The organism is Pseudomonas protegens (assembly GCF_013407925.2).
GTDB classification, from domain to species: Bacteria; Pseudomonadota; Gammaproteobacteria; order Pseudomonadales; family Pseudomonadaceae; genus Aquipseudomonas; species Aquipseudomonas fluorescens_AP.
The window spans coordinates 339,089-395,258 of sequence record NZ_CP060201.1 but is presented as its reverse complement, the minus strand read 5'-3'; the positions used below and the strand labels follow the sequence as shown (position 1 = coordinate 395,258).

The 56,170-nt window shown below is 65.6% G+C and carries 47 protein-coding genes and 2 pseudogenes (2 of these 49 cut by a window edge); 29 read left to right on the top strand and 20 right to left on the bottom strand.

Annotated elements, in window-relative coordinates; all coding sequences use genetic code 11:
* Positions 1-495: the 3' end of an ABC transporter substrate-binding protein gene (locus GGI48_RS01775; protein ID WP_179596598.1), read on the top strand. 519 nt of this gene lie to the left of the window's left edge; 495 of the gene's 1,014 nt are visible here — the last part of the coding sequence; its start codon lies beyond the left edge, outside the window; the stop codon is at positions 493-495.
* Between the two features lie 36 nt (positions 496-531).
* Here GGI48_RS01775 and GGI48_RS01770 read toward each other — a convergent pair whose 3' ends face one another.
* Both GGI48_RS01770 and GGI48_RS01765 read right to left on the bottom strand, forming a co-directional pair.
* A complete protein-coding gene (locus GGI48_RS01770) occupies positions 532-2,667 on the bottom strand; it encodes a TonB-dependent siderophore receptor (RefSeq protein ID WP_179596596.1) in 2,136 nt (711 codons plus the stop codon).
* 88 nt (positions 2,668-2,755) lie between these two features.
* Positions 2,756-3,142 carry a DUF2946 domain-containing protein gene (locus GGI48_RS01765; RefSeq protein ID WP_020372517.1) on the bottom strand — a complete coding sequence of 129 codons (387 nt, stop codon included), beginning with the start codon at positions 3,140-3,142 and terminating at the stop codon, positions 2,756-2,758.
* Between the two features lie 96 nt (positions 3,143-3,238).
* Between GGI48_RS01765 and GGI48_RS01760 the strand changes: the two genes are divergently transcribed.
* Positions 3,239-3,676 (top strand): DUF3995 domain-containing protein, encoded by a 438-nt coding sequence (locus GGI48_RS01760; protein WP_042940481.1) that lies wholly within the window; start codon positions 3,239-3,241, stop codon positions 3,674-3,676.
* 131 nt (positions 3,677-3,807) lie between these two features.
* On the opposite strand, the gene GGI48_RS01755 is transcribed toward GGI48_RS01760, so the two are convergent.
* The 6 genes from GGI48_RS01755 to GGI48_RS01730 are packed head-to-tail and all read right to left on the bottom strand — an operon-like array spanning position 3,808 to position 9,880.
* On the bottom strand, positions 3,808-4,176 hold the full coding sequence (locus GGI48_RS01755) for a Na+/H+ antiporter subunit G (protein WP_179596594.1): 369 nt from the start codon (positions 4,174-4,176) through the stop codon (positions 3,808-3,810).
* Positions 4,173-4,451, bottom strand: a complete 279-nt coding sequence (locus GGI48_RS01750; protein WP_016962858.1) for a K+/H+ antiporter subunit F — start codon at positions 4,449-4,451, stop codon at positions 4,173-4,175. The genes GGI48_RS01755 and GGI48_RS01750 overlap by 4 nt, the downstream gene beginning before the upstream one ends.
* Positions 4,448-4,936 (bottom strand): Na+/H+ antiporter subunit E, encoded by a 489-nt coding sequence (locus tag GGI48_RS01745; RefSeq protein ID WP_016962857.1) that lies wholly within the window; start codon positions 4,934-4,936, stop codon positions 4,448-4,450. The genes GGI48_RS01750 and GGI48_RS01745 overlap by 4 nt, the downstream gene beginning before the upstream one ends.
* Positions 4,933-6,621, bottom strand: coding sequence for a monovalent cation/H+ antiporter subunit D (locus GGI48_RS01740; protein ID WP_179596592.1), 1,689 nt, complete (start codon positions 6,619-6,621; stop codon positions 4,933-4,935). Before GGI48_RS01740 ends, GGI48_RS01745 begins: the two co-directional genes overlap by 4 nt.
* On the bottom strand, positions 6,618-6,962 hold the full coding sequence (locus GGI48_RS01735) for a Na+/H+ antiporter subunit C (RefSeq protein WP_011060906.1): 345 nt from the start codon (positions 6,960-6,962) through the stop codon (positions 6,618-6,620). Before GGI48_RS01735 ends, GGI48_RS01740 begins: the two co-directional genes overlap by 4 nt.
* Positions 6,962-9,880: a monovalent cation/H+ antiporter subunit A gene (locus GGI48_RS01730; protein ID WP_179596590.1), complete on the bottom strand. Its 2,919-nt coding sequence runs from the start codon at positions 9,878-9,880 to the stop codon at positions 6,962-6,964. The genes GGI48_RS01735 and GGI48_RS01730 overlap by 1 nt, the downstream gene beginning before the upstream one ends.
* A 205-nt stretch (positions 9,881-10,085) precedes the next feature.
* Between GGI48_RS01730 and GGI48_RS01725 the strand changes: the two genes are divergently transcribed.
* Positions 10,086-10,445, top strand: coding sequence for a hypothetical protein (locus GGI48_RS01725; RefSeq protein WP_179596588.1), 360 nt, complete (start codon positions 10,086-10,088; stop codon positions 10,443-10,445).
* Between the two features lie 146 nt (positions 10,446-10,591).
* Here the strand turns inward: GGI48_RS01725 and GGI48_RS01720 are convergent.
* Positions 10,592-11,606 (bottom strand): annotated as a pseudogene (locus tag GGI48_RS01720) (DMT family transporter).
* On the opposite strand from GGI48_RS01720, the gene GGI48_RS01715 reads away from it, so the two are divergent.
* The 11 genes and pseudogenes from GGI48_RS01715 (at position 11,601) to GGI48_RS01665 (ending at position 22,969) form a co-directional block, all read left to right on the top strand.
* The gene (locus GGI48_RS01715) at positions 11,601-12,164 is read left to right on the top strand and encodes a helix-turn-helix domain-containing protein (RefSeq protein WP_016962852.1); all 564 of its coding nucleotides are present in this window, start codon (positions 11,601-11,603) and stop codon (positions 12,162-12,164) included. The pseudogene GGI48_RS01720 and the gene GGI48_RS01715 sit on opposite strands and share 6 nt — an antisense overlap.
* A 201-nt stretch (positions 12,165-12,365) precedes the next feature.
* Positions 12,366-13,568 (top strand): SfnB family sulfur acquisition oxidoreductase, encoded by a 1,203-nt coding sequence (locus GGI48_RS01710; RefSeq protein ID WP_179596584.1) that lies wholly within the window; start codon positions 12,366-12,368, stop codon positions 13,566-13,568.
* Positions 13,569-13,580: 12 nt separating this feature from the next.
* Entirely contained in the window at positions 13,581-14,045 is a 465-nt protein-coding gene (locus GGI48_RS01705; protein ID WP_179596582.1) for an acyl-CoA dehydrogenase, read from the top strand.
* Positions 14,045-15,448 carry an LLM class flavin-dependent oxidoreductase gene (locus GGI48_RS01700; RefSeq protein ID WP_179596580.1) on the top strand — a complete coding sequence of 468 codons (1,404 nt, stop codon included), beginning with the start codon at positions 14,045-14,047 and terminating at the stop codon, positions 15,446-15,448. Before GGI48_RS01705 ends, GGI48_RS01700 begins: the two co-directional genes overlap by 1 nt.
* A gap of 221 nt (positions 15,449-15,669) precedes the next feature.
* Positions 15,670-16,681, top strand: a pseudogene (locus tag GGI48_RS01695) (AMP-binding protein).
* Positions 16,678-17,457 carry an ABC transporter ATP-binding protein gene (locus GGI48_RS01690; RefSeq protein WP_103742218.1) on the top strand — a complete coding sequence of 260 codons (780 nt, stop codon included), beginning with the start codon at positions 16,678-16,680 and terminating at the stop codon, positions 17,455-17,457. Before GGI48_RS01695 ends, GGI48_RS01690 begins: the two are co-directional and overlap by 4 nt.
* Positions 17,454-18,335: a branched-chain amino acid ABC transporter permease gene (locus GGI48_RS01685; RefSeq protein WP_016962845.1), complete on the top strand. Its 882-nt coding sequence runs from the start codon at positions 17,454-17,456 to the stop codon at positions 18,333-18,335. The genes GGI48_RS01690 and GGI48_RS01685 overlap by 4 nt, the downstream gene beginning before the upstream one ends.
* A gap of 4 nt (positions 18,336-18,339) precedes the next feature.
* Positions 18,340-19,389 carry a branched-chain amino acid ABC transporter permease gene (locus tag GGI48_RS01680; RefSeq protein ID WP_179596578.1) on the top strand — a complete coding sequence of 350 codons (1,050 nt, stop codon included), beginning with the start codon at positions 18,340-18,342 and terminating at the stop codon, positions 19,387-19,389.
* 27 nt (positions 19,390-19,416) lie between these two features.
* Positions 19,417-20,751, top strand: a complete 1,335-nt coding sequence (locus GGI48_RS01675) for an ABC transporter substrate-binding protein (RefSeq protein ID WP_103742219.1) — start codon at positions 19,417-19,419, stop codon at positions 20,749-20,751.
* Between the two features lie 3 nt (positions 20,752-20,754).
* A complete protein-coding gene (locus tag GGI48_RS01670; RefSeq protein WP_047303971.1) occupies positions 20,755-21,522 on the top strand; it encodes an ABC transporter ATP-binding protein in 768 nt (255 codons plus the stop codon).
* A gap of 13 nt (positions 21,523-21,535) precedes the next feature.
* Positions 21,536-22,969: an FAD/NAD(P)-binding protein gene (locus GGI48_RS01665; protein WP_179596576.1), complete on the top strand. Its 1,434-nt coding sequence runs from the start codon at positions 21,536-21,538 to the stop codon at positions 22,967-22,969.
* Between the two features lie 412 nt (positions 22,970-23,381).
* Here the strand turns inward: GGI48_RS01665 and GGI48_RS01660 are convergent, their stop codons facing one another.
* From GGI48_RS01660 to GGI48_RS01640, 5 genes are all read right to left on the bottom strand, one after another.
* The gene (locus GGI48_RS01660) at positions 23,382-24,491 is read right to left on the bottom strand and encodes a Gfo/Idh/MocA family protein (RefSeq protein ID WP_179596574.1); all 1,110 of its coding nucleotides are present in this window, start codon (positions 24,489-24,491) and stop codon (positions 23,382-23,384) included.
* A 231-nt stretch (positions 24,492-24,722) separates the two neighbouring features.
* Positions 24,723-25,490, bottom strand: a complete 768-nt coding sequence (locus GGI48_RS01655; protein ID WP_016962841.1) for an SDR family oxidoreductase — start codon at positions 25,488-25,490, stop codon at positions 24,723-24,725.
* Between the two features lie 39 nt (positions 25,491-25,529).
* Positions 25,530-26,597 carry a phosphotransferase family protein gene (locus GGI48_RS01650; protein WP_179596572.1) on the bottom strand — a complete coding sequence of 356 codons (1,068 nt, stop codon included), beginning with the start codon at positions 26,595-26,597 and terminating at the stop codon, positions 25,530-25,532.
* Positions 26,598-26,924: 327 nt separating this feature from the next.
* Positions 26,925-27,875, bottom strand: coding sequence for a 2-hydroxyacid dehydrogenase (locus GGI48_RS01645; RefSeq protein WP_179596570.1), 951 nt, complete (start codon positions 27,873-27,875; stop codon positions 26,925-26,927).
* 199 nt (positions 27,876-28,074) lie between these two features.
* Complete coding sequence (locus GGI48_RS01640) at positions 28,075-28,614, bottom strand: cysteine hydrolase family protein (RefSeq protein WP_179596568.1); 540 nt, start codon at positions 28,612-28,614, stop codon at positions 28,075-28,077.
* Between the two features lie 511 nt (positions 28,615-29,125).
* Between GGI48_RS01640 and GGI48_RS01635 the strand changes: the two genes are divergently transcribed.
* The 3 genes from GGI48_RS01635 to GGI48_RS01625 all read left to right on the top strand — a co-directional run bounded on the left by GGI48_RS01635 (position 29,126) and on the right by GGI48_RS01625 (position 32,941).
* Complete coding sequence (locus GGI48_RS01635) at positions 29,126-30,406, top strand: serine/threonine transporter (protein WP_179596566.1); 1,281 nt, start codon at positions 29,126-29,128, stop codon at positions 30,404-30,406.
* Positions 30,407-30,651: 245 nt separating this feature from the next.
* Positions 30,652-31,269, top strand: coding sequence for a ParB-like protein (locus tag GGI48_RS01630; RefSeq protein WP_179596564.1), 618 nt, complete (start codon positions 30,652-30,654; stop codon positions 31,267-31,269).
* On the top strand, positions 31,259-32,941 hold the full coding sequence (locus GGI48_RS01625; RefSeq protein WP_047303985.1) for a SulP family inorganic anion transporter: 1,683 nt from the start codon (positions 31,259-31,261) through the stop codon (positions 32,939-32,941). The genes GGI48_RS01630 and GGI48_RS01625 overlap by 11 nt, the downstream gene beginning before the upstream one ends.
* Before the next feature lie 144 nt (positions 32,942-33,085).
* On the opposite strand, the gene acnB is transcribed toward GGI48_RS01625, so the two are convergent.
* Positions 33,086-35,686 (bottom strand): bifunctional aconitate hydratase 2/2-methylisocitrate dehydratase, encoded by a 2,601-nt coding sequence (acnB, locus tag GGI48_RS01620; protein ID WP_179601874.1) that lies wholly within the window; start codon positions 35,684-35,686, stop codon positions 33,086-33,088.
* A 675-nt stretch (positions 35,687-36,361) separates the two neighbouring features.
* Between acnB and GGI48_RS01615 the strand changes: the two genes are divergently transcribed.
* The gene (locus GGI48_RS01615) at positions 36,362-36,829 is read left to right on the top strand and encodes a DUF1289 domain-containing protein (protein WP_016965898.1); all 468 of its coding nucleotides are present in this window, start codon (positions 36,362-36,364) and stop codon (positions 36,827-36,829) included.
* Between the two features lie 128 nt (positions 36,830-36,957).
* Here GGI48_RS01615 and GGI48_RS01610 read toward each other — a convergent pair whose 3' ends face one another.
* Positions 36,958-37,821 (bottom strand): universal stress protein, encoded by an 864-nt coding sequence (locus GGI48_RS01610; RefSeq protein ID WP_016965897.1) that lies wholly within the window; start codon positions 37,819-37,821, stop codon positions 36,958-36,960.
* A 218-nt stretch (positions 37,822-38,039) separates the two neighbouring features.
* On the opposite strand from GGI48_RS01610, the gene GGI48_RS01605 reads away from it, so the two are divergent.
* From GGI48_RS01605 to GGI48_RS01595, 3 genes are all read left to right on the top strand, one after another.
* Positions 38,040-38,645, top strand: coding sequence for a tRNA-(ms[2]io[6]A)-hydroxylase (locus tag GGI48_RS01605; protein ID WP_179596562.1), 606 nt, complete (start codon positions 38,040-38,042; stop codon positions 38,643-38,645).
* Between the two features lie 171 nt (positions 38,646-38,816).
* Positions 38,817-39,527, top strand: a complete 711-nt coding sequence (locus GGI48_RS01600; protein ID WP_047303991.1) for a winged helix-turn-helix domain-containing protein — start codon at positions 38,817-38,819, stop codon at positions 39,525-39,527.
* The gene (locus GGI48_RS01595; RefSeq protein ID WP_103742409.1) at positions 39,528-40,817 is read left to right on the top strand and encodes an ATP-binding protein; all 1,290 of its coding nucleotides are present in this window, start codon (positions 39,528-39,530) and stop codon (positions 40,815-40,817) included. It begins immediately after the preceding gene.
* A gap of 62 nt (positions 40,818-40,879) precedes the next feature.
* On the opposite strand, the gene GGI48_RS01590 is transcribed toward GGI48_RS01595, so the two are convergent.
* Positions 40,880-41,680, bottom strand: coding sequence for a MipA/OmpV family protein (locus GGI48_RS01590; protein WP_179596559.1), 801 nt, complete (start codon positions 41,678-41,680; stop codon positions 40,880-40,882).
* Positions 41,681-41,686: 6 nt separating this feature from the next.
* Entirely contained in the window at positions 41,687-43,510 is a 1,824-nt protein-coding gene (locus GGI48_RS01585; RefSeq protein ID WP_179596557.1) for a serine hydrolase, read from the bottom strand.
* 175 nt (positions 43,511-43,685) lie between these two features.
* Here GGI48_RS01585 and GGI48_RS01580 point away from each other — a divergent pair, with 175 nt between their 5' ends.
* From GGI48_RS01580 to GGI48_RS01565, 4 genes are read left to right on the top strand one after another with little or no spacing between them, the layout of a single operon-like run.
* Entirely contained in the window at positions 43,686-44,804 is a 1,119-nt protein-coding gene (locus GGI48_RS01580; protein WP_016964553.1) for an AAA family ATPase, read from the top strand.
* A complete protein-coding gene (locus GGI48_RS01575; protein WP_179596555.1) occupies positions 44,801-45,238 on the top strand; it encodes a hypothetical protein in 438 nt (145 codons plus the stop codon). The genes GGI48_RS01580 and GGI48_RS01575 overlap by 4 nt, the downstream gene beginning before the upstream one ends.
* A gap of 1 nt (position 45,239) precedes the next feature.
* Positions 45,240-47,057 (top strand): hypothetical protein, encoded by a 1,818-nt coding sequence (locus tag GGI48_RS01570; RefSeq protein ID WP_179596553.1) that lies wholly within the window; start codon positions 45,240-45,242, stop codon positions 47,055-47,057.
* Complete coding sequence (locus GGI48_RS01565; RefSeq protein ID WP_179596551.1) at positions 47,050-50,058, top strand: bpX6 domain-containing protein; 3,009 nt, start codon at positions 47,050-47,052, stop codon at positions 50,056-50,058. The genes GGI48_RS01570 and GGI48_RS01565 overlap by 8 nt, the downstream gene beginning before the upstream one ends.
* A 128-nt stretch (positions 50,059-50,186) precedes the next feature.
* Here the strand turns inward: GGI48_RS01565 and GGI48_RS01560 are convergent, their stop codons facing one another.
* Together GGI48_RS01560 and GGI48_RS01555 are read right to left on the bottom strand one after the other, a co-directional pair.
* Positions 50,187-50,753 (bottom strand): GNAT family N-acetyltransferase, encoded by a 567-nt coding sequence (locus GGI48_RS01560; RefSeq protein ID WP_179596549.1) that lies wholly within the window; start codon positions 50,751-50,753, stop codon positions 50,187-50,189.
* A gap of 128 nt (positions 50,754-50,881) precedes the next feature.
* The gene (locus GGI48_RS01555) at positions 50,882-51,805 is read right to left on the bottom strand and encodes a LysR family transcriptional regulator (protein ID WP_179596547.1); all 924 of its coding nucleotides are present in this window, start codon (positions 51,803-51,805) and stop codon (positions 50,882-50,884) included.
* 145 nt (positions 51,806-51,950) lie between these two features.
* Here GGI48_RS01555 and GGI48_RS01550 point away from each other — a divergent pair, with 145 nt between their 5' ends.
* The 4 genes in view from GGI48_RS01550 to GGI48_RS01535 are tightly spaced (at most 34 nt apart) and all read left to right on the top strand, a layout consistent with a single transcriptional unit that may run on beyond the window.
* Positions 51,951-52,778, top strand: a complete 828-nt coding sequence (locus GGI48_RS01550; RefSeq protein WP_179596545.1) for a MaoC family dehydratase N-terminal domain-containing protein — start codon at positions 51,951-51,953, stop codon at positions 52,776-52,778.
* 34 nt (positions 52,779-52,812) lie between these two features.
* Positions 52,813-53,976, top strand: a complete 1,164-nt coding sequence (locus tag GGI48_RS01545; RefSeq protein WP_179596543.1) for an acyl-CoA dehydrogenase family protein — start codon at positions 52,813-52,815, stop codon at positions 53,974-53,976.
* Between the two features lie 10 nt (positions 53,977-53,986).
* Positions 53,987-55,336: an MmgE/PrpD family protein gene (locus GGI48_RS01540; RefSeq protein ID WP_179596541.1), complete on the top strand. Its 1,350-nt coding sequence runs from the start codon at positions 53,987-53,989 to the stop codon at positions 55,334-55,336.
* Positions 55,337-55,368: 32 nt separating this feature from the next.
* On the top strand, positions 55,369-56,170 hold the 5' portion of the coding sequence (locus tag GGI48_RS01535; protein WP_179596539.1) for a CaiB/BaiF CoA-transferase family protein. 404 nt of this gene lie beyond the right edge of the window; the window shows 802 of its 1,206 coding nt (coding positions 1-802); the start codon lies at positions 55,369-55,371; its stop codon lies off the right edge, out of view.

Below are 56,170 nucleotides of genomic sequence, written 5' to 3'. Positions count from 1 at the left end.
AACCAGCAGAAACTCAAGGCCTATGGCCTGCAAGACAGCTACGTGAACTTTCGCAGCGGTTCCGGAGCGGCGCTGGATGCGGAAATCACCTCGTCGATCCGCCGGGGCCGGCCGGTGCTGTTCTACTACTGGTCGCCGACGCCGCTATTGGGACGCTACAAGCTGGTGCAGCTGCAAGAGCCGCCGTTCGATGCCGAGGCCTGGAAAACCCTGACCGATGCCGGCAATCCCAACCCGCGCCCGAGCCGTTCCCTGGCCTCGAAGCTGTCGATTGGCGTGTCCGCGCCGTTTCACCAGCAGTACCCGCAACTGGTGAGCTTCTTCCGTCAGGTGGACTTGCCGATCGATCCTCTCAACCAGGCCCTGGCGCAGATGAGCGAAAGCCACAGTGCTCCGCGCGACGCGGCCCGCGCCTTTCTCAAGCAGCACCCCGAGATCTGGCGCACCTGGGTGCCCCGGGACATCGCCGACAAAGTCGCCGCCGCCCTGATGTAGGAGCCGGCTTGCCGGCGAAGAGGCCCGCAAGCCGGGTCAGAAACGGGTCTGCAGCGCCAGTTCGAAGGTCCGCGGGGTGCCCAGGTAATAGGCCGGGGACACATGGGCGAACTGGCCGTAGACCTCGTTGGTCAGGTTGCGTACCCGGCCGGTGACGCTGGTGTGGCTGTCGACCTGATAGCGCAGGAAGCTGCCGTACAGGGTGTAGGCGGGCATGCGCAAGGTGTTGGCGTTGTTGGCGTACACCGAGGCCACGTAGCGCGCGTCGACCCCGGTCTGCCAGCTCGGGGCCAGGTCATAGGTCAACCACAGGTTGGCCACCCGCTCGGGGACGTTGGTCGGGGTGTTGCCCTTGCGCGAGACCACCGCGCCGCTGGCAATCTTTTCGTTGAACTCGTCGTATTCGGCGTCGACCCAGGCGAAGTTGGCTTCCGCCAGCAGCTTGGGCGTCACCCGCAGCGAGCTGGCCAGTTCGATGCCCTTGGAGGTCTGCTGGCCCACGGGAATGCTGTTGGCCGGGTCCTGGGGATCGGTGACGGCAAAGTCCTGGCGTTGGATGCGGTAGGCAGCCAGGGTCGCCGAGCCGCGTCCGTCCAGGTAGTCGAACTTGCTGCCCACTTCCCATTGCTTGCCGGTGGACACCTCGAAGTTCTGGGTGCCGCTGGGCTGTTCGGCGGCGGTGCTGTATTGCACGTAGACGTTGGCGCTGGGCAGGAACTGCCAGGTCAGCCCCAGGCGCCCGGTGAGCGGCTCCCAGTTGCGCTTGAGGTGACGCGGGTTGCTGGCGGTGATCGCCCGGTGGTTGGTCACGTCCAGGTCGATGGCGTCATAGCGCAGGCCGCTGAGCAGGGACAGCTCGTCGGTCAGGGCCAGGCGGTTCTCGACGAACAGGGCACGGGTGGTGACCTGGTTGGTCTTGTCCTTGACCCAGCGCTGGCGGGTGTCCTTGAGGTCATAGAAGTAGCCCGGCTGGAAATGGCCGGGGTCCACGCTGTTGTTGGCTGACACGTTCCACGGTGAGCTGGTGGTGCTGTTGACCTTGTACTCAAAACCCCCGGACCAGGTGGTGTCGAGGCCGAATAACTGATCGTCATGGCGCAGTTCGAACTGGTTGCCGTCCTGCTGGCCCTGGTGCCGCACCAGGTAGGCGGTGGAGCGGTTCACAAGGCTGTTGTCGGCGTTGTACTGGTAGGTCTCCAGGTTGCGGTAGTCGCGCTGGCTGTCCAGGTGGTAGAGGGTGTTGCGCAGCGTGGTACTGGGGTTGATCCGGTAGTCGATGATCGAGCGCAGCCACACCGTGCGCTGTTCATACAGGCCATCGGCGACGTTGTAGTTGTTGAAGCGATTGTGCTTGTCGATCTTCAGCTCGCCGGCCTTGGGGTTGCGCACCGGGGTGCCCCAGTAGGGGCTGTCCTCGTGTTCGTCCTGGTATTCCACGGCCAGGGTGTGGGACAGGTCCGGAGTCAGGTCGCTGAGCAGGGAGAAGGCCAGGCTCCAGGCGTCCCTTTCCTGGCGGTCGATGTAGCCGTTGCTGGTGTTATGGCTGACGTCGAAGCGCGTGTAGTGCTGCACCTCGGCGCCGGCCGGGCTGAGGGCGTGATTGACCCCGAAGGCGGTTTGCGTGGTGTCGTAGCTGCCGTAGCTGAGCAGGCCTTCAGCCGCCTGTTCGCGGCGCTCCGCCAGCTTGGTCACGTAGTTCAGCGAGCCGCCCACGGAGCCGGCGCCATTGATCAGCGAGGAGGGCCCGCCCACCAGTTCCACCCGGTCATAGATCCAGGCGTCCACGGGACGTGCCAGGCCGGTGGCAACGTTGATGCCGTTGAACATCTGGGTGATCTGGCTGCTGCTGAAGCCGCGGTAGGAGACAAAGCCGCCGAACCCCGGCGGCGCACTGGCGTTGACCCCGGGCAGGGCATTGGCGGCGTCCTGGAAGGTTCGCGCGCCCCGGCGCTCGATGTCCTGGCGGCTGGCTATCGCCACCGAGGCCGGGGTTTCGCGCAGGCTCAGGCCCAGGCGCGAGGCCATGCCGCTGGACTGCTCCAGGTCCAGGCCGGGTTCGACGTCCGTGCCCTCGGCGTTGACGGTGGTGGGGACCAGTTCCAGGGCGGATTGGCCCCAGGCGTTGACGGACAGGCAGGCCAGCACGCTGGCCAGCAAAGGAAGCTGTTTCATGGGTGAATCCTGAATGCTTGACTAGGAAAAGAGCCCGCCAGAACGCGCCGCGCAGCAGCGCAGTGGGCGGGTTGAGCACGAGCAAGATTCAGGCGTAGGGCGGTGCCCGAGGATGGGCGGCGGGCCAGGTGAAGCGGGCAGGGAGGTGGGATTGGAACTGGCGGGCCAGCGGCGGCGCCTGGGGTTGCGGCAACAGCGCCAGGCTGAGGCTGGAGTTCAGCGCCGGCCCCATGCCGCCGCTGGAGCACAGCGGGCAACCGAAGGCCTTGGACAGGGTCGGCAGGGAGTCCTGGTCGGCCGGTTGCTGGGACGGCGCCTGGGTGTTGGGATCAATGCTGCAGAACTGCCCGCCGATGCCGTTGAGCTGTTGGCCGAGCATCTGCCCGTGACCGATGCTGCAGGCGAACACGTTGAACAGGACGCAGCAGTAGAGCATCCAGGCAACGAGCGAGCGATCGGAACGGGTCAAATTCATGGGGCGGCACTTTACCACCGAAGGCGACGAACGTACTTACAAAAACCCGTAATCGAGTCCATTCTCTTTACGACTTTTTTACAAGGACGTCTGCCCATGAACCTTCTGCTCGCACAGGGAATGTCCGCTACTTTCCTGTTCATCAGCCTGATCCATCTGTACTGGGCCGCCGGTGGCAAGCGTGGCAGCGACGCGGTGATTCCCCAGGTGCCGGGGCCGGCTCCCGGGCAAAGCCAACCGGCCTTTCACCCGCCGGCCCTGGCCACCTTGCTGGTGGCGGTGGGGCTCTTGCTGGTGGCCATGCTGGTGTGCCTGCGGGTCGGGCTCTACCTGCCGAGCGTGACCCATCCCTCCCTGCAGTGGGTGATCAGCGCCATTGCCCTGCTGATGTTCGCCCGGGCCATTGGCGACTCGGAGCTGGTGGGTTTCTTCAAGCAAGTGCGCGACTCGAAGTTCGCCCGTCTCGACACCCTGTTCTACTCCCCGCTGTGCGTGGTACTGGGTGCCGGCCTGCTGGTGCTGGCCTGGGCTTGAAGGGCAAGCCCGCCCACTGTGGCCGCTGGCTTGTGTAGGAGCTGGCTTGCCAGCGAAGGCGCCAGCCGATTCGCTGCAAGGCTCACAGGCCTCTTCGCCGGCAAGCCGGCTCCTACATGGGGTGGGTGGGCTCAGTTGCCGCTTTCGTTGCGTTTGCTGCTGACTTCCGCCGGGACATCGTCGCCGGCCATGCGCTTGCGGAACAGCGCCGCCCGGGCCAGCAGCAGGGTGGTCACCGGCACCGTGATCGCCAGCAGGATCGGGATCAGCCAGGCATGTAGCACCGGCCCGGACTTGAGCGCGGAAAAGTACAGGATCGAGGCCAGGGCCACGGTCCAGGAACCCATGGTCGAGGCCAGGGCCGGCGGGTGCATGCGCTGGAAGTAGCTCCTCATGCGCAGGATGCCCAGGGCGCCGATCAGGGCGAACAGGCTGCTGATCACCAGCAGCACGGCCACCAGGACCTCCACCCAGAGGGGCAGTTGTTCCAGGCTGTTCATTCGATCACCTCGCCGCGCAGGAGGAATTTGGCCAGGGCGAAGGAGCCGACAAAGCCGAACAGGGCGATCAGCAGCGCCGCCTCGAAGTAGGTGTCACTGGCGTAGCGGATGCCCAGCACCAGCATCATCAGCATCGCCAGGATGTACAGGTAGTCCAGGGCCAGGACCCGGTCCTGGGCCGAGGGGCCCTTGAACAGGCGCACCAGGGTCAGGACCATGGCCAGGGAAAACAGGAACAGGCTCAGCAAGATTGCGTTGGTCAACAGCACGCTCATTCGAAAATCTCCATCAGCGGGCGCTCGTAGGTCGCCTTGAAGTGCTGGATGAATTGCCCTTCATCCTGCAGATCGAAGACGTGCAGCAGGAGAATGCTGCGGTCCAGGGACAGCTCGGACCAGACCGTGCCCGGCACCACCGTGGTGATGGTGGACAGCGCCGCCAGGCCGTTGGCGTCGCGCAGGTCCAGGGGGATCTTGACGAAGGCCGAGCGCACCGGGCGGCGTCCGTCGTTGAGCACGCCCCAGGCCACGATCAGGTTCGATACCAGCACGTCGCAGCCCACCCGCAACAGCAGGCGCAGGATGGTGCCGGGACGGCGGATGCGGATCGGCAACGGCCGCAACGGGCGCATCAGCAAAGGCGCGAGAAAGCCCAGGATGGCCCCCAGCAGCAGATTGCCGGGGCTGATGGACAGGTTCAGCACCAGCCACAGCAGCCACAGTGCCAGGGACAGGAAGGGCGCGGGGAACAGGCGCTTCATGGTTGCACCTCCAGCGCCGCGGCGGCCTTGGACTCGGGGCTGAGCACGGTGCGGGTGCCCAGCACCGCCATCACATAGTGCTCCGGATGATTGAGGCTGTCGGCGGTGGCCTGGGTGAAGCGCAGCAGCGGCTCGGCCTTGAAGCTGAGCAGCACGCAGAGCCCCAGCAGGGCCACGATCGGCAGGCATTCCAGGCGCCGCAACACGGGCGAGGGCCGCTCCTCCGGGCTCCAGAAGCGCTGGATCCCCAGGCGCGCGAAGGCGATCAGCGAGGCCAGGCCGGAGAGGATCAGCAGCACCAGGAAAAACCAGCCCGCCAGCGGGATCGGCGTGTCGCTGCTGGTGCCCAGGCCCGTCGGGTTGAGCAGGGCGGCGATCAGGTTGAGCTTGCCGATAAAGCCCGACAGCGGCGGCATGCCGATGATCAGCAGGGCGCAGGCAATGAAGCTCAGGCCGAGGAAGGCCATGGTCCAGGGAATCACCTGGCCGACCACCACTTGCTGTTCGTCATCGAGGTTGCTGCCCCGGGGCGGCGGCAGGGCTTCCATGGGCCGCGGGAGGATTTCGCCTTCGTCTTCCAGGGGCACTTCCACCGCCGAACGCGAACGCTCGATCAGCTCCGCCAGCAGGAACAGCGCGCACAGCGCCAGGGTCGAGCTGAACAGGTAGAACAGCGCCGCGCCGGTGAGCGCCGGCTGGGCGAAGCCGATCACCGCGATCAGGATGCCCGCCGACACCAGGATGCTCAGGCTGGCCATGCGCTCCAGGCGCTGGGCCGGAAGAATCGCCAGGGCCGCGCAGAAGATCGTCGCCAGGCCGCCGTAGATCAGCCACTGGTTGCCGAAGTAGGCCGAGGCCCCGGCCTGTCCGGAGAACAGCAGGGTCCACAGGCGCAGCACGGTGTAGATGCCGACCTTGGTCATGATCGCGAACAGCGCCGCCACCGGGGCGCTGGCCGAGGAATAGGCCGGCACCAGCCAGAAGTTCAGCGGCCACATCCCGGCCTTGGCCAGGAAGGCGATGGCCAGGATCGCCGTGCCGGCGTGCAGCAGGCCGCGGTCGGCTTCCGGCACCAGGGGGATCTTCATCGCCAGGTCGGCCATGTTCAGGGTCCCGGTGACCCCGTAGATCATCGCCGTGCCGATCAGGAACAGCGACGAGGCCAGCAGGTTGATGGTGATGTAGTGCAGCCCCGAGGACACCCGCGCCCGGCCCGAGCCGTGCAGCATCAGGCCGTAGGAGGCCGCCAGCAGCACCTCGAAGAACACGAACAGGTTGAACAGGTCGGCGGTCAGGAAGGCGCCGTAGAGGCCCATTAGCTGGATCTGGAACAACGCATGGAAGCTGGCCCCGGCGCCGTCCCAGCGGGCCATGGCGAACAGCAGCGCGCTGACCCCGATGATCCCGGTGAGCACCAGCATCAGCGCCGACAGGCGATCGACCACCAGGACGATGCCGAACGGCACCTGCCAGTTGCTCGGCAGGTACACGCCGAACGAACCGGTGGCGCCCTGGACCTGGGTCCAGTACAGCAGGTAGGCCGCCAGGCCCAGGCCCAAGAGGGTCGACAACAGGTTGATGCGGGCCTTCAGCGGGCGGTGCTTTTCTCCCAGCAGCAACATCACCGCGGCGGTCAGCAGCGGCAGGAGGATGGGGGCGACGATCAGGTGCGACAACGAACTCATTCCTTGGGCTCCCGGCCGTCGACGTGGTCAGTGCCGGTCAGGCCCCGGGACGCCAGGAGCACCACCAGGAACAGCGCGGTCATGGCGAAGCTGATGACGATGGCGGTGAGCACCAGGGCCTGGGGCAGGGGGTCGGTGTAGTGCAGCAGGTCCTGGGGCACGCCGTCCTTGACGATCGGCTCCTTGCCGATGAACAGGCTGCCCATGCTGAAGATGAACAGGTTGACCGCGTAGGACAGCAGGCACAGGCCCATCACCACCTGGAAGGTCCGCGGGCGCAGGACCAGCCAGACTCCGGAAGCGGCGAGGACCCCAATGGCGATTGCGATGACTTCTTCCATCAGGCGGCTCCGCTCTTGATCAGGGATTTGGACTGGCTGGCCGGCTTGTGGGCCCGCACCGACTGGTGCGCCAGGGCGGTGAGGATCAGCAGGGTCGCGCCCAGCACCACCGCGTACACGCCAATGTCGAAGAACAAGGCGCTGGCGATATGGATATCGCCGAACAGCGGCAGGTCCACGTGCACCGTGTGGGTGGTGAGGAACGGATAACCCCAGGCCAGCGCGCCAAGGCCGGTGGCCAGGGCGAACAGCAGCCCGGTGCCCATCCAGCGCAGCGGCCGCAGGCTCATCTGCGCCTCGACCCATTGGGTGCCCGCCACCATGTACTGGAGGATGAAGGCCACCGACATCACCAGCCCGGCGACGAAACCGCCGCCCGGCAGGTTGTGCCCGCGCATGAACAGGTAGAAGGACACCACCAGGGCAATCGGCAGCAGCAGGCGCACCAGAACCGCCGGCACCATCATGAAGCCCAGGGCGGTGTCGCTGGCCTGGCGCGGGTTGACCAGGTCGGTGACCACGTCCGGGGCCAGCAGGCGCTGTTGCGCCGGCAGTTGCATGCTCTCCTTGGGCGGGCGGAAGCGCCGCAGCAGGGCGAACACGGTCAGGGCCACCGCCGCCAGCACGGTGATCTCGCCCAGGGTGTCGAAGCTGCGGAAGTCCACCAGGGTCACGTTGACCACGTTGGTGCCGCCGCCTTCAGGCAAGGCACGGCTGAGGTAGAACGAGGAAATGTCGTTGGGGGTCGGACGGGTCAGCATGGCGTAGGACAGCACCGCCATGCCCAGGCCCACGGCGATCGACAGGCTCAGGTCGCGCAGGCGGCGGATGCGCGCCTTGGGCACGCTGCTGGGCAGCGGCGACACTTCTTCGATCCGCCGCGGCAGCCAGCGCAGGCCGAGGAGGATCAGCACCGTGGTCACCACTTCCACCACCAACTGGGTCAGGGCCAGGTCCGGCGCCGAGAACCAGACGAAGGTCACGCAGGTCATCAGCCCGCACACGCTGACCATGGTCAGGGCCGCCAGACGGTGGTACTTGGCCTGCCAGGCGGCGCCCAGGGCACAGGCGATGGCCAGCAGCCAGAAGGTCACGAAGACGATGGAGCCAGGGATCTTCGGCCGGTCGCCCCAGGTCAGCTGGCTGTAGAGCATGGGAATCAGGCCGGTAATCACCGCCGCCAGAATCAGCAAAAACAGCTGGGTCTGCAGGCGCTTGGTACTCAGCCGCCGCTCCAGCCGCCGGGCCAGGCGGGTCGTGCCCACCAGGCTGCGTTCGAACAACAGCTTGCCGTTGAGACGGCCCACCCCCGGCGGGTAGGCGAAACGGCCCGCCACCAGCGGCTTGTGCAGCAACAGGTAGAGGACGATGCCGCAGGACATGGCGATCAGGCTCATGATCATCGGCGCGTTGAGGCCGTGCCAGATCGCCAGGCTGTACTCGGGCAGGGTCCCGCCCACCACCGGCAGCGCCGCAGCGGCCAGCAGCGGACCGATGATCTGCGCCGGGAAGATCCCCACCAGCAGGCAGGTGAACACCAGCAGTTCAACCGGGGCGCGCATCCAGCGCGGCGGCTCGTGGGGCGTGTGGGGCAGGTCGGTGGCCGGTTCGCCGAAGAACACATCGACGGTAAAGCGCAGGGCGTAGGCAACGCTGAAGGTTCCGGCGAGGGTGGCGATCACCGGCAGGGCAATTTCCACCCAGGCGCTGGAGTTGATGAACACCGTCTCGGCGAAGAACATCTCCTTGGACAGGAAGCCGTTGAGCAGCGGCACCCCGGCCATGGAGGCGCTGGCGACCATGGCCAGGGTCGCGGTGTAGGGCATCAACTTGATCAGGCCGTTGAGCTTGCGGATGTCGCGGCTGCCGCTCTCGTGGTCGATGATCCCGGCGGCCATGAACAAGGACGCCTTGAAGGTGGCGTGGTTGAGGATGTGGAACACCGCCGCCACCGCCGCCAGGGGACTGTTCAGGCCCAGCAGCAGGGTGATCAGCCCCAGGTGGCTGATGGTGGAGTAGGCCAGCAGGCCTTTCAGATCGTTCTGGAACATCGCGCAGTAGGCGCCCAGCACCAGGGTGCAGGCCCCGGCGCCGCTGACGATGTAGAACCATTCTTGGGTGCCGGACAACGACGGCCACAGGCGGGCCAGGAGAAACACCCCGGCCTTGACCATCGTCGCCGAGTGCAGGTAGGCCGAGACCGGCGTTGGCGCGGCCATGGCGTGGGGGAGCCAGAAGTGGAAGGGGAACTGCGCGCTCTTGCTCAAGGCGCCCAGCAGGATCAATGGCAACAGGATCGGATAGAGCGCGTGGGCGCGGATCTTGTCTCCGGCAGCTAGCACCTGATCCAGGTCGTAGCTGCCGACCACATGGCCGAGCAGCATGACCCCCGCCAGCAGGCACAAGCCCCCGGCGCCGGTGACCATCAGCGCCATGTAGGCGCCGCGGCGGGCATCGGAGCGGTGGTGCCAGTAGCCGATCAACAGGAAGGAGAAGAGGCTGGTGAGCTCCCAGAAGAACACCATCTGGATCAGGTTGCCGGAGATCACCAGGCCGAGCATGGCCCCCATGAACGCCAGGAAGAAGGCGAAGAAGCGCGGCACCGGATCTTCCGGCGACATGTAGTAGCGCGCGTACAGCGCCACCAGGCTGCCGATGCCCAGCACCAGCAACGAGAACAGCCAGGCGAATCCGTCCAGGCGCAGCACGAAATTCAAACCCAGGCTTGGCAGCCAGGTATATTCCTCGCGGATAATCCCGCCGTCGGCGATCTGCGGGTACAGCAACGCCACCTGGATGGTGCCAATGAGTGCCACCAGGCCAGCCAGCAGAGATTCAGTGTTACGTGCGTTGTGCGGCAGCAGGGCCGCCAGACAGCTGCCAATGAATGGCAGAAGCAGTAGAACTATCAGGGACATAGGCTTCTAATCTGCGGAAAAGTATGACGCATAATACGTGCCAGGCCGCCGATCACCAACCGCCATGGGCGGCCCGGCCCCCCAAAGAAATGTTACATGCGCTTTCAAAGGTAGGAGACAAATGCCTGATGCGCCCGTTCATCGGGTGCTGTGGGGCAAATGTCCTGCCCAGCTCAAGCCGCCACAAGGATCGACAAGGGTGCACATGATTAAAGGATCGGCCCTGGGCCGGCTGTTTCGACGCGGCTGTTTCGCCTTGCTGTTCACCGCCTTCGGCGCCGGGTTGGGGGTGGGTGTGGAGCATTATCTCGACCGACCCGACATGCTCAAGACCCGCCAGGCGCTGATCATCGAAGGCCCGATGGGGGATGATCGGACCTACCAACTGCCAGCGGGCACGGTGCTCTATTTTGATCGTGCCTTTGCCGAGGGGCACGTGCTCTACCACGCCTATTTCTATTTCCACGGCGAGCCTGAAAATGACCGGGTACTGCTGGAGCCCAAGCACCAGGGCTCGTTGACCGTCCCGACCTGGCTCTACGCCCCCGGCGACCCCGCGCTCTAGGCGCTGGCTCGCCAGCGAAGAGGTCCGCAAGATCGCCTTCGCCGGCAAGCCGGCTCCTACACTTCCCCACGATATCCCTGCCAACCGTAGGAGCTGGCTTGCCAGCGAAGAGGCCTGCAAGACCGCCTTCGCCGGCAAGCCGTCTCCTACACACCGTCCGCTGTCTGGTCGATCAATGCCGGCGTGGCCCGGCCCTTGGGCTTCCATTCGCTGATAATCACTGCCAGCACGATCAAGGCTCCGCCCAGCAGCGCCAGTCCGGGCAGGCGTTCTCCGGCGATCCGCCCGACGATCCCGGCCCACACCGGCTCACCGGCATAGATCAGGGTGGCGCGGGTCGGCGAGACGCTTTTCTGCGCCCAGTTCATCGCCACCTGGATCGCCGCACTGGCCGCCCCCAGCCCCAGGGCGCTGGCCAGCAGCAGCCAGGAAAATGCCGGCAGCGCCTCGCCGGTCGGCAGCACCATGGCAAAGGCCAGCAGCGAGGTGACCGCCAGTTGCACCACCGTCACCCGGCGCACATCCACTCGCCCGGCGAAGCTGCTGATGAGGATGATCTCCGCGGCAATCGCCACCGTGCTGATCAGGGTGGCGATTTCGCCGGGGCTGAAGTCCAGTGACGCGCCATTGGGCCCGGACAGCAGCATCAGGCCGCTAAAGGCCAGCATGATGCCGATGCTCGGCAGCAACCCCGGGCGCTTGCCCATGAACAGCCACTGCAGCAGGGGCACAAAGGGCACATACAAGGCGGTGATGAACGCCGACTGGCTGCTGGGAATGCTTTGCAGGCCGACGGTCTGCAGGCCGTAGCCGAGCATGATGGCGGTGCCGATGAAGCTCCCGGCGCGCAGTTCGAACACATTCAGACCGCGCAGGTGGCGCAGTGAAAACAGGGCGACGATGCACGCCGCCGCGGCAAAGCGCAGGCCGACGAAGAACATCGGTCCGCTGACGCTCATGGCGTGCTGCACCAGCAGGAAGGTGCCGCCCCAGATCATGGTGATCAGCACCAGCACCGCTTCGGCCCTGCTGAGTGGGAAGCGCGTTGCGCGGGAGGGCGTTGAAGTCATGGCCTTGCGTGCTACCTGAGGGGGGACGCACAATGCGCCGGAAGCTGGGCAGTATACTGCGCAGGCCCGGAGAGCGAGCAATATAGTGCACAAAGATAACGTCCAACGGGCTTCGGTCCTGCAACATGTCAGCCTCAACGTGCGACGCCTGCGCCATGCCGCAGGCCTGAGCCAGAGCGCCCTGGCGGAAAAGTCCGCGGTCAGTCGGCGGATGCTGGTGGCCATCGAGGCCGGGGAGAAGAACGTCAGCCTCGGCACCCTGGACCGGGTGGCCGAGGCCTTGAACGTGGCTTTCAGCGACCTGATCCAGGCCCCGGATTCCCGCGACCCGAGCCGGATCAACGAGCTGGCCTGGGCCGGCGTCATCCCCGGGAGCAAGGCGCTGCTCCTGGCCAAGGCCGAAGCCAGCCGTGAAGTGGAACTCTGGGAGTGGCAGCTCGAGCCCGGCGAGGTCTATCACTCGGAGTGCGACACCGTCGGCTGGAGCGAGCAGATCTACGTGGTCGAGGGTTGCCTGACGCTGTTCTTCGGCGACGCCGAGCGGCGCCTGGAAAGCGGCGATTTCTTCATGTTCGCCAGTCATGTGCCCCACGGCTATCGCAATGACGGGCCCCTGGCCACGCGCTTCGTGCGCAACGTGGTGTACTGATCGCCCAGGCGCGGCGGTCACTGTTGGCCAGCCAACAGCGGTTGAACATTTTGCCTGTTTTCAGTTGATGCCTTTTCTCTGAAAGAATCCTCAAGCTATTGAATTAAAAGAATTTTATATTTAGGCACGACTCCTGCAATTGTCCTGATAGCGAGCACCCCAGCGGTGTTCATCTTGATCTTCAGGACGTGGAGTCGGCCCATGACAGCCCCAGCCCAACCCTCACCCAGTGCCCACCTCATCCGCAGCGATGCCGAGGCCATCCGTGTCGCCCGGGACCTGGCCCAGCGCTTTGCCGTGGAGGCCGCGGTGCGCGACCGCGAACGGCGCCTGCCACGGGCCGAGCTGGACCAGTTCTCCGCCAGCGGCCTGTGGGGCATCACCATTCCCCGGGCCTACGGTGGTGCCGGGGTGTCCTACGTGACCCTGACCGAGGTGATCAAGCTCATCTCTGTCGCCGATCCGTCCCTGGGCCAGTTGCCGCAGAACCACCTCGGGGTGGTGGACATCCTGCTGCAGACCGCCAGCGAAGAGCAGAAGCAGTACTACTTCGCCAAGGTGTTGCAGGGCTACCGCTTCGGCAACGCGTTTTCCGAGGCTGGCAGCAAACACGTCGGCGCCTTTGAAACCCGGATCCGTTTCGACGGCGACCGGGCGCAGATCGACGGCGAGAAGTTCTACTGCACCGGCGCCTTGTTCGCCCACATCGTGCCGACCGTGGCGGTGGACGAGCACAATCAGGCGCAAATCGCCTTTATCGAGCGCGACACCCCCGGCCTCACGGTGATCGACAGCTGGGACGGCTTCGGCCAGCGCACCACCGCCAGCGGCGGGGTCAGCCTCAAGGCGGTACAGGTGCCGCGCAGCGCGGTGATCCCGGCCCACCGGGCCTTCGACCAACCCACCGCCGACGGCCCGATCTCGCAGATCATCCAGGCCGCGGTGGACACCGGCATCGCCGTCGCCGCCCTGGAAGACGCCAAGCACCATGCCCGGCAATCGCGGCCGTGGATCGACAGCGGCCTGGATCACGGCTGGCAGGACCCGTTCACCATCGCCGCCATCGGCGACCTGGAATGGCGGGTGCACGGCACCGAGGCGATCCTGGTCAAGGCCGCCGAAGCGGTCGACCAGGCCCTGGCCAGCCCCAGCGAAGACAGCGTCGCCCAGGCCTCCCTGGTGGTGGCCCAGGCCAAGGTGCTGTCGGCGGAGAGTGCCTTGCTCGCCGCCAGCAAGCTGTTCGAACTGGCCGGCACCCGCTCGGTGTCGGCCAGGTACAACCTCGACCGCCACTGGCGCAATGCCCGCACCCACACCCTGCACGATCCGGCCCGCTGGAAATACCACCTGATCGGCAACTACCTGCTCAACGGCGTCAAGCCGCCCCGTCACGCCTGGAACTGAAAGGACATCGCCATGAATGCATTGACCCAACCCGACAGCCCCCAGGCCGCCCTGGCCGCCAACGGCGAGCAACTGCAACGGGCCCGCGACCTGTTGCAGCGGACCCTGGAGTTCGTTCGCCAGCACGCCCGGCCCTGGTCCGGCAGCGGCCTGAGCAAGGCCAGCGACGATCCGTATGTCATCAGCCGCTTCGGCGATCTGCAGATCCGCATTGAGGTGGCCGCGGCCCTGCACGAGCGGGCCCGGCAGAACCTGCAACAGGACCAGGACCCGGCCGAAGTCGCCGTCGCCCTGGCCGAGGCGGCGATCGCCGTCGGCGAAGCCCTGCTGGCGACGGGCAACGCCGAGTTCGAACTCACCGGCCAGCGCAGCCCGCAGCCACAGTCTCTGCATGACCCGCTGCGCTGGAAGTATCAATCGGTCGGCAACTACCGCCTCAACGGCGTGCCACCCCAAGGTTTCAGGAGTGCTGTGTGATGTCCCGTGAAATCCGCCTCAATGCCTTCGACATGAACTGCGTCGGCCACCAGTCGCCGGGGCTCTGGGCCCACCCCCGGGACCGCTCCTGGCAGTACAAGGACCTGGAGTACTGGACCGACCTGGCGAAAATTCTTGAAAAGGGCAAGTTCGACGGACTGTTCATCGCCGATGTGCTGGGCATCTACGACGTCTACAACGGTAATGGCGAGGCGGCGATCCGCCAGGCGGCCCAGGTGCCGGTCAACGACCCGCTGCAACTGATTCCGCCCATGGCCCTGGTTACCGAGCACCTGGGCTTTGGCCTCACCGCCTCGCTGTCGTTCGAGCATCCGTACCCCTTTGCCCGGCGCCTATCCACCCTGGATCACCTGACGAAGGGCCGCGCCGGCTGGAACATCGTCACCTCCTACCTGGAGAGCGGAGCGAAGAACCTCGGCCAGCAGGCGCAGACCGAACACGACGCCCGTTACGACTACGCCGAGGAGTACCTGGAGGTCTGCTACAAGCTCTGGGAAGGCAGCTGGGAAGACGGCGCGATCCTGCGTGACCGCGAGCGGCGGATCTTCAGCGACCCGAGCAAGATCCACGAGATCCGCCATGTCGGCAAACACTTCCAGGTGCCGGGCATTCACCTGTGCGAGCCGTCGCCACAACGCACCCCGGTGCTGTACCAGGCCGGGGCGTCCAGCCGCGGCAAGCAGTTCGCCGCCGAACAGGCCGAATGCGTATTCGTCGCTGCGCCGTCCAAGGTGCTGCTGAAGAAAACCGTGGCCGACATCCGCCGCCGAGCGGCCGAGGCCGGGCGCGATCCCTCGAAGATTCTGATCTTCAACCTGCAGACGGTGATCCTCGGCGAGACCGACGCCCAGGCCAAGGCCAAGTTCGAAGAGTACAAATCCTGGGTCAGCTATGAAGGCGCCATGGCGCTGATTTCCGGGTGGACCGGCATCGACTTCAGCCGCTTCAAGCCCGACGAGCCCCTCAAGCATGTGCACACCAACGCCATCCAGTCGGCGGTGGAAGCCTTCTCCACCGCAGACCCGAACAAGGTCTGGACCCCTCACGAACTGGCCGACTGGGTGGGGATCGGCGGCTTTGGCCCGTTGTTCGTCGGCAGCCCGGAAACCGTGGCCGACCTGCTCCAGGAGTGGGTCGAGGAGACCGATGTCGACGGCTTCAACCTGGCCTACGCCCTGACCCACGAAACCTTTATCGACGCGGTTGAGCTTTTGGTCCCGGAGCTGCAGAAACGCGGGGTGTACAAGACCGATTACGCCCCCGGCACCCTGCGGGACAAGCTCTTCGGCACCGGCCCGCGCCTGCCCGAAAGCCACCCGGGCAACGCCTGGCGCAACCTGGGCGAGCAACACCAAGCACCCGCGCAACGCGCCCGCGCCTGACCCAACCCCTGTAGGAGCTGGCTCGCCAGCGAAAGGGCCCGCAACACAGGCGCCGGATTCAGCAACGCCTTCGCCGGCAAGCCGGCTCCTACCAGGAAAGCACCCAATTCCGGTAGGCGCAGGTTTGCCAGCCAAGAGGCCCGCACGACCTGCGTCCCAGGGCCAGCCCCGTTTATTTCCAGCCAGCGGACCACCGCACGCGTTTGCCAAGAGGTCAATTCATGAGCGTGCATCAACTCAGGCGTCCGCCCAGCGCGGATGCGTTAGCCCCCAAGGACCGGTTGCAGTTGAGCGGGGCCCTGGAGCAGTTGCGTCATTGGGCTCAGGTCAGCCCCTTGCACAGCGCTTTGCGCCACAAGCGTCACGGCCATTGGTACGCCTGGCGCTGGATTGATGCGCGGCGCGATGTCGAGCGCCTGGCCGACGGCCTGCGCCAGCAGGGCTTGAACGCCGATTCACGGCTGGCGGTCAGCGGCCTGTTCGAGCCGGACCTGCTCCTGCTGGCCCTGGCCGCCCACAGCATCGGCGCCGAGGTACTGAGCCTGGACCCCGCGCTGGCGCCGGACGCGTTGCGCCAGAGCCTGTGGCGCCTGCGGCCGAGCCACGCCTTTGTGCATTCCCGCCAGCAGGTGCTGGATTGGCTCGCCGCCGGTGAAAGCGCGCTGGCCCCAGAGCTGTTGATTGTCGGGCAAGCCTTGCCGCGCCTGCCCGAAGGCGCGCATCAGCCCTTGTTGGCGTTCAGCCAGTTGCTGGGCCGTGGCGAACCACCCCGGCGCCAGGCCTATTGGCGAACGCCGGTCAGCACAGGCCAGTTGTGGAGCGAGGAGGGCACGCAGTGGCAAGGCGGCCTGACGGTGCTGCTGGAGCAGTGGCTGGGCAGCGGCCAGTGCCTGGCCTTTGCCGAAAGCCGTGGCTCGGCCAGCCGCGACCGGCGCGAGGTGGCCCCCAGCGGGCTGTTGCTGTCGCCCCAGCGGGCTGTTGCTGTCGCCCCAGCGCCTGCAACAGCTGGCGGACGAAATCGAAAGCCGCCTGGCGCCCCCCGGCACTTGGCGCCGGGGCCTGTGCGAATGGGCCATCGCCCATCCCCACAGGCCGCTGCCGCGGCTGCTCAAGCAGCATGTACGCCGCTTGTTGGGCTTTTCTCGCTTGCAGTTCATCTGGCAAGCCCCGCAGACCACGACCCAACCGGCAACCCCGGCCTGGATCGGCGAATTCACACGGAACATTGCATGAGCCACGCCGAACCCATTCTGCAAGTCAGTGACATCTCTCTGTCGTTCAAGGGGGTCAAGGCCATCAACCGCCTGTCGTTCCAGGTGCGCCGTGGCGAAATCTGCGGGCTGATCGGACCCAACGGCGCCGGCAAGAGCTCGTTGCTCAACCTGCTCAACGGGGTCTATCGCTGCGACAGCGGGGCGATGGTCTTCGACCGCCAGAGCTATTCGCGCATCGACCCGCTGAGCGCCGCCCGCCGTGGCATCGGCCGGACGTTCCAGAACAATGCCCTGTTCAAGAAAATGAGCGTGATCGACAACCTGCTCACCGGCCTGTCGCGGCATTCGCGCACCTACCTGATCGAGCAGGCCCTGGGCTTGCCCCGGGCCCGGCGCGAGGCCGCGAACTTTCGCCAGCTGGCCCAGGGCATCTTGCAGTTTCTCGATTTGCAGGCGCTGCGCGACGTCCCGGTGGGCAACCTGTCCTACGGCCTGCAAAAGCGCGTGGAGCTGGGGCGGGCGCTGATCGCCGGGCCCAGCCTGCTGTTGCTGGACGAACCCCTGGCGGGGATGAACGCCGAGGAAAAACAGGAAATGGCCGGCTTCATCGCCGACATCAATCGCGACCTGGGCACCAGCGTGGTGCTGATCGAGCACGACATGGGGGTGGTCATGGAGCTGTGCGACCACGTGGTGGTCCTCGACTACGGACGCAAGGTGGGTGACGGCACGCCAGCCGAGGTCCAGGCCAATCCCGAGGTGATCGCCGCCTACCTGGGGGTGGTGCACGAATGAGCTTCTTCCTCGAAACCCTGCTCGGCGGCCTGCTGGCCGGCACCCTGTACTCCCTGGTGGCCATCGGCTTCGTACTGATCTACAAGGCCAGCGGCGTGTTCAACTTCGCCCAGGGCGCGATGCTGCTGTTCGCCGCCCTGACCTTCGTCAGCCTGCAGGAGCAGGGCCTGCCCTTTGCCCTGGCGCTGCTGCTGACGGTGCTGGTGATGATCATCGGCGCCTGGCTGATCGAGCGCCTGGTGCTGCGGCCCCTGGTCAACCGCTCGCAGATCACCCTGTTCATGGCCACCCTGGGCCTGTCGTTCATCATCGAGGGCCTGGCCCAGGGACTGATGGGTTCCCAGGTGCGCGCCCTGGACCTGGGGATCGATGATGTGCCGCTGTTTCTCGGGCCGCTGATGCTCAGCCAGTTCGACCTGATCGCTGCCGCGACCGCCCTGGTGCTGGTGACGGTGCTGGCGCTGCTGTTCAACAAGACCCGCATCGGCATCTCGCTGCGGGCGGTGGCCGACGACACCACGGCGGCGCTGTCCATCGGCATCAACCTCAACCGCATCTGGCAGATCGTCTGGGCCGTGGCCGGGGTGGTGGGGCTGGTGGCCGGGCTGCTCTGGGGCGCGCGCCAGGGGGTGCAGTTTTCCTTGTCGCTGGTGGTGCTCAAGGCGCTGCCGGTGCTGATCATCGGCGGCTTCACCTCCATCGGCGGGGCAATTGCCGGGGGCCTGATCGTCGGCGCCGCGGAGAACCTGGCGGAGGTCTACATCGGCCCGCTGATCGGCGGTGGCATCAGCCCCTGGTTCGCCTATGTCCTGGCCCTGGCCTTCCTCTACATCCGTCCCGCCGGCCTGTTCGGCGAGCGGGCCATCGAGCGAGTGTGAATTGATGTCCATTCCCCTGACACAGGAAACGGCGCCGCTGCTGTTGATCCGCCGCCGTCTGCCCTGGGGCCTGATCGGCCTGTTGCTGCTGGCCTTTGGCGTGGTGCCGTTGGTTGGCAACGACTATTGGCTCAACGCCATTCTGATTCCCTTCCTGGTGCTGTCCCTGGCCGGGCTCGGGCTCAACCTGCTGACCGGCTACACCGGGCAGACCTCGGTGGGCGCCGCCGGCTTCATGGCGGTCGGGGCGTTTGCCACCTACGGTTTTCTGCTGCGCCTGCCGGAGCTGGGGCTGCCCCTGGCCCTGCTAGGCGGCGGCCTGATCAGCGCCATGGTGGGCTGGGTGTTCGGCTTGCCCAGCTCGCGGATCAAGGGCTTCTACCTGATGGTCAGCACCCTGGCGGCGCAGTTCTTTCTGGAGTGGCTGTTCGTCAAGTTTCCCTGGTTCTACAACTACGGCTCCTCGGGGACCATTTCCGCGCCGCGCCTGGAGCTGTTCGGCCATGATCTCAATCACCCCCTGGGTCGCTACCTGCTGACCCTGGTGACGGTGCTGCTGCTGACCCGGGTGGCGCAGAACCTGGTGCACAGCCAGATCGGCCGCAACTGGATGGCGATCCGCGACATGGACACCGCGGCCGCAGTGATCGGCATCCCGGTGGCCCGCTACAAGCGCCAGGCCTTTGCCGTCAGCTCGTTCTACCTGGGCATCGCCGGGGCGCTGTGGGCCTTTGCCTACCTGGGCACCGCCAGCGCCGGCAGCTTCGATATCAACCGTTCGTTCCAGATCCTCTTCATCATCATTATCGGTGGCATGGGCAGCATCGCCGGCAACTTCGTCGGCGCGGCCTTCATCAGCCTGCTGCCGATCTTCCTCAGTCATGCCGGGCAGTGGCTGCTGGGCGGGGCGGTGGACGCCGGGCAGTTGCAGAACCTGCAGAAAATCATCTTTGGCGTGCTGATCATCCTGTTCCTGATCAAGGAGCCCGAGGGCCTGATCCGCCTGCTGAGCAACCTGCGCGAACGCCTGCGGCACTGGCCGCTGCGCTTCTGAATTCCACCCAAGACCTAGAGAGACAACATGCGTGCATCCTTGAAAGCTTCCCTGGCCGCTGCGGCGTTGCTGCTGTCGACGGCCCTGACACCGCAGGCCCAGGCCGCTCCGGACCAGCAGTTCTTCCCCCTGGCCACCTACCGGGTCGGCGCCTACGCCTCCAGCGGCGTGCAGGTCTGGGCCGGGATGATCGACTACCTGAACTACATCAATCAGGTCGAGGGCGGGATCAACGGGGTCAAGCTGGTGTGGCAGGAATGCGAGACCGAGTGGACCGCGGAGAAGGGCATCGAGTGCTACGAGCGCTTCAAGAAGGGCCTGGACGGCGCGCCGGTGGCGGTCTATCAGCCCAACGGCGCACCGGCGGCCTATGCCTTGAGCGAGCGCGCCGAGGTCGACAAGATCCCGCTCATTACCCTGGGCTACGGTCGCACCGAAGCCACCGATGGCACGGTGTTCCCCTACAACTTTCCGGTGATGCTGACCTTCTACAGCGAGGCCTCGACCCTGGTGAACTACATCGCCCAGCGCGAGGGCGGCTTCGACAAGCTCAAGGGCAAGAAGATCGCCACGCTCTATCACGACTCCGCCTATGGCCGGGAAACCCTCGGGCCGCTGAAGCTGCTGGCGGAAAAATACGGCTTCGAGAACATCCAGATTCCGGTGGCCGACCCGGGCAACGAGCAATCGGCGCAATGGCGGCAGATCCGCCAGCAGAATCCGGACTGGGTGTTCCTGCGTACCTGGGGCGTGTCGACCCCGGTGGCGGTGAAGACCGCGGCGCGCTTCGGCTTCCCGGTGGACCACATCATCGGCGACATCTGGGCCAGCTCCAGCGAGGACGTGCTGCCGGCCGGGGTCGCGGCCAAGGGCTACCTGGCGCTGACCCCGTACCCGGCAGGCAGCGACTTCGAGATCCACAAGCGCCTGAAGCAGTACATCCTCGATACCGGCAAGAGCGACCTCAAGGACCTGAAGAACTTCGGCAGCGTGTACTACAACTCCGGGCTGGTGAACGCCGCAGTGGCGGTGGAGGCGATCCGTACCGCCCAGGGCAAGTTCGGCCAGCGCCCGCTCAATGGTGAAGAGGGGCGCTGGGGCCTGGAGCACCTGAATATCGACGACGCCCGGCTCAAGGCCATGGGCTACCTGGGGCTGATGCAGAACCTCAAGCTGTCGTGCCGCGATCACGAAGGCGGCGGCGCGGCCCGGGTGCAGCAATGGGACGGGGCCAACTGGACCCTGATCAGCGACTGGATCGCCGCCGACCGCGCGCTGTTGCGGCCGCTGATCGACGACAAGGCCGCGGCCTTCGCCAAGGAAAAGCAACTGACGCCGCGTACCTGCAACGGGGATGACTGAAGCATGAGCCACAGCGCCACGGCCAGCGCGGCCGAGCACCTGCTGCAGGTGCAGGACATCGAGGTGATCTACGACGGCGCCATCCTCGGGGTGGCCGGGGTGTCCCTGGACGTGCCCCAGGGGGCGATCGTCGCCTTGCTGGGGGCCAATGGCGCCGGCAAGAGCACCACCCTCAAGGCCATCTCCGGCCTGGGCCGCGCCGAGCGGGCCCAGCTGGGGCGCGGCAGCATCCGCTTCGCCGGGCAGGACCTGGCCGGGGTCGACCCCAGCCGGCGGGTGCGCCAGGGCATGGTGCACGTGCTGGAGGGGCGGCATGTGTTCGGCCAGCTGACCGTGGAGGACAACCTGCGCAGCGGCGGCTTTGTCCGCGGGCTGGGGCGCCGGCAGCTGGCCGAGGACCTGGAGCGCATCTACCACTGGTTTCCGCGGCTGCTGAGCAAGCGCAAGGTGCGTGCCGGACTGACCTCGGGCGGCGAGCAGCAGATGCTGGCCATCGGCCGGGCGTTGATGACCCATCCTACTTTGGTACTGCTGGACGAACCTTCCATGGGCTTGGCGCCTATCATCGTCCAGGAGATTTTTCAGATCGTCGCCCAGCTCAATCGCGAGGCGGGGGTCAGTTTTCTGATCGCCGAACAAAGCATTAATCTGGCGCTCAAGTACGCGTCCCACGCCTGCCTGCTGGACACCGGGCGGGTGGCCCTGTCCGGCACCGCCGAGCAGTTGCTGGCCCGGGGCGATCTGCAGGATTTCTACCTGGGCAAACATTGACCGCGAGCACGCCATGAGCCAGAGCCACACCCCACAGGCCACCCCGGCCCACCCTGATGCGGACATTCTGATTGTCGGCGGCGGCCTCAGCGGCGCCTTGCTGGCCGCGCAATTGCTGCGCCGGCCGGGGCGGCGACGGATCCTGGTGATCGAGCCACGCCGCGAACTGGGGCGGGGCGAGGCCTACAGCGCCGTGGAGCTGGGCCACACCCTGAACGGCAACGCGGCGCGCATGAGCGTCGACCCGGACAACGCCGACGACCTGACCCAATGGCTGACCCGGCACATTGCCGAGGGCGGCTGGCCCGAGTCGGACCGCCAGCATGTGCCGGTCAGCGAACTGTTTCCGCCCCGCGGGCTGTTTGGCGTCTATGTCCAGCAGCGGCTGGCCGAGGCGCAAGCCCAGGGCCGGGGGCAGGGTTCCTCGCTGAGCCATGTGCAGGGCGAAGCGGTGGACCTGGAAACCGGCCCTGACGGCGTGCTCCTGACCCTGGCTGATGGCCGGCAACTGCGCGGCGCGCGGGCGGTGCTGGCCACCGGCATGTTCCCGGCGGCGCGCACGCCGCAGACTCGCTCCAGCGGCCTCAACGCCGCCGCGCTGGACCCTTGGGACGTGGCCGCCATGGCCCGCCTCGATCCCGGGGCGACGGTGCTGATCATCGGCTCCGGGCTGACCATGGTGGACGCCGTGGTGTCCCTGGAGCAGGCCGGGCATCGCGGGCCGATCGAAGTGTTCTCCCGGCATGGGCTGCTGCCGCACGTGCGGCGCCAGCCGCCGGCCTGGGCGGATTTTCTCGCCGCCGACCTGAGCCTGCGCAGCCCCCGACAGTTGTTCCGGGCGCTGCGCCAGCAATGCCGCGTGGCCGAGGCTCAGGGCATCGACTGGCAGGCGCCGCTGGACACGGTGCGGGCCCATATCGGGCGCTTGTGGAGCCAGGCCAGCGAGGTGCAGAAACGCCAGTTCGTGCGTCATGTGCGGCCCTGGTGGGAGAGCCATCACCATCGCTCGCCGCCCTTGAGCGCGGAACTGGTGGCGCGCCTGCAAGAGCAAGGCCGGTTGCGGGTGCATGCCGCTTGCTACCAGGGGCTGGAGCCGGGCGCCGACGGCCGGCTGACGATCCGCCTGCGCTATCGCGGCAGCCAGGACAGCGTGCCCGTGGCGGGCGATGCCCTGATCAACTCCAGCGGCATCGAATACGACTGGCGCCGGGTGGCGCGGCCCTTGCCGCAGCAACTGCTGGCCCGCGGCCTAGTCAGCCCCGGGCCTCTGGCCCTGGGCATCAGCGCCACGGCGGAGGGTGCCGTGCACGATGCCTGTGGCCAGGCCTCCGAGCGCCTGTTCGCCATGGGCCCGCCGTTGCGCGGCCTGTGGTGGGAAAGCACCGCCGTCACCGACGTCGCCCTGCAAGCCAAGGCCCTGGCCGCGCGCCTGGCGAGATTGCTGTAGCCGCTGCCGCAGCGTTCTTGAGGCCGCTGCGGGTTTGGCGGGCGATCGTCAAGCAAGGTCCTGCGGACCTTTGCGCAGCTTCGCCGTGGCTCAGCAGCGGCTACATCCAGTGCCGGTCGGGGGTTGTGTAGCCGCTGCCGCAGGCTGCGAACGGCCCGCAGGGACGCAGGGTTCTTGAGGCCGCTGCGGGTTCGGCGGGCGATTGCCAGGCAAGGTCCTGCGGACCTTTGCGCAGCTTCGCCGTGGCTCAGCAGCGGCTACATCCAGTGCCGGTCGGGTTTGTGTAGCCGCTGCCGCAGGCTGCGAACGGCCCGCTAGGGACGCAGGGTTCTTGAGGCCGCTGCGGGTTCGGCGGGCGATCGCCAGGCAAGGTCCTGCGGACCTTTGCGCAGCTTCGCGGGCTCAGCAGCGGCTACATGAGGGGGACCCAGCGCTGTTCCTCGGCGGCAGTGCGGATCGCTGCCGCCAGGCGTTCCACTTCCCAGGCTTCGTGGAAATCCGTGCCATCGCGACCCTGGCCGCACAGGGCCATGATCAATTCGTGAACCTCCAGGGTCTTGAGTTCGTTGTAGCCCAGTTGATGCCCGGGGGCCGGGCTGAAGGCGGCGTAGCCGGGCAGCTCGGGTCCGGCCAGCAGGCGTTGGAAGCCTTTCTGCCCGACCCGGTACAGACGCAGTTCGTTGAGCCGTTCCTGGTCGAAGGCCAGGGTGCCGAGGGTGCCGCTGATCTCGAAGCTCAGGTGGTTCTTGTAGCCGTGCTTGATCCAGCTGCTGCTCAGGCTGCCCCGGGCGCCATTGGCGAAACGCAACAAGGCGTGGGCCTGGTCGTCCACGGCAATGTGGCGCCGTTCCTGGCTGCCGGCGTGGGTCGGTCGTTGCGGATGCACCGTCTGCACGTCGGCGCACACCGCCTGCACCGGCCCCATGAGAAAGCGCGCCATGGCCAGCAGGTGGCTGCCCAGGTCGGCCAGGGCGCCGCCAGCGTGCTGCGGGTCGCAACGCCAGGACCAGGGTGAATCCGGGTCGGCCATGAAGTCTTCGCTGAACTCGCCCTGGAAGCTCACCAGCTGCCCCAGCTGACCCTGGCCGATCAGCTGCCGGGCGAGGACGATCATCGGGTTGTGCTGGTAGTTGTAGCCGACCCGGGTCACCACCCCGGCGGCCTGGGCCGCGTGGTGCATCTGTCGGGCCTCGTCGACGCTGACCGCCAGGGGTTTTTCGCAGTACACCGCCTTGCCCGCCGCCAATGCCGCCATGGCCATGGGGAAGTGCAGATGGTTGGGGGTGGTGATGGCCACCAGATTGACCCGGGGATCGGCGATCAGGTCTTGCCAGTCGCGGTGGGCCCGGGCAAAGCCCCAGGCCCCGGCGCAGTGTTCGGCGCGCTGCGCATCGGCATCGGCCAGGGCCGCCAGGTGCAGGCGCACCGGCAATTCGAACACCGCGCCGACGCTGCGAAACGCCAGGGCGTGCGCCCGGCCCATGAAACCGGTGCCGATCAGGCCAATGCCAAGTTCGTCCATAACCGCTCCTGCAGAATTATTGTTCTAGGGAAGCTCTGTTATGGAATAAATATTCGTTAATTGCAATTGGTGGAACTAAAATTTTGATACGGCCTTGTAGGAGCCGGCTTGCCGGCGAAAGGGCACGTGAGGGTTACGCCGGGCTCAAGGCCCTCTTCGCTGGCCAGCCAGCTGCTACGGGAAATGAAAAAGGCAGCCCGGGGGCTGCCTTTTTTGTGCTGCAAGCGGGCCTCAGGAGAGGAAGCCGCCGTCCACGTTCAGCGCAATGCCCGTGGTGTAGCTGGAGGCGTCGCTGGCCAGGTACAGCACCGCGCCGGCCATTTCGCTGGGGTCGGCCACGCGCTTGAGGGGGATCTGTGCCAGGGCGGTCTTGAGGATGGCGTCGTTCTTCACCAGGGCCGAGGCGAACTTGGTGTCGGTCAGGCCCGGCAGCAGGGCGTTGCAGCGGATGCCGAACGGCGCGCATTCCTTGGCGAAGACCTTGGTCATGTTGATCACCGCGGCCTTGGTCACCGAGTAGATGCCCTGGAAGACCCCAGGCGACACGCCGTTGATCGAGGCCACGTTGATGATGCTGCCGCCGCCGTTGTCGCGCATCAGCTTGCCGGCTTCCACCGACATGAAGAAGTAGCCGCGGATGTTGACGTCGACGGTCTTCTGGAAGGCCCCCAGGTCAGTGTCCAGCACGTTGCAGAACTGCGGGTTGGTGGCGGCGTTGTTGACCAGGATGTCCAGGCGCCCGAACTGTTCACGGATGGTGGCGAAGACCTGGCTGATCTGCTCCATTTCACCGATGTGGCAGGCCATCGCCGTGGCCTTGCCACCGTCGGCGATGATCGCGTCGGCCACGTGCTGGCAGCCGTCGAGCTTGCGGCTCGACACGATCACATGGGCCCCTTGCTGGGCCAGGAGCTTGGCAATGGCCTCGCCGATACCGCGGCTGGCGCCGGAAACGAAAGCGATCTTGCCGTCGAGGTCGAACAACTGAGTCTTGGACATGGTTTTTCCTTGCGGGGCTGTCGGGCGCCGGGGGCGCGGTCAGAGGCTGGATTTTTCGATGACCTGCAGGCTCATCTGCTCCAGCAGTTTGTTCATCTGAATGAACTGCGCGAAGCGTTTGTCCTGGGTCTGGCCGTGGTAGAAGCGGTAGTAGATCTGCTGCACGATGCCGGCCAGGCGGAACAGGCCGTAGGTGTAGTAGAAGTCGAAATTGCCGATCTGGATGCCGGCGCGTTCGGCGTAGTAATCGACGAATTCCTGGCGAGTCAGCATGCCCGGCGCGTTGCTCGGCTGGCGCCGCATCAGTTGCACCGGCGCCGGGTCGGCGGCCTCGATCCAGTACGCCAGGCTGTTGCCCAGGTCCATCAGCGGATCGCCCAGGGTGGTCAGTTCCCAGTCCAGCACGCCGATGATCTGCATCGGGTTGTGGGGGTCGAGGATCACGTTGTCGAAGCGGTAGTCGTTGTGCACGATGCTCGAGGTCGGGTGGTCGGCGGGCATCTTGTCGTTGAGCCAGGCCTTCACCCTGTCCCAGTGCGGTGCATCCGGGGTCAGGGCCTTTTCGTAGCGCTCGCTCCAGCCTTTGATCTGGCGCTGCACATAGCCTTCGGGGCGGCCCAGGTCGCCGAGGCCGCAGGCGTTGTAGTCGACCCGGTGCAGTTCCACTAGACGGTCGATGAAGCTCTTGCACAGGGCCTCGGTCTGGCTGGCGTCCAGGCCCAGCTCCGGCGGCAGGTCCGAGCGCAGGATGATGCCCTTGACCCGTTCCATGACGTAGAACTCGGCACCGATCAGCGACTCGTCGGTGCAGTGCACGTAGGCCTTGGGGCAGTAGGGGAAACCGTCCCTGAGCTGGTTGAGAATGCGGAACTCGCGGCCCATGTCGTGGGCCGACTTGGCCTTGTGACCGAAGGGCGGGCGCCGCAGGACGAATTCCTGGTCAGGGTATTCCAGCAGGTAAGTGAGGTTCGAAGCCCCGCCCGGGAACTGGCTGATCCGCGGCGTGCCGGACAGGCCCGGAATGTGCGCCTTGAGGTACGGATCGATCAGGTTGGCGTCAAGTTCCTCGCCGGAGCGAGTACGGGTGGACTGGTCTGTAAGCGCCATGCTTATCCCTTCTGCTTATTCTGGAGGCCAGAGATTATTGACTAATCTAATGCGCCTAGCGGCTCCCCACAATCGCGGCGAGCCTTTATAGGTGCGCGTGTTGCTGGGCAATCATTGCTTTTGATACAAGCGTTTGAATTTAGCCCCGTGTGTCTACAACTCGGTGAGACCAAGCCCCCGTAGGCGCCGGCTCGCCGGCGAAGAGGGCGTCATGACCGGCGCTGGCTTTCGCTGGCCAGCCAGCTCCTGCACAAGCCAGCTCCTATACAAGCCATGCAGGCCGGAGGTTGTCCGCCTCACGAGCATAGGCGTTGGCTCGGGGATGGGTCAGTTCGGTGCCGGCAGGTGAAGTGGGGTCAGCAGGGGCCGGCCCTCGAAGTGGGCCAGCAGGTTCTGGCCGACCATGTCCACGGTGTCGCGGCTGGCCTGGGGCGAAAGGCCGGCGACGTGAGGGGTCAGCACCACATTGTCCAGGCCCTTGAAACCGTCCGGTACTTGCGGCTCGTCATCGAACACGTCCAGGGCCGCGCCGGCGATCCGCCGCTGTTTCAGCGCCTGCAGCAGGGCGTTGGTGTCCACCACGCTGGCACGAGCGATGTTCACCAGGAAACCTTCGGCGCCAAGGGCTTCCAATACCGGCTGGTCCACCAGATGCCGGGTCTCGGCGCCGCCGGGGGTGGCGATCACCAGGACGTCCGAGTCCCGGGCCAGCTCCAGCAGGCTCGGGCAGAAGCGGTAGGGCTGGTCCGGCCGGGGCTGGCGGCTGTGATAACTCACGGTCATGTCGAACCCCAGGGCACAGCGGCGGGCGATGGCCTGGCCCACGGCGCCCAGCCCGAGGATGCCCAGGCGCATGCCGGCCACGGAAGGGCGCAGGACCTTTGGCCATTGCCCCTGGCGCACGGCGGCATCGGACTGGGGAATGCCCCGGACCAGAGACAGCAACAGGGCCAGGGCATGATCGGCCACCGACGAGGCGTTGACCCCGGCGCCATTGGTCACGGCAATCCCGCGGTTGCTCGCCGCTTGCAGGTCCACCTGCTCATAGCCGGCACCGATCACGCAGATGATCTGCAGCCGGGGCAGGGCGTCGATTTCCGCCGCAGTCAGCCCCAGTGGGCCTCGGGTCAGCACGGCGTCGATCTGCCCGGCGTGGTCCTGGATGGCCCGGGCCCGTTCGGCGGCGGTGGGCGCCAGGATCAGATGAAAGCCCTGCTGTTCGAGCAGCGGCAGGTAGGCGTTGACGTTTTCAACCAGGACCAGGACGGTGGCACGCATCAAGGGGCTCCTTGGGAATGAATGAACGGCGCTGGGGAGGGTGCGGCACGGCCGCGGACGACGGTCCGTTGGCATGCGCAGACCGTGGCGAGGGCTCAAGGGTGGGGGGCGGAGGGGATTTTGGCAATCCTGGCCGGCACTGTTCCCGGGGCGTAACGCGCGATTCGGCGTCCCCGGGGCAGTGGCGGGCCGGCTTGAATCAGAAGGTCACATCAGGGGTCTTGATCAGCCGCACGAAGGGGCCGTTCAAGGTGGCGTTATGGTGGGCGATGATTTTTTTCGCTCCCAGCACGGGCGTGTCCATGCAGGTGTGGGCGTCTTCCACCAGCAGCGCGGCAAAGCCCAGGTCGCAGGCGGCGCGGCAAGTGGCGTCGACGCAGTACTGGGTCTTCATGCCGACGATCACCAGTTCCTTGACCTGGGCTTCCTGCAGGCGCTCGGCCAGCCCGGTGCCGACAAAGCAGCTGGGGCGGGTCTTGTCCAGCACGCAGTCCAGTTCTTCATCCACTTCCAGGGTCGGCAGCAGTTGCCAGAGCGGGCTGCCGGCGGCAATCGGCGAATCGGCGGGGCCGGTATGGCGCACGGCGAAGATCGGCGCCCCGGCCTGGCGGGCGCGGCGGATCAGCTGATTGATGTTTTCCAGGGTCTGTTCGCGCTTGTAGGGCTTGTCCGGTCCGTTGAACAGGCCAACCTGCATGTCGATGACCAGCAGGGCACGCTTGGGGTTGGATAAAGGCATCTTGTCTCTCCTTGTAGTGCCAGCTGGACGGAGAAACAAAAGGCCCCGTCCATTGCTGGCGGGGCCTTGGTTTTACTGTGCTTGCCTTACCCTGCACAGCCACCACACGACCCGCCGGAAGCAGTCGTGGTGGTAGAGGCAGGGTTGAGCGCGTAGATATTCATGGGGTCCGATCATGCCGTCTGTCCGTGAGCCCTGTCAACGCAACCCCGCGGACGCCGGTTTGCTGGCGAACGGACTCATCGGGCGGGCCTCGCCGCTGTGGATGCGAGCGCTGGCAGGCCAGCGCCTGCGGCGAGCGGGTCGGGGCGCGAGAGGGCCGGGCCAGCCGCTTCGCCGGCCAACAAAAAAATGCCTGCTGCGCATAAACCGTTCCTCAGCTGAGTCTATGCAGCGCCCGCGGAATCCCGGACAATCGCGCCCCCTCTATTTCGGCCGGGGTTCTGTCTGTCGGGTACTCCGACGCGCTCCGGTCGAATGGCAAACGACCGGAATGTGGAGATCCCACCGGATGAATGATCAGGCCAACAGCGTTGATCAACGCTTTGAAACGGCGGCCCCAGCGACCCTGAGCAGCTGGAACCGCCAAGACACCACCTGGATGCTGGGCCTGTTTGGCACCGCCATCGGTGCCGGTACCCTGTTTCTGCCCATCAATGCCGGCCTCGGCGGCTTCTGGCCGCTGTTGATCCTGGCGCTGCTGGCGTTCCCCATGACCTTCTTTGCCCACCGCGGCCTGACCCGCTTCGTGCTGTCCGGGCGTGATGGTGCCGACATCACCGAGGTGGTGGAAGAGCACTTCGGGATCAAGGCCGGTGCCCTGATCACCTTGCTGTACTTCTTTGCCATCTTCCCGATCCTGCTGATCTACAGCGTGGCCCTGACCAATACCGTCGGCAGCTTCATGCAGCACCAGCTGCACATCGCGCCGCCGCCGCGGGCGATCCTGTCCCTGGTGCTGATCCTCGGCCTGCTGGCTGTGGTGCGCTGTGGCGAGCAGGTGATCGTCAAGGCCATGAGCCTGATGGTCTACCCGTTCATCGTCGCCCTGGCGTTCCTCGCGGTGTTCCTGATTCCCCACTGGAACGGCGGCATCCTCGCCACCGCCAGTGACGTGCCGGCGCCTTCGGCCTTCCTGCACACCCTGTGGCTGGCGATCCCGGTCATGGTGTTCTCGTTCAACCATTCGCCGATCATCTCGGCCTTTGCCGTGGACCAGAAGCGCCGCTACGGCCTGCACGCCGAAGAGCGCAGCTCGCAGATCCTGTCCCGTGCCCACCTGCTGATGGTGGCCATGGTGCTGTTCTTCGTCTTCAGCTGCGTGCTGACCCTGTCGCCGGCACAACTGGCGGAAGCCAAGGCGCAGAACCTGTCGATCCTGTCCTACCTGGCCAACCACTTCAGCAACCCGACCATCGCCTTTGCCGCGCCGCTGATTGCCTTCGTGGCCATTGCCAAGTCGTTCCTGGGCCACTACATCGGTGCCAGCGAAGGCCTCAAGGGGCTGATCGTCAAGAGCGGCCGGCGTCCCGGGGCCAAGGCCCTGGACCGCGTGACTGCGGCGTTCATGCTGGTGATCTGCTGGGCGGTGGCGACCCTCAACCCGAGCATCTTGGGGATGATCGAAACCCTCGGCGGTCCGGTCATCGCGGCGATCCTGTTCCTGATGCCGATGTACGCCATCCGCAAGGTGCCGGCCATGGCCCGCTATCGCGGCCAGGCCTCCAACGTGTTCGTGACCCTGGTAGGCCTGGTGGCGATTACCGCCCTGGTGTACTCGCTGGCCTCTTGAGTGCTGCAAAGCCCTAGCAGGCGCCTTCGGGCCGTGCCCTCCCGCTAACAGGCGAGCTGCCGGCTAAGGGCGCACCCGGCCCGCGACGCTTGCAGCCAAGCCTTGGCTCAAGCCCGCTCCAACAGACAACGCCGCCGGTGCTTCACAGCCTCGGCGGCGTTGTCGTTCAAGGCGTTGACCGGGATCGTCTGCGGCCGCGAATAAAGGTCTAAGCTGATGATTTTGTTCCTATCTGGAGTCATTGCATGGCCCGTGCTCATCCGCAGTTGATCCACGCCCGCCTGGATACCCTGCACCCGACCCAACTCACCGTGGGCTTGGCCGAAGTCAACGCCAAGCGCCAGATGTGGCAGCAGCTCAAGCGCAAGGCGCGGGCGGCGGCCCTGGAGGACCACTGGTTCCCCTGCGTGCTGGGCCCCAAGCAGCGCTATTACATCGTCGACCACCATCACTTCGGTATGGCCCTGTTGCAGGAGGGGGTGAAAGAGGTGCCGTTGCTGGTGCTCAAGGATTTGTCCTTTGTCGAGCCCGACAGTTTCTGGGAAGTGATGGCGTTCAACCAATGGGCTCATCCTTACGACGCGCAGGGCGTGCGGCGCTCGTTCGAGCGGATTCCCGCGCGCATCCTCGATCTGCAGGACGATCCTTACCGCAGTCTGGCGGGGGTGCTGCGGCGTGCTGGCGGCTTCGCCAAGGACGCGACACCGTTCAGCGAGTTTCTCTGGGCGGACTTTTTCCGCCGGCGCATCGACAGTCAGGCGCTGGGCCGGCTGGGGGCCAAGGTTCAGGCCCGGGCCATGAAGCTGGCGCGCAGCCAGGACGCACGTTACTTGCCAGGATGGGTGGGCCAGATTGTCGACTGATCAAGGGCAGCTCGCTGCCACTTCCGAACCGCGGCGCAGCCGCGACCTGCTGGCCGGCTTGTCCATCGCCGGCCTGTTGCTGCCCGAGGCGGTGGCCTATTCCAGCATCGCCGCCTTGCCGCCCCAGGCCGGGGTGATTGCCCTGTTCGCCGGGTTGCTGTGCTACGGCCTGTTCGGCAGCAGCCGCTTTGCCATCGTCTCGGCCACCTCGTCTTCGGCCGCGGTGCTGGCGGCGGCGACCCTGTCCCTGGCCGCCGGCGATGCGCAGCTGCGCCTGAGCCTGGGGTTCGCCCTGGTGCTGCTCACCGGGGCGTTTTTCATCCTGGCGGGGCTGTTTCGCCTGGGCGGCGTCACCGCGTTCATTGCCAAGCCGGTGTTGCGCGGCTTTGCCTTTGGCCTGGCGGTGACCATCATTCTCAAGCAGTTCGCCACCGTGGTCGGGGTGCACTTGAGCACCGGCAACCTGGTGCGTTTCCTGCCGCAGTTGCTGGAGCAATGGCCGCAGTGGAACTGGGCGGGCGTGGCGGTGGCGGCCGTGGCATTGCTGGTGCTGGCGATCTGTTCGCGGATTCCCTACGTGCCTGGCGGGCTGGTGGCGGTGGTGATTGGCATCGGCGCCGGACAATGGCTCGACCTGCCGGCTCACGGGGTGGCGCTGATCGGTGTCATCGAGCTGAAGCTTGAGGTGCCGAGCCTGCCGGACCTGCCCTTTGCCGATTGGCTGCGCCTGGGCGAACTGGCGTTTGCCCTGGTGATGATCCTGTACGCCGAGTCCTACGGCTCCATCAGCTCCCTGGCCCTCAAGCATGGCGACCGGGTGTCGTCCAATCGCGACCTGCTGGCCCTGGGCGCTTCCAACCTGGTGTCGGGGCTGTTTCACGGCATGCCGGCCGGCGCCGGCTATTCGGCCACCTCGGCCAACGAGGCGGCCGGGGCGCGCTCGCGGTTGGCGGGGTTGACCGCAGCGGCGGTGATGCTGGTCATCGTGCTGACGGTATTGCCCTATATCGCCCTGACGCCGGAACCGGTGCTGGCGGCGATCGTTATGTATGCCCTGGGCCATGGCCTGAGCCTGCAACCGTTGGGACGCTATTTCATCTGGCGCCGGGATCGCTTCCTGGTGATCTGCGCGGTAAGTGCGGTGCTGGTGCTGGGGGTGCTGGACGGTCTGTTGCTGTCGGTGGGGGTGAGCATTCTGTTGATGCTGCGTCAGCTGTCGGCGGCGGATATCCAGGTCCTCGGCCAACTGGGCAGTGGTCATGATTTTGTCGACCTGAGCCGTCATCCCGAGGCCCGGCAGGTGCCGGGGGTGCTGATCCTGCGACCGGGGGAGGCGCTGTTCTTCGCCAACGCCGAGCGCATCCTGGGCGGCGCCTTGCGCTTGATCCGCCATGCGCAGGTGCCGATTCACAGCGTCATTCTCAGCCTGGAAGAGTCGCCGGACCTGGATGGCACCAGCATCGAGGCCCTGGACGAGTTCTTCCGCCAGGTCAGCCTGGAGCACAAGCGCCTGGCCCTGGCCCGGCTCAAGCACAACGCCAAGGACGCCCTGGCGGGCTTGCCATCGACTGCCGAGTATCAGGTGTTGCTCAGTGGCACCAGCGTCGACGACACGCTGCAGGAAAGCCTGCAGAACTGGAGTGGTCAGGCTCAGGCTGGGCTCTGGCATTGAGTCTGGGCGCTTGGGCGTATCGCGCCTGGGTGGCTGCGCAGCTCAGGGCGAACTAGCGGCCAGGGCGGCCACCCAAGGCAGCGGGCATAAAAAAACGCCGCGTATCGTGGAATACGCGGCGTTCTTTTTTACAACGCTAGAGCCTTAGGCTTGCACCACCGGGATCTTGGCGTTGGCCGCCGCTTCACGGAACTCGGCGATCTGGTCGAAGCTCAGGTAGCGGTACACGTCCGCGGCCATGCTGTCGATCTTGCCGGCGTATTCCATGTACTCCTCGACGGTCGGCAGGCGACCCAGGATCGAAGCCACCGACGCCAGCTCGGCCGAAGCCAGGTAGACGTTGGCGCCATCGCCCAGACGGTTCGGGAAGTTACGGGTCGAAGTCGACACCACGGTCGAGTTCGGTTCTACACGTGCCTGGTTACCCATGCACAGCGAGCAGCCCGGCATTTCCATGCGCGCGCCAGCCTTGCCGTAGATGCCGTAGTAGCCTTCTTCGGTCAGCTGGTGAGCGTCCATCTTGGTCGGCGGCGACAGCCACAGACGGGTTGGCAGCTGGCCCTTGACCTGATCCAGCAGCTTACCGGCGGCGCGGAAGTGACCGATGTTGGTCATGCAGGAACCGATGAACACTTCGTCGATCTTCTGGCCAGCGACGCTGGACAGCAGGCGAGCGTCGTCCGGGTCGTTCGGCGCGCAGAGCACAGGCTCCTTGACGTCGGCCAGGTCGATCTCGATGACTTCGGCGTACTCGGCGTCCTTGTCGGCTTCCAGCAGCTCAGGGTTGGCCAGCCAGGCTTCCATCGCTTGGGCGCGACGTTCCAGGGTCCGGGCATCGCCGTAGCCTTCGCCGATCATCCAGCGCAGCAGGGTGATGTTGGACTTCAGGTACTCGGCGATCGACTCTTTGGACAGCTTGATGGTGCAACCGGCAGCCGAACGCTCGGCCGAGGCGTCGGACAGTTCGAAGGCTTGCTCGACGGTCAGGGTTTCCAGACCTTCGATCTCCAGGATGCGGCCGGAGAAGGCGTTCTTCTTGCCTTTCTTCTCGACGGTCAGCAGGCCTTTCTGGATCGCGTAGTAAGGGATGGCGTGGACCAGGTCACGCAGGGTGACGCCAGGCTGCAGCTTGCCCTTGAAGCGAACCAGGATCGATTCCGGCATGTCCAGAGGCATGACGCCAGTGGCGGCGGCGAAGGCCACCAGGCCGGAACCGGCCGGGAACGAGATGCCGATCGGGAAACGGGTGTGGGAGTCGCCACCGGTGCCGACGGTGTCCGGCAGCAGCATGCGGTTCAGCCAGCTGTGGATGATGCCGTCGCCCGGACGCAGGGACACGCCGCCACGGGTCATGATGAAGTCAGGCAGGGTGTGGTGCGTGGTGACGTCGATCGGCTTCGGATAGGCCGCGGTGTGGCAGAACGACTGCATCACCAGGTCGGTGGAGAAGCCCAGGCAAGCCAGGTCCTTCAGTTCGTCACGGGTCATGGGACCGGTGGTGTCCTGGGAGCCGACGGTGGTCATCTTCGGTTCGCAGTAGGTGCCTGGACGCACGCCAGTCACGCCGCACGCCTTGCCGACCATCTTCTGCGCCAGGGTGAAACCCTTGGTGCTTTCGGCTGGAGCTTCAGGCTTCTTGAACAGGTCGGATGGCGGCAGGCCCAGTTCGGCGCGGGCCTTCTCGGTCAGGCCACGGCCGATGATCAGCGGGATACGGCCGCCGGCACGGACTTCGTCGAGCAGTACCGGGGTCTTCATTTCGAAGGTGGCCAGGACTTCGTCGCTGTTGTGCTTGGTGACTTTGCCAGCGTGCGGGTACAGGTCGATCACGTCGCCCATGTTCAACTTCGACACGTCGAATTCGATCGGCAGGGCGCCGGCGTCTTCCATGGTGTTGTAGAAGATTGGAGCGATCTTGCTGCCGAAGCAGAAACCGCCGGCACGCTTGTTCGGCACGTAAGGAACGTCGTCGCCGAAGAACCACAGGACCGAGTTGGTTGCCGACTTACGCGACGAACCGGTGCCGACCACGTCGCCGACGTAGGCGATCGGGAAGCCGTCGTTGCGCATCTGCTCGATCTGTTTCATCGGGCCGATGGAGCCTTGCACGTCCGGCACGATGCCGTCACGGGCCATTTTCAGCATGGCCAGGGCGTGCAGCGGGATGTCCGGGCGGGACCAGGCGTCAGGGGCAGGGGAGAGGTCGTCGGTGTTGGTTTCGCCGGGAACCTTGAACACCCGCAGGCTGATCTTGTCGGCCAGTACCGGGCGGTTCTTGAACCACTCGCCGTCGGCCCAGGATTGCAGCACGGCTTGGGCGTGAACGTTGCCGTTCTTGGCTTTTTCCGCGACATCGTGGAAAGCGTCGAACATCAACAGGGTGTGCTTGAGTTGAGCGGCGGCCACTGGCGCCAGTTCGGCGTCGTCCAGCAGGTCCACCAGGGTGACGATGTTGTAGCCGCCCTGCATGGTGCCCAGCAGCTCAACGGCGCGCTTCTTGTCGATCAGGGGGGAGGAGGCTTCGCCTTTGGCCAGCGCGGAGAGGAAACCGGCCTTGACGTAGGCGGCTTCGTCGACTCCTGGTGGAACGCGGTTGGTGATCAGGTCAACGAGGAAAGCTTCTTCGCCAGCCGGGGGATTCTTCAGCAGCTCGACCAGGCCTGCAGTTTGTTCGGCGTTAAGCGGCTGGGGAACGATACCCAGTGCTGCGCGCTCTTCGATATGTTTGCGGTAGGCTTCAAGCACAGTTATTACCCTCATCAGTGGTCCCAAATGGGTGTCCGGGACGCTCATCCCGAAATTGCCGTACTCATGCGCTGCGTGGCGTTGTGCGCCACTTAGCCAGAATTACCGACAATTCCTTACAGAAGCTGCTTTCAAAGTTTTACGCCTGCAGAACGGGGAGCTGATGAGGGTTGGCGCTGGATTTTTCCCCGCTGGAAAAATCCCTCGCCAACACCGCTCTGAAGGAACGACTGTGCTCGTGACGCTTTGAAAACAGCTTCAAACGGACATTGGCGCCTAAAAAGGCTGGCTGATTCTACGGCAAAAAAAGTCTCAACGTAAGTTGCTGTATTGAAGTTTGAGGGGTGATCAATCTTAGACAAAAGGCTAGGGTCTGCTGCCATTGGGTGACATGTCGCGACGGATGCCCCCTTGGCGCAGGGCAAGGCGCGAGAAGCGCAGTTTGGTTTTCCAAATAAGCTTCGAGCAACGCCGCCCTGCGCCAAGGGGGCGCCGTCCCTTCGGGTTGCGTGCCAAACGGCGCGAGGCTGCGTTGCGGGATTTGCCAAGGGAACAACCATTGGCGGCATCCCGCGCCTTGCCTCGCGCCGTTTGGCCCAGCAACGCGACTTGTCACCCAATGGCAGCAGACCCTACCATTGCCGACTGTTTTGCCTTTGCGTGCGTTGTTTCTCTATGCCCAATCAGACCATCAAGACCCCCTGCGTCGGCCTCTGCTCCACTGTCTACGGCGATCTGGTGTGCCGTGGCTGCAAGCGTTTCCATCACGAAGTGATCAACTGGAACGGTTACAACGAGGAGCAAAAACGCGCAGTCTGGCTGCGTCTTGAGCAACTGCTGGTGCAGGTGATGGCGGCCAAGCTGGAAGTCTTCGATCCGGCGCGCCTGCGCGGGCAATTGGAGCAGCGCAAGATCCGTTTCGTGCCGCACCAGTCCGAATACTGCTGGGCCTACCAACTGATTGCCCGGGGCGCGCGGGTGATCAACCAGCTGGACGCCTACGGCATGGTGCTGTTGCCGGAGTTCCGCGACTGGGGCCTGCCGGAGTTGCGCGACGCCATCGATCGGGAATTCTTCCTCCTGTCAGAAGCCCATTACCAGCGCTACATCGCCCCCGGTTTTCTCAAGGACGCCCTGGGCTGAGTGCTTCACCGGCCAGCCGGCGCCAACACCGAGGGTTCCCACGCAAATACCGCTGTAGGAGCTGGCTTGCCAGCGAAAGCGCCGTCATGGACGGCGCAGGTTGCGCGATGGGGTTGCCGAACAGGGGCTCAGGCCTTGGCCGCCAGTTCTTCCAGGTGGTCCATGATGTCCGCCGGCTTGAGCACCAGCACGTCGCTGTCCAGGGAGTCGAGCACCACCTCGGCGGTGTTGCCGATCAAGGCCCCCGACAGCCCGGTGCGGGCCACGGTGCCGATGATGGTCAGCACGGCCCCCAGTTTGTGGGCCATGTGGGGAATCAGCACATCCGCCGGACCTTCCTCGATATGCAGGTGGGCGTCGTCGATCTCGAACTCGGCCTGGAACGCCTTGCACGCTTCGCGATAGCGCTGCTCGATGGTTTCCTTCAATTGGAACACCGGATCGGCGGCCGAGAGCATCGGTGACGGGTGGGCGCTGATCACGTGCAGTTGGGCCTTGGCCAGGCTGGCGATGTCGAAGCCATGGTCGACGATGCTGGCATGCAGGGTGCGGTGCTCGCCGTCCATGTTGCCGACGTCGATGGCCGCCATGACCACGCCGCCGGCCCAGGGCGTGGCGGTCTTGACCAGCAGCACCGGGGTCGGGCAGTAGCGCAGCAGCTTCCAGTCCGCCGGGGTCAGCAGGACCTTCTTCAGCGGGTTTTCATGGGCGTGCTGCTTGATCACCAGGCCGCAGCCTTCGGCCTGCTGCACGTCGATGATGGTTTCATGCAGGCTCTCGTTCCACGCCTGCTCGGTGGTGACGCTGTAGCCTTCGCTGGTCAGGCTGCTCTTGAGCACGCTGAGCAGCGCCGAATGCTCGTGCTTCCTGTCGCAGACCAGCAGGTGCAGATGGGCCTGGGTGACCCCGGCAATCAGCTTGGCGCGCTTGAGGGCGAGACTTTCGCCCGGCGTGGGATCGATGACCACCAGGATACTGCGGATGCTTTGCATGATCGGGATCTCCAGGAAAGGGACTAGCGTGCACAACTATAGTTGCTGGCGCCCGGGGCGGACGTTGATGCATATCAATCGCGGCCGCTGGTGGTCTGCGGCGTGGCCGGTATAATCGCCAGCCTTTCGCTGTGAAGCCTTAATTGTCTCGTGAGTCTCATGTTATCGATCACTGATACTGCCGCCATTGCCGTGGCGGATTGCTCGGAAATGCACCGATGAACTTTCCTGAAATTCCCGACTTCCTCGGCTGCCGGACCCCCGACGCCTGGGTCCAGGCGGCCCTGGCCGACCAGGAAACCCTGCTGATCGACCACAAGAACTGCGAGTTCAAGGCCGCCAGCACCGCCCTGAGCCTGATTGCCAAGTACCACTCCCATGTCGACCTGATCAACATGATGTCGCGCCTGGCCCGGGAAGAGCTGGTGCACCACGAACAGGTCATGCGCCTGATGAAACGACGCAAGGTCGAGCTGCGCCAATTGCACGCCGGGCGCTATGCCTCGGGCCTGCGCAAGGTGGTGCGCAGTCACGAGCCGGTGAAGCTGGTGGACACCCTGGTGGTCGGCGCCTTTATCGAAGCCCGCAGTTGCGAGCGCTTCGAAGCCCTGGTGCCGCACCTGGACGAAGAGCTGGGCAAGTTCTACTTCGGCCTGCTCAAAAGCGAGGCCCGGCACTACCAGGGCTACCTCAAGCTGGCCTATCAATATGGCGACGCCCGGGACATCGCCCAGGTGATCGACAAGGTGCGGGTCGCCGAGCAGGCACTGATCGAGTCCCCGGACCCGGAGTTCCGCTTCCACAGCGGCGTGCCGGCCTGGTGAGGCGCTGCCCTTGTGTAAAAGCAGGGGCAAATTGTTAAAAACTCTTAAAAGAATGAAACTTTGCGCAAAACCGCGACAACACGCCGGTTTTGTCGCGACCTTAGCCTTTTTTTAACCTTGGCCCCTCTATACTGCGCGCACTCAAAACTGTGTGTTCGCGAACGGATAGGTATGGATAACCTGGGTCTTGGCAAGGTCCTGCTGGTGGAAGATGACGAGAAGCTCGCCGGGCTGATTGCCAACTTCCTGTCCCAGCACGGCTTTGAAGTGCTGACGGTGCACCGGGGCGATGTGGCCCTGGCGGCGTTTCTCGAATTCAAACCGAAACTGGTGGTGCTCGACCTGATGTTGCCGGGTCAGAGCGGCCTGCACGTGTGCCGGGAAATCCGCGCCGTGGCCGACACCCCGATCGTCATCCTCACCGCCAAGGAAGACGATCTGGACCACATCCTCGGCCTGGAATCCGGCGCCGACGATTACGTGATCAAACCCATCAAGCCGGCGGTGCTGCTGGCGCGCCTGCGGGCCCTGCAACGGCGCCAGGTGCCGGAGTCCAGCGCCTCGCGCGGTGCCCTGGAGTTCGGCGTGCTGAGCATCGACCGCAGCAGTCGCGAGGTGCGTCTGTCCGGCGAGCCGATCGAACTGACCACCATGGAGTTCGAGCTGCTCTGGCTGCTGGCCAGCGCGGCGGGCAAGACCCTGTCCCGAGATGACATCCTCAACCGCATGCGCGGCATCGAGTTCGACGGCCTCAACCGCAGCGTCGACGTCTACATCAGCAAATTGCGCGGCAAGCTCAAGGACAACCCGCGCGAGCCGGTGTGCATCAAGACCGTGTGGGGCAAGGGCTACCTGTTCAATCCATTCGCCTGGGAGATCTGAATGCTGCGGCTGTTTCTGGGGCTCTACCTGTTCCTGGCCCTCGGCTTTGCCGGGGCCATGACCGCGGTGCAACACATCTTCCTCAACTACCTGGCGGTGGACCTGATCGAGGCCTACAACCGTGATGCGGTGCGCGGGCCGGCCTACAGCCTCAGCAAGCAGCTGCGGCCCTTCGACGAGGCCGGGCGCCAGCATCAGCTGGAGTTGCTCAAGCCCCATTACGGGCTGGGGCTCAAGCTGGTGCAGGCTGGCGAGCTGGACCTCAACGACCGCGAGCGGGCGCTGCTGGATTCCAACCAGCTGGTGGTCCGGGATGATTTCAACCAATTCATCTCCAGCATCGACGGCGGCTCCCAGCTGTTGAGCATCAAGCTGCCGGAAGACCCGCCGCTGACCCTGCTCTACAACATCGCCGCCTATGCCTTGCTCGGTGCGCTGCTGGCCATCGTCCTGTACTTCTGGGTGCGTCCGCACTGGCGCGACCTGGAGCGCCTGCGCCTGGCCGCCGAACGCTTTGGCGGCAATGACCTAAGCACCCGTCTGCACCTGTCGCGGCGTTCGAACATCCGCGACCTGGCCCAGCACTTCAACCGCATGGCGGCGCGCATCGAAGGCCTGATCGCCAATCAGCGCGAGTTGACCAACGCCGTGTCCCACGAGTTGCGCACGCCCATTGCCCGGCTGTCCTTCGAACTGGACCAGTTGCAGCAACAGCCCGACCCGGAGGAAAACCGCGAACTGATCGCCGACATGTACGCCGACCTTGGCGAACTGGAGGAAATGGTTTCCGAGCTGCTGACCTACGCCAGCCTGGAACACGGCGCGGCCAGCATCAGTCGCGAAGACATCCAGGCCCAGAACTGGCTCGACAGCGTGGTCGGCAGCGTGGCTCTGGAAGCCGAGGCGGCGGGGGTGCAGTTGCTGATCCGCTGCTGCCAGGTGGACCACGTGCGCATCGAGCCGCGCTTCATGGCCCGGGCGCTGATCAACCTGCTGCGCAACGCCATCCGCTATGCCGAGCGGCGGGTGGAAGTGTCCCTGGTGCGCCTGGAGCACGGCTACGAAGTGCGGGTCAACGATGACGGTCCCGGGGTGCCGGTGGACGGGCGGGAGAAAATCTTCGAACCGTTTTCCCGCCTCGATGCCAGTCGTGACCGGCGCACCGGCGGTTTCGGCCTGGGCCTGGCGCTGGTGCGGCGCGTGTCGCAATGGCACGGCGGCAAGGTCGAAGTACTGGATTCGGAGTGGGGCGGCGCCTCGTTCCGCATGACCTGGGCGCATGTGGATTGACGGCAGCTGCAAGCGGCAAGCTGCAAGCGGCAAGCCAAACGCCACCGCTTGCAGCTTGAAGCTCAAAAGCTGTATTCGATCTGCGTGCCCAGCACCGTCTGCAGGCGCCGGTCGACGATCGGGCTGTTGCCGGCTTCCTTGCTCAGGTACTGCAGCGACAGCTGGGTCGAGAGCTTGGTCTGCTCGTTGAGCGGCAGGTTCCAGGTCAGGTCGCCGCCGCTGCTCACCAGGCCGCCTTTGGCTCGGTAGGCGCTGAAGCGGCTGTTGGCCGCCTGGGTGTTGCTCACGCCATACCAGGTCTGCATGTAGTCGGCGTTGCCGTACAGGCTGTTGAGGCTGGCGTCGAGGCTGCCCAGGCGGCCCTCGTACAGGGTGCTGGCGATGCTCAGCTGCAGCAGGCTGTAGGCCGAGCCGGTGTCGCGATCGTTATTTTTCTTCTGCGCGTGGGTCAGGGTGGCCCCCAGTTCGAAAGGCCCCAGGTCGTAGCCCAGGTGCGCGCCGAACTGCGCCCGGGACTTGATTTCACCCATGCCCTTGAGGCGCTTGGAGCCCTGGCCCAGGTGGTTCTTGTCGCGTCGCTCGTCGCTGGCGCCGACCCAGGTGCTGAAGGACAGGCCGTCCCATTCGTTGCCCCAGCCCAGACCCTGGTCGGTATTGAGAAAGAAGCCGTAGGGGCTGACGATCTCGCCGCCGAGAATCGGTGTCACGGTGCGTTCGTCACTGCCGCTGTAGCGCGGCACGCTGGCAGCACCGCCGCGCACGCTGAACTTCCAGTCCTCGGCGTGCAAGGCCGGGGACGCCCCGAGCAAGCCCAGGGCGCTGGCCAGGAGGGTGACGGTGGAGGTGCGTTTCAGGGTTTTCATACGGCTTTAGAACCTCAGGTAGTGGCGGGTGTAGGTACGTTTGAATGAGTAGCCCAGGACGCTGATGCCATTGATCTGGCGGCGCACCGTATCGCCCAGGCCCGGCCCCTGGCCGGCAATCACGGCGTGGGCGTTGTCGATCGGGGCCAGGATGTAATCGGTGGGTGCGTGGCCCTGTTGCAGGCTGCGGATCATCAGGAAACCGTCTTCCAGGGTGATGCTGATGTCGCTGACGGCAGCGTTGGCCGAGTCCTCGTTGAGGGCCTGGTAAGTGCCCACCGTGGTCAGCCAGTTGTCGGGCAGGGGCAGCGGATCGACGCGCTCGCCCATGGCCAGCAGCTGGCCGTGGCGCCGGGCGGTGAACACCCGACGCCCCTGGACGTTCATCAGGTCCAACTGCACCCGTCCGAGGTCACCCAGGTCCTGCTGCCACAGGCCGAGGAATTTCTTCTGCGCCCGCAGCCAGCCTTGTTCGTCGCGCAGCAGTTCGAAACGCTTGCCGGCCAGTTCGCCGAACAGGCGCTGGTCCTGATCGCGAATGCGCAATACGCCCCAGGTGGTGGCATAGAAACCCGCCAGGTGCTGGCGGTCGGCGGCTTCCGGAACCCGACGCCGCCCGCCGACCCGTTCCTGGGGCTGGGCGCTGTCGCGCTTTTGCCTCGCGGGGGCACCGTGGGCCTGCAGCAGCATGCGCAGCACCTTGGGCACCAGCGGCTTGGCCACGGCCTCGCCGGAGCCTGAATTGCTCATCACGATCACCGCCAGCTGCTGCTCCGGCAGCACACTGACCCGGGCCTGGAAGTCACTGCCCACAGCGCTGTGCTGCCAGGTACGGATCCCCGGACGGACCCATTCCTCGCCACAGGGCGAGAGGTACCAGCCCAGGCCCACCTGACAATCGAAATCCAGTGGGTTGCCGGTGTTTTGCGCCCGGCCCATTTCCTTGATCGAGGCCGGGGACAGCACCTGGCGGTCCTTGTAGTAGCCCTGGGCGAACAGCATCCGCACAAAGCGGCTCAGGTCCCGCGGGCTGCTCCACAGGCCGGTGGCGGACAGGTCGCGCAGCGGTTCGTCGGCGCTGCCGACCCCGTCGGCATAGCCCCGGGCGCGGTAGGGCTGGGCCAGGCGGGTGCCGAGGAAACTCGATTGGCTCATGCCCAGCGGGCGCAGCAGGCTTTTCTGCAACTGGCGCTCGAAGTCCAGGCCGCTGCTGCGCTCGATCGCCGCGCCCAGCAGGGCGTAGCCCAGGTTGGAGTAGGCGGTCTGGGTGCCGGGGCAATGGTTCAGCCAGACCCCGCTGACCTTGCCCGGCAGCTCGCCCAGGGGCTGGCGGGTGTAACGGTCGCGCAGATAGTCGGTGGGCAGGCCGGCCTGGTGGCTGAGCAGACGGCGCAGGGTCACCGCCTGGTCGGCGGCGTTCTGGTCCTGGTGAAAGCGCGAGCGGACGTAGAATTCCCGCAGGCTGTCTTGCAGGGGCGCGTCCAGTTGCAGGCGTCCCTGTTCCACCAGTTGCATGACGGCGGTGGCGGTCAGCAACTGCGACAGGGCCCCGGCCCGAAACGCGGTGTTCTCGGTCACCTGCAGGCCGCGGGCCTGGTCGGCAAAACCGAAACCCCGGGCCCAGATCAGCTCCTGGCCGTCCACCAGGGCGATGGACAGCCCCGGCACCCGATGCTCGGCCATTTCCCGGGGGATGTACTGCTTGAGGTAACCGATGATGCTGGCGTAGTCGCCGCGACCGATGGTCGGCGGCGCGGGGGGCTGGCCATGGCAGCCCAGGCTGCCCAGGAGCACGCCAAGCAGAGGCAGGTGAAGAAGTTTGGAAGACATACAGCAACCGACCGGACATTCGATGGGCGGATGCTAGGCAAGGGGGCTTGGGCAGTCTTTGGCAGCTTTGTCGGGAAACTGTCAAAGAGTGTTAAGGACCCGACTGCCGCTGCGAGTCTTTGCTCGATCAAGGGACTCAGGCAGAATCCTCAGCTTTTATTCAGGGATGACGAAGATGACCACCTCATTGCAAAGTGCCGCTGCACAGATCCGTAGTGTGGTTCGCGTTGCTACCCAGGGGTTGGTCGGTCGCGAGCAATTGGCGGAACTGATTGTCCTGGCTGCTGTGGCTCAAGAACACTTGCTGGTGATCGGGCCACCGGGTACCGCAAAAAGTGCGGTGGTGCGTCGCGTGGCCCAGTCCATGGGCGGGCGCTACTTCGAATACCTGCTAGGGCGTTTTACCGAGCCTTCGGAGCTGTTTGGTACGGTCGACCTGAAGAAACTGCGCGAAGGAACAGTGGAAACCGATGTCAGCGGCATGCTTCCAGAAGCCGATATCGTCTTTCTCGATGAGGTCTTTCTAGGCTCCACGGCCATCCTCAATACCTTGCTCGGGGTGCTCAACGAGCGTCGCTTCAGACGTGGCCACACTCAGATCCAATGCCCTTTGCGGGTGTGTGTCGGCGCCGCCAACGCTTTGCCGGAAGATCCGGCCCTGGCTGCATTCGGGGATCGATTCCTGCTGCATCTGTTTGTCGATGCGGTGCCAGACAATCAACTCGAAGCCCTGCTCAGCGGTGGCTGGCAGGTGGAGCGCCAGGCGGTGGCGCAGATGCTCGACTTGAGTCAGCTCGAGGGCCTCAATCGCGCTTTGAAGGATGTCGATCTGGAGGGCGTGCGGCCCGTGTTGGCCCATGCGATCAGGTGCTTGCGCGAGGCGGGAATCACCCTTTCCGATCGACGCATCGTCAAGTCCCAGCGGCTGATCGCTGCTGCCACCCTGTTGTGCGGCAGGGAGCAGGCCACAGAGGCGGATCTGTGGCCACTGATTTATGCACTGCCCACTCAGGACAGCCAACTGCGGGGGCGCGAGGTATTGCGTGAGCTGCTGGCGAAGTCAGGCAACAGCCATCTGTTCGGCGCGGTCGAGGAGGCCACTCTGCAACCGCTGTCCCGGCTCCACCGCTTGCTGGAAAACGCCCGGGAACTGTTGCAGCGCCCGGAACTCGATGGCCCGTCCGTAGAGAGCATGCTGCGCGAGATCGATGCCAACTTCGACCCACAGAACCTTCCGGATTCGCTGCAAATCGTGCGTGCACAGCTAGTGGGCCTGCTGGCTGTGCTGCCATGAGTGGCGTACCTGCGTTGACCTGGGCCTGGCGCGAACGAGCCGTGGCGCAGCCGCCGCGGGCGGCGGTCGCCTGGGATGCGGTCGCCCGGCGTTTGCATCAGCGCTTGCAGCAGTTGCCTGGCGCGCAGGCCGGGCGCTTGCAGGCCACCGCCAATGCTCGGGTGCTGGTGGTGCTGGGGGCTGAATCCGACTTGCCCTGGGTCGAAGGCGTCCAGTATGCCGCCAGTCATGAGCAGGCTCCCGCGCTGTGGCTGCCGACCCGGTACGAACCTGAGGTCGCCATCGACCTGTTGGCGCAGGCACTGCTCGACAAAGAGGCGCGTTCTCTCTTGTTGTTGTGGCCAGAGCCCGCCGCAGTGATTCCTCTGGATCGGCAATTGCCGGTCACCGAGGAGCATTTGGCACGTATTGCCCACTACTGGGCGCAGAGCTGATATGCAGTTACCGCAAAGCCTTCAACCCTGGAGCGATTGGCTGCATTGGCTCGATCTCGAGTTGCAAACCGTGCTGGGCGATTGTCTGCGGCGCCTGCATCCGCTGCTGGGGCCGCTCAGCGGGCGGCTGCAGGGCGGTGATCCGGAGCCCGATGGCCTGGGTGATCTGCACCAACGAGGCTCCTATGAGCGTTTGCTTGCCAGCGAATGGCTGCTGGCCGAGGAACTGCCGGAGGAATTTCTGCGGCGTGCTGTCAGCGCGGAGCATCTGTTCGTTGCGCCCCAATACCGGACCCATCAGGCCAGCGGCACGCTGATTGCGCTGTTTGATGCCGGGCCCTTGCAGCTAGGCGCGCCAAGGCTGGTTCACCTGGCGCTGATGATCATTCTGGCGCAGCGTGCGCGTGCGGCAGGCGCGGCGTTTCGCTGGGGCGTCCTGCAGGATGCCGACAACCAGCTGTACGAACTGGAGACGGCGGCGCAGTTGCGGCACCTGCTGGGGCAACGGACCTTCCAGTGCGTGGCGCCGGAGCATGGGCAGCGCTGGAGCGAATGGCTGAGCGCACAGTCCAAACCTTGGGCTGAATGCTGGGCGATCGGGCAGCGCCTGCCGATCGACGACATGGGCCTGGCCGGTCGCTATCAGGTGCAGGTGCAGCAAAGCCTCGACGGTGGCTCCCTGGAGGTTGAGATCAGCGGCGCCAGGCGGGCCCGGACGTGCTTGCCAATCCCCCCGGTCAATGTCGGCCTGCGCTTGCTCAAGGGCGAGTTCCAGGCGCCTGCGGCTGTAGAAGGGCGCTCTGCGATTGCTGCTCCACGGGTGCTGCTGACGCTGGCGCCGGTCATCTCCGATGCCGGAACCCACATTGCCATGGTGCTGCTGGACCAACCCGGTTCTCTGATCCTCAGGTTGCCGAGTGCGGCGCACAAGCGGCCTCCGACGATTCATCAACAACTCTGGAAATCCTGCGGCCGGCCCTTGGCCATGAGCTTCGTGGGGCGCAAGGCGGGGGCGTTGCTCCGCTATGACGATCGGCTGTCGTTCTGGAACGTAGGCGGCCTGCCAGATGTCTTGTGTCCCGGTCCAGAGGTGCTCAAGCTGCCGTCGGGCACCGCGACGCTGCTGGCCTGTGCCTGGCTGCGCGATGAAAATCATGGACGCTATTTCGTTCTCGACAGTCAGGGGCGGCTGGCCCGCTGGTCAGTGCTGCGTCATGCCTCCCCCGATGAGCCCCCCGGCACTTGCCTGCTGCTGGCAGACCATGTTCTGGGCCTGTCCAAGGTCGATTCCCAGACCCTGGTGTATGTGCGTGAAGAGGCCGGGCAGTTACTGGCACGCACCGCTTGTGCAGGAGGCGAAATTCGCCAGATCTACCGTCTAGGGGCGGCCGCCGGGGTTACCCAGATACTGGTGGCGGCCGGAGGGCATTGGCAAAAGGACTTCGGTGCCTGCGCTTTGCTGACACCGGGCGCCGCGGGCGAGCGTTGGCAACTGCTGACGCGCAGCGGCAGTCAGGAACTGCGCCTGGCACCGGGTTGGCGTGGCTTCGGCTTGTGGCATGACCCCGTGCGCGAGGGCAACTCACTGGTTCTACTGGGACCCGATAGACGCACCGTTGCGCTTTATCACTCCGGCGAGCAGCGGGTTTTGTTCAGTTGCAGCGATGAAGTCGTCAAGAGCAGCTTCTGCTCCATCAGCGGATTGATTGCAGTGCTCACCGGAACGCGCGAGCTGCTGGTCTATTCCCTGGCGCAGGAGCGGATGCGCTTGCAGATCCACTGCAACCTGAAACCCAGCGAGGAGCTATCCCATGCCTGAGTCGACCGCCTGGGTGATCCGTCGTCCGTTGTTGCAGGGCAGGCAGCCGGTGGCGGCTCTGTGGTTTGCCCATGAGCGCTTCAGTGAAGCGCAGCGCCAGCGAATGATCCTTGAGCAATGGCAACCCGGCGCCAGCGCCCGGCGTTTTGCCGACGGCGACCTGCTGTCGTTCGCCCAGCCTCAGTGGCGGGTGTGTGAGCAACTTGAGGGGTGGCCGTTGATACGGCTGGGGCCGGTCTTGTGCTCGGCAGCGTTGGACTCGCAAGAGCGCCAGGCCTTGCCACAGGCCGATCTATGGTTGGTCCGTGGTGGTCAGGTGCAGGCCCTGCAATTGGCATCTTCCCGTTTGCTGGCGCCTGGAAGCTGGCTAGAGCTTGGCGACTACCCGTTATTCGATACCTTCGACTGCCAGATGAGCTTACCGTCCCAGCTCCCTGAGCCAGAGCCGCTACAGAGCGACATCCGTCAGATCCTGGGTAACTGTGTGGCCGCGCCGGATCCGGAGCGTGAGGTGGTCATGCGGGCTTTGGCCGAGCGGCAGCCGCGTCAATCGACGACCGGCAAGGGGCGCAAGTTCTCCATGGGGCAGGCAGTCGAAGCCTTGGCGGCGCCGGGCAAGCAGCGCTGGCTGCTGCATGGCGGCCTGGCGTTGTTGGGCCTGATGCTGTTTTTCAATCTGGGCCACAGCCTGCTCAAGCCCCGGCAGATCGACGCGCAAGCCGGGCCCGAGGATCTGCTGCTGTGGATTGCATCGATACTGCTCAGTGCCGTGCTGTTTACCCTGTTTCTGGCATGGCTGGGCCGCCAGTTACGGGTTCAGCCCGGCGTGAGCGACAAGGGCTCCGAGCACTCGGCGTCCAAGCGTACTGCTCAAGGCCTTGTCCAGGATCAGGGGGGGACGCCGGGTAATAGCGCCGAGGGCGGGGCCCGGGCGGCGGAGTCGGCCTGGCAGCAGGCGCCAGCGATCAAGCCCCGGGCCCAGGCACGGCGTTTCAAGCCGTCAGCCTGGCGCAAGTTGCTGCAGCGTCTGGCTCAGGGAGTGGTCTGGCAAGACCTGTATGGTCGGCGCCAGGCGGCCTATCTGCAGCGCATGCTCGACATGTTCGAGCGTGGCCAGTTAGACCAGGCCCTGCGCCACGCGATACCGCTGATGAAGGATGGCATGCCGAGCGATCTTTCTTTTGCCACCCCGCAACCACGCAAGGACCTTGACCTGAACCGTGGGGAATCGGTAACGCGCAACCTGGCGCTCAATGATGAGATTCGCGAGCACCTGCGCCAGGTCTATCGCCAGACCTTCAACCGGCTGGACCGTGAGGGGCGTATCGAGGAGGCCGTGTTTGTCCTCGCCGAACTGTTCAACGCCCATCAGGAAGCCCTGGACTACCTGGAGCGTCATGGGCGCTTCGAACAGGCGGCCGGCCTGGCCCTGGCCTGGGACTCTCCGGCGTCGGTGATCGTGCGCTTGTTGTGCCTGGCCGGTGATTGGCAGCAAGCCCTGCATGTCGCGCGGCGTGACGACGCGTTCGCCGATGCGGTGGTGCTGCTGCAAGAGCGCTGGCCAGAACAGGCCGAGCAGTTGCGCCTGGAATGGGCACATCACCTGACGCGTCAAGGTTTGTGGCTGCAGGCGGTGGATGTGATCTGGAGCCTGCCTGCCGAGCGTGAGCGGGCGGCTCAATGGCTGCTCGCCGCCGAAGCCGCTGGAGGACGACTGGCGGCGGCAGCCCTGGTCAAGCGTGCCATCCTGCTGCCGGACACCCTGGATGCCTATGCCGACTATCTGACGCAACTGCGTGACGAACCGCAGCGCAGTGCCGAACGTGCTGGGCTGGCCGAGGCGTTGTTGCAGCACAAGTCGCAGAGCAAGCCGCTGGCCTGGCTGGCAAACGCCCTGGTGCACGCGCTGCTGGCCGACGCCGCTCAAGGCGTGGGGCAGATGCAGACGGCCCAGTTGTTGTCGCTGGTCAAACTGAGTCAGAACAAGCTGTTACAGCAGGACCTGCCCGCCAGGCTGTTGCCGCGCCACCGGCCTGTGGCCCTGGCCGAGCGCAGTGAGCCGCTTGAGTGGCGTGCGGGCGATGCCGGCGCTCGTCCGATCCTCGATGCCGTGCCCCTGGACGACGGGCGTTATCTGCTGGCGCTCGGGGAGGCCGGCGCGGCGGTGGTCGATGCGCAAGGGCGGGTGCTGTTCAATTTTGCGCAGCCAGCCTGGCAGATTGTCCTGGCACATGGGCGGCAGGTAGCGCTGGTGCTGGCCCGGCGCGACAAGGTCTGGCGCATCAGCAAGCTGGATCTGGTGCAGCGTCAGGCCACCGACCTGGGAACGCTGGTGCTGCAGCAGTTTGCTCGCGAGTTCGATGGCGTTGCCTGGACCATTGGCCTGGAACAAGAGGTGCGGGTGGTGGATGTCGACCATGGCTTCAGGACCCTCTGGCATGTTGGCGATGTACCGGGCCAAGTCCTGCAACTGCAGGCTGACGCGCAGAATGAATGGTGGTGGGTCGGCAGCGAATCAGGCGACAGCGAATGCTGGCATTACCTGCTGCCGGAGCGACGTTTGCGCGCGCGCGACCGCTTGCAGGTGGTTGCACAGAATGTCGACGGCTTGAAGCCCAGACGCAGCTTGAGTGTCGACGGAGAGGTTTTCAGTGTCTGGGTAAAGGCCCCTGAGACAGCCGAGCCGGTGCTGATTCTGGAGTTGGCAAACAATCGACAGGGCTGGCGCTTGCCTGGCCTGGGGGACGACCTCTACCAGTCACCGCGAGCGCAGCTCAGTGAACAATGGCTGGTCGCTGGCTACTTCACTGCATCGGGTGAGCAGATGTGGCACTTCATTCACCGTCCTCGGGCACAGTTGGCGGCGAGCCTGATCTGGCCCGAGTCCTGTGTAGTGGGTGTGCGTTGCCTGGGGCCTGACTGGTTGCTGTTCGATCAGCGCGGCAGGCTGGCCCACGTTGATGTCAATACTGGCCAGTTGCGTAATCTGAGCCTGTATTGAACAACAGGCCTGATACCGCGAGGGTGACCGCGATCCACATGGGTGGACGGCGCTGTGCGGTGGTCTTTGCATCTTGAGGCGTTGGCTGTTGCGGCCGCGCCTCTGTCCGAGGCGCGGCGCGCGGCAGCTTACAGCTCCAGGCTGTGGATCACCTGGGTGGCATCGTCGGGGTCGATGGCGCTGCGCATGCCCAGCTGTTTCGCTAGCCGGCGCATGCTGTAGTTGCCGGCGGAGTCCACCGAGTACAGCTGCTGGAAACCATTGGTACGGGCTTCGTCGATCAGGTGCTGCATCAGCAGCGCGCCGAGGCCCTTGCCTTGCCATTGATCGGCGATGGTCACGGCGAATTCGCAGCGCCAGGGCTGGTCGTCGACCTGGGCGTAGCGACTGATGCCGACTTCGCGCAGTTCGCCGTTGTCGTGGACCAGGGCCACGTAGGCCACCCGTTGCGGGGTGCCGACGTCCATCAGCTGATCCAGCAGTTGATCGCCGACTTCCTTGACCTCACCGAGAAAACGCTGGTGCCGGGTGACGGGGGAGAGGTTTTCGATAAAGGCCTTTTCCCGATCCCGGTCCTGAGGGCGCAGCGGGCGGATCAGCACATGGCTGCCGTCGTTCAGGGCGTCGATCCAGTATTGGCCTTGCTGCGCCGGGAATGGCGGGTGGGGGAGGATATCGAGAGAAGTGCTGGACATGGTCAAGTCTCCGGAGAGCCAAAGGGCGGGCTGTGCGAACAGCCCTGATTGGCCTCAGGTTGACTGCCCCGGCGCTCGCGGCTCTTGATCGGCATCAATGTCTTTGCTTGCGCCTCTGGCCTTGTCGATCACCGGTCATGCCGGCTGCCGATGGTGGATGCCGGGCAGGCCTGCGGCATCAGGGTGTTGATCAGGGCGCGGAGGGTGCCCGGCAGGGCTTCGAGTTCACGGACGATGATGCTGCGCTCGCGCAGCGCCCAGCTTTCGTCGAGCTTCACCGTCACCAGTCGCATGGTGCGGCTGTGCCGCAGCGCCGCCGACTCGGGAATGATGCCGATACCGACCCCGGCTTCGACCATGCGGCAGATGGCCTCGAAGCTCGACACCTGGATGCGCAGCGACAGTGGCTTGCCCAGGCGCTCCACGTGCTCACGCAGGAAGCTCAGCAAGGTACTGCCCTCATGCAGGCCGATGTGCTGGTAGGCCAGGGTCTGTTCCAGGGTCACCGAGGCCTGGCTGGCCAGGGGGTGGTCCACCGGCACCATCAGCACCAGATGGTCGGTACTGAAGTGCAGCACCTGCAGGCCGGCGGCCTCCACCGGGCCGGCGATGATGCCCATGTCGCTGGTGCCGTCCAGCACGCCGCGGACGATGTCCCGGGACAGGCGCTCCTGCAGGTCCACCGTGACCCCCGGGCGTGCCGAGAGAAACCCGGCCAGTACCTCCGGCAGAAACTCGGTGACCGCCGTGGTGTTGGCGAAGATGCGGATGTGCCCGGAGGAATCCCCGCCGTACTGGGTGAATTCGCTCTTCAGGAAATCCACCTGGCGCATGATCAGCCGCGCGTGCTGCAGCAGCCGTTCGCCGGCGGGGGTGACTTCCACGCCGCGGCTGTCGCGGTACAGCAGGCGGGTTTCGAGCTGGCCTTCCAGGGCCTTGATCCGCGCGCTGGCGGCCGCTGGCGAGAGAAAGGCGCGGCGCGCGCCCTGGGTCAGGCTGGGGGATTCGGCGATATGGATGAACAGGCGCAGGTCCGCCAGATCGAAATGCATGTCCGGGCTCCCGAAGGTGGGGAAGAGAGTGCTGAGCGGCGTTCAGCATAAACGAACGCCGGTTTATAGAAATGCAAATTCTCCATACGCGCCACACCCTTGCATGATGGCCGCCATCACCTTCGTGCCACAGGACCTTGCCTCTATGAGTGTCACCGACCCCAGTGCCTGGATCGGCCGCAGCCAGCGGATCGACGACCACCTCAGCGCCAACCTGCTGACCCGCATCGCCGCCACCTTCGGCCAGTCCACCCCAGCCCCGGGCGAAGCACTGCCGCCGCTGTGGCACTGGTGCTTTTTCCAGCAGCCGCAGCCGGCGGCGGCCCTGGGCGGCGACGGCCATCCGGCGCGGGGCGGTTTCCTGCCACCGGCGGCCAACCGCAACCGCATGTGGGCCGGGGGCCGCCTGGCGTTTCACCAGCCGCTGCGCGCCGGCGCCGAGGCCAGTTGCACCAGTACCATCCTCCAGGTCGAGGAAAAAGCCGGGCGCACCGGCCAGTTGCTGTTCGTCACCCTGTGCCACGAATACTTTCAGGACGGCCAACTGGCGTTGCGCGAAGAACAGGACATCGTCTACCGCGAACCAACCCCGCCCAAGCTGGGCAGTGGCGAACCCTTGCCCGAGGGCGACTGGCGCGAGCCGCTGGAGCCGACGCCGACCCTGCTGTTTCGCTACAGCGCGGTGACCTTCAACGGCCATCGCATCCACTACGACTATCCCTATGTCACCGCCACCGAGGGCTACCCGGGGCTGGTGGTGCACGGCCCGCTGATCGCCACCCTGAGCCTGGGGGCCTTCTGCCGGGCCCATCCCGAGGCGCGCCTGCGCCATTTCGCCTACCGCGGCCTGCGGCCCTTGATTGCCCCGCAGCCTTTCGAGGTCGGCGGGCGCATCAGCGCCCCTGGCCACGCCGAACTGTGGGCCGGCGACGGCGCCGGGCTGGCCCAGCGCGGCGAAGTGCAGTTCGACTGAATTCCAACAATAAGCCAAGGCGGAGTGCCGATTGATGACCCCCCATGACACTGAACAACTCAATGCCATCCGTGAAGGCGTGCGCGCCCTGTGCGCCGAGTTCGACGCCGCCTACTGGCGCGGCATCGATGAGCGCAAGGGCTTCCCGGAAGCCTTCGTCAAGGCCCTGACCGAGGCCGGCTGGCTGGCGGCGATGATCCCAGCCGAGTACGGCGGCTCCGGCCTGGGGCTGGCCGAAGCCTCGGTGATCCTCGAAGAGGTGAACCGCTGCGGCGGCAACTCCGGCACCGTGCACGGGCAGATGTACAACATGTTCACCCTGCTGCGCCACGGCAGCCCGGCGCAGAAGCGCTACTACCTGCCCAAGCTCGCCAGCGGCGAACTGCGCCTGCAATCGATGGGCGTCACCGAGCCCACCACCGGCACCGACACCACCAAGATCAAGACCACCGCGATCCGCCGCGGCGACCAGTACGTGATCAACGGGCAGAAGGTGTGGATCTCGCGCATTCAGCATTCCGACCTGATGATCCTGCTGGCTCGCACCACGCCCTTGGCCGAGGTGCGCAAGAAGTCCGAAGGCATGTCGATCTTCCTGGTGGACCTGCGCCAGGCCATCGGCAACGGCCTGACCGTGCAGCCCATTGCCAACATGGTCAACCACGAGACCAACGAGCTGTTCTTCGACAACCTGGAGCTGCCCGCCGACAGCCTGATCGGCGAGGAGGGCAAGGGCTTCAAGTACATCCTCGACGGCCTCAATGCCGAGCGCACGCTGATCGCCGCCGAATGCATCGGCGATGGCCGCTGGTTCATAGAGAAGGCCAGCGCCTATGCCCGCGACCGGGTGGTGTTCGGCCGGCCCATCGGCCAGAACCAGGGCGTGCAGTTCCCGATTGCCGAGGCCCATATCGAGATCGAGGCCGCCGACCTGATGCGCTGGCGCGCCTGCGCGGAATACGACAGCGGGCGCAACGCCGGGGCCAGCGCCAACATGGCCAAGTACCTGGCGGCCAAGGCTTCCTGGGAAGCGGCCAACGCCTGCCTGCAGACCCACGGCGGCTTCGGCTTTGCCTGCGAGTACGACGTCGAGCGCAAATTCCGCGAGACCCGGCTGTACCAGGTGGCGCCGATCTCCACCAACCTGATCCTGTCCTACGTCGCCGAGCATTTGCTGGAACTGCCCCGCAGTTTCTAAGGAGCCGCGAATGAGCCATACCCACGATCTGGCCGGGTTCCTCGCCGGCCTGTGCTACGCCGACTTGCCGGAAAGCGTCCTGCTGCGCACCCAAGAGCTGTTCCTCGACTGGCTGGGCTCGGCCCTGGCGGCCCAGGGCGCGCACCCGATCCCGTTGTTCGAGGCCTATGCCCGGCACATGGGCCCGGCCAGCGGCCCGGCACGCATCCTGGTCAACGGGGCCGGCAGCTCGGCGTATTTCGCCGCCCTGGTCAACGCCGCCTCGTCGCACCTGGTGGAGCAGGACGATTTGCACAACAGTTCCGTGCTGCACCCGGCCACCGTGGTGTTCCCGGCGGCGCTGGCGGCGGCCCAGGACCTGGGCAAGTCCGGCCGCGAGCTGCTGCTGGCGGCAGTGGCCGGTTATGAGGCGGGGATCCGCATCGGCGAATTCATGGGCCGTTCCCACTACCGGATCTTCCACACCACGGCCACCGTCGGCACCCTGGCCGCCGCGGTGGCGGTGGGCAAGCTGATGGAGTTCGACAGCGAACAGTTCATCAACCTGCTGGGCAGCGCCGGGACCCAGGCCGCCGGGCTCTGGGAATTCTTGCGCGACGCCGCCGATTCCAAGCAACTGCACACCGCCAAGGCCGCCGCCGATGGCCTGCTGGCCGCCTACCTGACCCGGGACGACCTGAGCGGCGCGCGCAATATCCTCGAAGGCGAGCAGGGCATGGCCGCTGGCATGTCCCAGGATGCCGAACCCGAGCGCCTGAGCCAGGGCCTGGGCCGCCGCTGGGCGCTGCTGGAAACCTCGTTCAAGTTCCACGCCTCGTGCCGCCACACCCATCCCGCCGCCGATGCCTTGCTTGAGGTGATGCAGCGCGAAGGCCTGGAACACCAGCAGATCGCCCGGGTCGTGACCCGGGTGCACCAGGGCGCCATCGACGTGCTGGGCCGGGTCCAGGTGCCGCAGACCGTGCACCAGGCCAAATTCTCCATGGGCACCGTGCTCGGCCTGATCGCCGTGCACGGCAAGGCCGGCTTGCCGGAGTTCCAGCGCCATGGGCTGAGCGACCCGCGGGTCGCGGCGTTTCGCGACAAGGTCTACATGCAGCTGGACCTTGAAGTCGATGCGGCCTATCCCGCGCGCTGGCTGGGCCGGATCGAGGTGCAGTGCGTGGATGGCCGCACCCTGCACGGCGCCATCGACCAGCCCAAGGGCGACCCGGGCAATGGCCTGTCCCGGGCCGAGCTGGAAGACAAGTTCCAGCGCCTGCTGCTGTTCTCCGGTGCTCGCACCCCGCAGCAGGGTGATGCCTTGATCCGCCGGGTCTGGGCCCTGCGTGAAGCCGACGACCTCCACTCACTGCTCTGAATGCCCGACAGCGAACAGGGCGAGGACCGAACATGACTGACAACACAGCACAGCCACGGCCCCTGGACGGCATCACCGTGGTCAGCCTGGAACACGCGATTGCCGCGCCGTTCTGCACCCGCCAGCTGGCGGACCTGGGTGCCCGGGTGATCAAGGTCGAGCGCCCCGGCAGCGGCGATTTCGCCCGGGGCTACGACCAGCGGGTCAGGGGCCTGGCCTCGCACTTCGTGTGGACCAACCGCTCCAAGGAAAGCCTGACCCTGGACCTCAAGCAGCCGGAAGCCGAAGGCCTGCTGGAGAGCTTGCTGGCCGGGGCCGATGTGCTGGTGCAGAACCTCGCACCGGGCGCGGCGGCGCGCATGGGGCTGTCCTTCGAGGCGCTGCATGAGCGCTTTCCACGGCTGATCGTCTGCGATATTTCCGGTTACGGCGAAGGCGGCCCCTATGAGCGGAAAAAGGCCTACGACCTGCTGATCCAGAGCGAAGGCGGCTTTCTCTCGGTGACCGGTGGCGCCGAACCCGAGCAGATGGCCAAGGCCGGTTGTTCGATCGCCGACATCGCCGCCGGCATGTACGCCTACAGCGGCATTCTCTCGGCGCTGTTGCTGCGCGGGCGCACCGGGCTGGGCAGCCACCTGGACATCAGCATGCTGGAAAGCCTGGTGGAGTGGATGGGCTACCCGATGTACTACGCCTTCGCCGGTGCCGAGCCGCCGCCGCGAGCCGGGGCGGCGCACTCCACCATCTACCCCTACGGGCCGTTTCCGGTGGGCGATGGCGGCACGGTGATGCTCGGCCTGCAGAACGAGCGGGAGTGGGCGGCGTTTTGCGACC

What these genes read in the sequence shown, in the direction of transcription:
- GGI48_RS01735 (WP_011060906.1), bottom strand. Translation starts at nt 6,962, where the DNA reads ATGGAAGAAGTCATCGCAATCGCCATTGGGGTCCTCGCCGCTTCCGGA.
- GGI48_RS01700 (WP_179596580.1), top strand. Translation starts at nt 14,045, where the DNA reads ATGTCCCGTGAAATCCGCCTCAATGCCTTCGACATGAACTGCGTCGGC.
- GGI48_RS01670 (WP_047303971.1), top strand. Translation starts at nt 20,755, where the DNA reads ATGAGCCACAGCGCCACGGCCAGCGCGGCCGAGCACCTGCTGCAGGTG.
- GGI48_RS01600 (WP_047303991.1), top strand. Translation starts at nt 38,817, where the DNA reads ATGGATAACCTGGGTCTTGGCAAGGTCCTGCTGGTGGAAGATGACGAG.
- GGI48_RS01650 (WP_179596572.1), bottom strand. Translation starts at nt 26,597, where the DNA reads ATGGCGCTTACAGACCAGTCCACCCGTACTCGCTCCGGCGAGGAACTT.
- GGI48_RS01645 (WP_179596570.1), bottom strand. Translation starts at nt 27,875, where the DNA reads ATGCGTGCCACCGTCCTGGTCCTGGTTGAAAACGTCAACGCCTACCTG.
- GGI48_RS01755 (WP_179596594.1), bottom strand. Translation starts at nt 4,176, where the DNA reads ATGAACAGCCTGGAACAACTGCCCCTCTGGGTGGAGGTCCTGGTGGCC.
- GGI48_RS01765 (WP_020372517.1), bottom strand. Translation starts at nt 3,142, where the DNA reads ATGAATTTGACCCGTTCCGATCGCTCGCTCGTTGCCTGGATGCTCTAC.
- GGI48_RS01560 (WP_179596549.1), bottom strand. Translation starts at nt 50,753, where the DNA reads ATGTCCAGCACTTCTCTCGATATCCTCCCCCACCCGCCATTCCCGGCG.
- GGI48_RS01730 (WP_179596590.1), bottom strand. Translation starts at nt 9,880, where the DNA reads ATGTCCCTGATAGTTCTACTGCTTCTGCCATTCATTGGCAGCTGTCTG.
- GGI48_RS01570 (WP_179596553.1), top strand. Translation starts at nt 45,240, where the DNA reads ATGCAGTTACCGCAAAGCCTTCAACCCTGGAGCGATTGGCTGCATTGG.
- GGI48_RS01630 (WP_179596564.1), top strand. Translation starts at nt 30,652, where the DNA reads ATGGCCCGTGCTCATCCGCAGTTGATCCACGCCCGCCTGGATACCCTG.
- GGI48_RS01580 (WP_016964553.1), top strand. Translation starts at nt 43,686, where the DNA reads ATGACCACCTCATTGCAAAGTGCCGCTGCACAGATCCGTAGTGTGGTT.
- GGI48_RS01550 (WP_179596545.1), top strand. Translation starts at nt 51,951, where the DNA reads ATGAGTGTCACCGACCCCAGTGCCTGGATCGGCCGCAGCCAGCGGATC.
- GGI48_RS01770 (WP_179596596.1), bottom strand. Translation starts at nt 2,667, where the DNA reads ATGAAACAGCTTCCTTTGCTGGCCAGCGTGCTGGCCTGCCTGTCCGTC.
- GGI48_RS01725 (WP_179596588.1), top strand. Translation starts at nt 10,086, where the DNA reads ATGATTAAAGGATCGGCCCTGGGCCGGCTGTTTCGACGCGGCTGTTTC.
- GGI48_RS01590 (WP_179596559.1), bottom strand. Translation starts at nt 41,680, where the DNA reads ATGAAAACCCTGAAACGCACCTCCACCGTCACCCTCCTGGCCAGCGCC.
- GGI48_RS01675 (WP_103742219.1), top strand. Translation starts at nt 19,417, where the DNA reads ATGCGTGCATCCTTGAAAGCTTCCCTGGCCGCTGCGGCGTTGCTGCTG.
- GGI48_RS01660 (WP_179596574.1), bottom strand. Translation starts at nt 24,491, where the DNA reads ATGGACGAACTTGGCATTGGCCTGATCGGCACCGGTTTCATGGGCCGG.
- GGI48_RS01710 (WP_179596584.1), top strand. Translation starts at nt 12,366, where the DNA reads ATGACAGCCCCAGCCCAACCCTCACCCAGTGCCCACCTCATCCGCAGC.
- GGI48_RS01740 (WP_179596592.1), bottom strand. Translation starts at nt 6,621, where the DNA reads ATGAGTTCGTTGTCGCACCTGATCGTCGCCCCCATCCTCCTGCCGCTG.
- GGI48_RS01595 (WP_103742409.1), top strand. Translation starts at nt 39,528, where the DNA reads ATGCTGCGGCTGTTTCTGGGGCTCTACCTGTTCCTGGCCCTCGGCTTT.
- GGI48_RS01575 (WP_179596555.1), top strand. Translation starts at nt 44,801, where the DNA reads ATGAGTGGCGTACCTGCGTTGACCTGGGCCTGGCGCGAACGAGCCGTG.
- GGI48_RS01545 (WP_179596543.1), top strand. Translation starts at nt 52,813, where the DNA reads ATGACCCCCCATGACACTGAACAACTCAATGCCATCCGTGAAGGCGTG.
- GGI48_RS01555 (WP_179596547.1), bottom strand. Translation starts at nt 51,805, where the DNA reads ATGCATTTCGATCTGGCGGACCTGCGCCTGTTCATCCATATCGCCGAA.
- GGI48_RS01745 (WP_016962857.1), bottom strand. Translation starts at nt 4,936, where the DNA reads ATGAAGCGCCTGTTCCCCGCGCCCTTCCTGTCCCTGGCACTGTGGCTG.
- GGI48_RS01565 (WP_179596551.1), top strand. Translation starts at nt 47,050, where the DNA reads ATGCCTGAGTCGACCGCCTGGGTGATCCGTCGTCCGTTGTTGCAGGGC.
- GGI48_RS01640 (WP_179596568.1), bottom strand. Translation starts at nt 28,614, where the DNA reads ATGCCTTTATCCAACCCCAAGCGTGCCCTGCTGGTCATCGACATGCAG.
- GGI48_RS01750 (WP_016962858.1), bottom strand. Translation starts at nt 4,451, where the DNA reads ATGAGCGTGCTGTTGACCAACGCAATCTTGCTGAGCCTGTTCCTGTTT.
- GGI48_RS01605 (WP_179596562.1), top strand. Translation starts at nt 38,040, where the DNA reads ATGAACTTTCCTGAAATTCCCGACTTCCTCGGCTGCCGGACCCCCGAC.
- GGI48_RS01665 (WP_179596576.1), top strand. Translation starts at nt 21,536, where the DNA reads ATGAGCCAGAGCCACACCCCACAGGCCACCCCGGCCCACCCTGATGCG.
- GGI48_RS01685 (WP_016962845.1), top strand. Translation starts at nt 17,454, where the DNA reads ATGAGCTTCTTCCTCGAAACCCTGCTCGGCGGCCTGCTGGCCGGCACC.
- GGI48_RS01615 (WP_016965898.1), top strand. Translation starts at nt 36,362, where the DNA reads ATGCCCAATCAGACCATCAAGACCCCCTGCGTCGGCCTCTGCTCCACT.
- GGI48_RS01635 (WP_179596566.1), top strand. Translation starts at nt 29,126, where the DNA reads ATGAATGATCAGGCCAACAGCGTTGATCAACGCTTTGAAACGGCGGCC.
- GGI48_RS01680 (WP_179596578.1), top strand. Translation starts at nt 18,340, where the DNA reads ATGTCCATTCCCCTGACACAGGAAACGGCGCCGCTGCTGTTGATCCGC.
- GGI48_RS01690 (WP_103742218.1), top strand. Translation starts at nt 16,678, where the DNA reads ATGAGCCACGCCGAACCCATTCTGCAAGTCAGTGACATCTCTCTGTCG.
- GGI48_RS01585 (WP_179596557.1), bottom strand. Translation starts at nt 43,510, where the DNA reads ATGTCTTCCAAACTTCTTCACCTGCCTCTGCTTGGCGTGCTCCTGGGC.
- GGI48_RS01705 (WP_179596582.1), top strand. Translation starts at nt 13,581, where the DNA reads ATGAATGCATTGACCCAACCCGACAGCCCCCAGGCCGCCCTGGCCGCC.
- GGI48_RS01610 (WP_016965897.1), bottom strand. Translation starts at nt 37,821, where the DNA reads ATGCAAAGCATCCGCAGTATCCTGGTGGTCATCGATCCCACGCCGGGC.
- GGI48_RS01655 (WP_016962841.1), bottom strand. Translation starts at nt 25,490, where the DNA reads ATGTCCAAGACTCAGTTGTTCGACCTCGACGGCAAGATCGCTTTCGTT.
- GGI48_RS01760 (WP_042940481.1), top strand. Translation starts at nt 3,239, where the DNA reads ATGAACCTTCTGCTCGCACAGGGAATGTCCGCTACTTTCCTGTTCATC.
- GGI48_RS01540 (WP_179596541.1), top strand. Translation starts at nt 53,987, where the DNA reads ATGAGCCATACCCACGATCTGGCCGGGTTCCTCGCCGGCCTGTGCTAC.